We start from the raw sequence: 57,671 nt of genomic DNA, 5'->3' as shown, positions 1-57,671 counted from the left end.
TTCGATTTCTGCAGCAAGCGCGTTTCCAATGCCTCCGCCGTTTGTACCACTAAGTCGACATAACGTGGAGGACCAGCAAGATAGACTAACCCTTTGCTCTCAGCAGCTCTCCAACCATAACGAGAATCCCAAACGCCGGTGGAAATTAACGTACTGCGTAGCTCTCTAGCCGTAAGTAATTCCAATTGAAGTAAACGTGAGCGAGTTTCTGTCGCCTTATAGACATGTAAGACGGCTCCATCGAAATACCACATCAAGTTGTACACTTGCGATAAGTAATCGAGGAATTCCGCCGGATCTTCAGGGGTAAAACGCCCATTCACTCGATCGTTGACTTTGTCACTAACAGAAACCGAGACACGATAATTTGCACCGAAGTTATTCAACAACTCTTTTAATGAGTCATTATCTGCATAGTAGCGGAACGGTTGTTCGGGCCAGTGTAAGTCTGTTGCTTGCGCGTATCCCAAAGGAACAACACTCACTGCGCATAACAATGCCTTTGTTACAGCACGCCTAATGTTGGGAAAGATTTTTAGCATCATGGTAACCACACTGTATGGTTGATTGTGTGGTTCACGCGTTCTTGTTCCAATAATGCAATGTAACGCTCATATAGATTGACGTGCTTAGAAAGCAAAGCAGAGAACCGTTCCACCGAACAGTCCTCAACCCGTACTTTACTTTGCAAAATCAATTGCTGATCATCATTGGTTGTCAGTACGCCGCCATCCTCACGAATGGTTTTTAATGAGAGCTGCATGCAACGTTGTAACGCTTGTTCTTGTTGATAATCTAGATGCTCTTTAAACTGGAAGGGTAACGTCGCTTCCCATAAAATCCATGACGCACGTTGCTTGATGGTCAGTGATAACTGGTCAACCTCGATGTTGTAAGAACCATTTTCTGAGGCAATAAAATCCCCTACCTTTAGCGCTTCCGCTAAAGATTTCATTATCTTATCTAACATTTAACGCCCTATTTAGATCTGGCTGAGGTGATTGCAAGCCTGGCCGCACTGACCACTTTGAGTATCAAAATAGTAGTGATCGATATCACCAACAGTTTGCATGTTCTTGAACCATTGCCATACTTTCGCAACCGCATTTTGGTCGTTGTAAACCACATCGCATGCATCCCAAACTTCGTTCAGCTCAGGGGCTTCAAGTCGCACTTCCGAACACCAATTTTTCCACTCAGAAATAAATTGTTCGGTTGTAGAGGTGTACTCCGCGAACCCTTTCAGCTCGTCTAAAGACGGTTGCCACTTCTCAATTAACAAACGATGACATTCAATCACTTGCAACTGTTGTTCGCTTAACGTCCCAAGTTGCTTTTTAAGTTGATGCTGCTGGCTCTTAATAAGATCGAGTTGCTGTTGAACAAAGACGGCACTAGTGTCTTCCCCTGATAGCTTCGACCAATATTCCTTCTGAATATCGAGTTGATTGATAAGTTGTTCAACTTTAATCGAAGCATGAAGAGCACTTTGATCGACTTGTCGGTTAATCCACTCGTTGAGTGATAAATGGAAACAAAGCATCAACGTTTTTGGGACAGCCAAATTAAAGCGAAAGCCCAGACGAGAGTTGATGTAGTCCAGCCTTTGTTCGAACGTTGTGATTGTGCTGCTATCACTGAGCTGCGATCCAATTTCCAAAAATAAACGCATGGCAAACCGGTCTATCGAAGCACCAAGTTTTTGATACGTTTTAACTAACTGGCTAGCGCATAGGCTATCGACGACATTTCTATCCAACAAGCGTTGAAGTAAAGATAACTGCTCATAATTTATGACGCCTTCACTCAACAATTGTCGGTGATTGACGTGCACAACATTGAGATCCTGCGTAGGTTTCGAGGCGCTTTCATAACGAGCTCCTCTTTGTAAAACAGTCACTTTCCGCTGTGTCACTATGCTGTCTGGAAAAAGCGAACGGCGTCGCCAATGCTGCTTTTTCATTTATGTTCGTCTCCGCACCCCTTTCGAACAATCCAGAAAGAAAGAGATGTAATAATTTTTAATCGTTCGTTGTTACACGATACATAATAGAATTTACACTGGTGAGTGACTTTCAAAATTAGTCAGAAAATTTTAGTCCCAAGTCATTTCATTTCGCGATAGCCACTTGATCGTCTCCCGAACGTACGCGGCTTGGGGTCGTTCCAAAACGACGACGGTAACTCTGCGTAAAGTAAGACTGGCTGGAAAACCCTGCCTCCATCGCCACATCTACAATGCTCATCTTGCTCGTCAACAGCAGTTTATGAGCATGCAGTAGTCGACGCTCACTGATCCAAGCTCTTGGAGAAATGCCATAGTGCTCATTAAAAAGCTCTTTAAAAGTGGTTAAGCTGGCACCAAACTCCTGCGCGTAGTCTGTCAACTTCCATTCTTTTAAGTAATGCTGTTCCATAAATCGACGTAACCGTTCCGACGTACGGTTTGTTTGTTGTGACAGCAACGCATACAGTGATTCTCCTCCTTTGCTGTGTAGCAAGAGAATGAGTAGTTCTTCGTATTTTAGGCACATAATGGCATCAGGGTACGCTTGTTGCTCAAGCGTCTGCATGCTAGAAAGCACTTGTTCAACGAGTATGTTCAAACCAAAAGTAAACAAACCAGAACAAACTTTGTCTACCTTAGGCAGCATCATCAAGAGATCACTGTGTTTTTGCAGCAACTGACTAACGAGTTCACTGTCGTAAGCAATAATCGACGCTTTGTATGCCCCATCTAGCGGAGAGTACTCTAACAAGTAATCTCCTTGGGATAGAAATACCCCATTTTCTGCAGCAACATCGATTGTGCAATCACCTGTTTGAACTCGAAGCTGACCATTGTGAACGACAACAATGTGAGACTGGTCTGAGTGAAATACTTCGTCAGATTTTTCATAGCAGGAAAAACTACGAATTTTTCGTGAACTCGAGTCGACCCTTTCTGAGTTTAGTTGGCCTGACACATCCATTTTCTACCCTTCATTATTTTGAGTTTCTCAGTGCAAATGTTGAGAAACTTTCAAAGCACTACTTTGATTGTTGTTATTTCTAAGTACTGCTGTATGAATTAAAGAAGCAAAGAAAAGAGCATAGAAGTTCTATCACTTACCATACCCCCCGAATAATTAGCAAATAACCCAAGCATTACCTTTACCTAAAGGTAAAGGTTTGACTTAGTAAATTTCTGCTGTCCGTCTTTATTATTTTTATCAGATAGCGTTTATCATTAGCCAAAACTTAAATATCATTTCGTTATTTAAGTTTGGTTGTTTTGTTATACATTAGAATACAATTAAATAGATTTCGGCATCGTTTCGAGAACAAAATTAAATTTCCAAAATCATAAAAATGTATGTTTTATAGCCTAAAACGCCAAGCCAACGTGTTCAAGGAGCGAGATATAATCATAAAAAATACTGTTTTTGCAACAAGTATGAGTCTAAAAAACAACTGACCCGATGACTTCAAAGTCATGTAATTAATGTTTATAAAAGACAACAAATCTTTCACAAAAGGAAAGATATGGTCTTTATTTTTATAAATTAGAAAATTCTAATAAAAATGTAGTACTTAAAATTTTATCTGTTTATTTTTGGAACAAGAATCAAGTTTTCTTGTTTATTTCCCTCTAAAAATAAATAGTTCTTTTCTTTTTCAGCAACGAGCTCACCGTTTGAATAAAGCTTTCCAATAATCTTCATTTTTCCTTCACCAGCTTGAATTGGTGCAATTAAAAACGAATACTGCACAGGCAACTGAACGCCTTGGTAGCTCTGAGATGCCGATTTAAGACATTGATTATCAATAACTTTACATATTTCCACTTCAAGAGAAGTAATCGAAGGTGGAAAGTAGCCGTCGACAGAAACCCAACCATAGACTGATGCCTGACTCTGTGTATCAAAGCCATCCACCCCATTGACGGACACAGTCTGACTGCACCCACTCAGTATGAATAACCCAATAAAACCAGCCCATATAGAATTGTTCATTATGACCCCATAAACGTATTTTATATAATCTAGCTCATTTGAAATTCACACAATTCTTTATGTAAAAATATAAAAGATCAACTTATATTTATACTACAAGCGGACAATAAATCGCATTTTTCAACAACACGTAGTTAACATGGACTGTAATTTCAAAAACAGTTTCTGCTCTCTTTCATTCCTTCCTTAATTGAAGTTCATTAGAGAAAAGTGATACTCATATATATCATTGCCATCGAGATATGCATCTGAACACTCTTACTTTTATCTTTCTATTTCTCTCAACACATTTAAAAGCCAAAATATAATAACAACCGACTAATATTGATAAACATGAAGAGATACATCTAATATTTTCCTTGATAAAATTTCAAAAGGGACTATTCCTATGTCAGCACGCCAAACTATCGATGAGATTTTGCTAAAGTTTGCTCATCAAATAGGCTTGCCTGCACTGCATCTAACGGAAAATGAAGTAAGCTTAGCCTTTGATGATAATCTAAGGGTGCATATCATCTTTCATCCTGAATCGACAACTCTGCAGCTCGAAGCTGAGATTGTTGGCCTTCAAATTGTAAATTCCGATCTCTATCGCTCTTTCTTGGCTTTTAATTATCACTGGCCTGAGCACCAGTTATTTTTTAGTTTAGATAACCACCGACATGTCCTATGTTTAAACCGACTCATTAACATTAGGCGACTGGATTACGAATATTTTGAAACAGCTTTAGCAGAATTGCTGACGCACAGCGAGTCGTGGGAAGCGTTATTGTCTTCGCATGTAACCATTGATGAGGCACCACCGATGCCACAAACTTTAGACTTGAGAGTTTAGGTGTCTTTATGTCCAATGACATCCAATCCACATACACCAATTCATCGGTTCATGACGTTCAACAAGCGCAGCAAAGTGATGCAGTGCCGCAAGGAACGTTTCATGGCCGTAAAGTCACCCTACTCTCCTCATCAGAAAGCAGTATGACGCGAACAAGCTCTAAAAGAGAGCTTGGTGAATGTTTAAATCAATTTGCCAGTCTCGAATCTTGCAATCGCGTTTTGGACTTTGATCCGCAACTCAATATTGACAAGCAAAACGCCGCCGTAGAAAAGCTTATGGAACGAAAAGTGGCGATAATTCAACGTTCCTGATATCACAATATAAGCAGGTTAAACATCTAAGTTAACCTTCAGCCGACAAGCTCACGCTAATAAAAAACCCCGAAGATTCGGGGTTTTGATTCATACTGCTTTTTCTTTATTAATTACTTAGTTTCACTAGAAGAAGCCTAACGGGTCGATGCTGTAGCTAATCAGCAAGTTCTTAGTATTCTGGTAGTGGTCCAGCATCATCTTGTGCGTTTCACGCCCGATACCCGATTTTTTGTAACCACCGAACGCTGCGTGTGCAGGGTAAGCGTGGTAACAGTTAATCCAGATTCGACCAGCTTCAATATTACGGCCCATACGATATGCGACGTTCGCATCACGTGTCCAAACACCTGCGCCTAAGCCATATTCGGTGTCGTTTGCGATTTCCAACGCTTCTGCCTCATCTTTGAATTTGGTGATAGCGATCACTGGGCCAAAGATTTCTTCTTGGAAGATTCGCATCTTGTTGTGGCCTTCCAACATGGTTGGCTGAATGTAGTACCCCTGGTTGATAGACTCTGGCTGTTCTGACACTCCACCACCAAAGACCACTTTTGCGCCTTCTTCACGGCCGATTTCCAGGTAACTTAAAATCTTATCAAACTGTTCTTGAGAAGCCTGAGCACCAACTTGAGTATCGGTATCGAGCGGATTACCTTGTTTAATCAGCTGTGCACGTTCCGTCAGTTTCTCTACAAACTTGTCATAAATCGCTTCATGAACCAGTACGCGAGATGGACAAGTACAAACTTCACCTTGGTTGAAGAAACCAAGTAACGTACCTTCGATACACTTATCAAGATACTCATCTTCGTAATCGAAGATATCTGAGAAGTAGATGTTTGGAGATTTACCACCTAACTCAACTGTCGATGGGATCAAGTTGTCTGCTGCACATTTCAGAATGTGGTTGCCAACTTGCGTAGACCCGGTAAACGCGAGTTTCGCAATGCGGTTGCTGGTTGCTAATGCTTGACCCGCTTCAGAACCATATCCGTTTACAACGTTGATGACACCAGGAGGAAGAAGGTCACCGATTTTTTCCATCAGAACCAGAATGGATGTTGGGGTTTGCTCTGCTGGCTTCAATACCACACAGCAACCCGCCGCTAGTGCCGGTGCTAGTTTCCAAGCCGCCATCAACATTGGGAAGTTCCACGGAATAATTTGACCAACCACACCAATCGGTTCTGGGAAGTGGTAGCTTGCGGTGTGCTCATCCAGTTCTGCCGCACTGCCTTCTTGTGCGCGAATACAGCCAGCGAAGTAACGGAAGTGATCCACTACTAAAGGTAAATCTGCCGCCAAGGTTTCGCGAACTGGTTTGCCGTTTTCCCAAGTTTCTGCAACTGCAAGCTCTTCTAGATGCTGCTCAATACGGTCAGCAATTTTCAGCAAGATGTTCGAACGTTCTGTCACGCTGGTTTTGGCCCATTTTGCTCTGATGTTGTGCGCGGCATCCAGTGCTAAATTAATATCTTCCTCGCCAGAGCGAGCAACTTTACAATACGCTTGTCCGTTGATTGGTGAGATATTGTCAAAGTACTCACCACCCGTTGGTTTTACCCATTCCCCACCGATAAAGTTATCGTAATGCGATTTAAAGTTAACAATGGCATTTTCACTACCTGGCTGTGCATAGATCATAACTCTTCCTTTTGTTTCTCGTTCAATGTGTTATTGCAGTGTCGTATCGCACTGTTCACAAAGAGCATTACGCAAGTCACACGCCAACTACGCCACACTTGTTGTTAATTAAATGTAAAACTATGATTATCAAGCGATAACAAACCAAGTGAGCGATGTTTGAGCGGATGTATGGTGTGAACACCAATGTTCAAGTGTTCCAAAATGGCACACCCTCACTGTGACAAAATGGTACAGTCATGGAACTTCAACACATTAGCGATAACAATTGGCTTTCAACTTCATGGGTCAGAAGTGAACAAGCGGGTTTAAAACAGCGTCGACGCCCTGAAGATATTCGAGTAACGCCAGCAACGCTCCAAGATAGGCGTCACCAACTCAATTTTTTGCTAGAGGCAGTCACTCAATTTGCGCTCCCTCTGTTTAATCAGCTATTTGCTCATAGCGACAGTCGCTTAATTTTGACGGATTCAGATGGTGTCATCATCGGCAGTTGGGGACAGCCTAGATTTCGTGAAAAGTTAACGGAAATCTCGCTAAGCTCTGGTGCATGCTGGCAAGAAAAGGTCAAAGGCACCAACGCGATTGGTACAGCCTTGGTTGAAGCAAAGCCCGTTTCTGTTATTGGTGATCAGCACTTTATCCAACACCATCGTTTTATTAGCTGTTCGGCTAATCCTATTTTCGATCATCTTGGTAACCTCATTGGCGTATTAGATATTACGAGCGAGCAAAAGAGACATGACTTCTCAACGCAAGTACTAGTACAAAACATGGTCCAGCAAGTGGAGAATCAACTACTTAACTTGATTCCACAAGGGCATATTCGTGTGGATTTAGCGTGCGAAAAAGGTTTACTGAATAGTGGTTGGCAAGGAATTATCATTGCAAATGAAGACGGACAAGTTTTGGCTCACAATCAAGTAGCCTCTCAACTTTTTGCGCAAAAAAGTATCATTGGGCAATCCTTAGACGACATTCTATCCACTCGGGGAAATGAGCACCCTTTCGTTTTCAAAACAAAACCGCTTACCGATAAAGATAGCAAGGTCAAGTCTCGTGCTGTAGCGGCGTCCAATGATCTTCATTATGGCGACTCCGCAGTTGAGCACTGTTGGCAGCAAGCCAATCGCGTCATCGATAAAGACATCAGTTTGTTGATTCTAGGAGAGACTGGTGTTGGCAAAAACGAGTTTGTGAAAGCGCTTCATAAAAACAGCCAGAGAAAAACGGGACCGTTGGTTTCCGTTAACTGCGGAGCGCTACCAAAAGATCTGGTTGAATCTGAATTATTTGGCTACGTAGCCGGTGCCTTTACTGGCGCAAACAGCAAAGGCTATCAGGGGAAAATTCGCCAAGCACACAAAGGGATTTTGTTTCTGGATGAAATCGCAGATTTCCCCTTGGAAGCTCAAAGCCGCTTGCTCCATGTATTGCAAGATAAAACCGTGCTTCCCGTGGGTTCAAACCAAAGTATTCAAGTCGATACGCAAATCATTGCAGCCACGCATAAAGATCTGGAACATTTGGTCAGCGAAGGATTGTTCCGCCAAGATTTGTATTATCGCCTTAATGGCTTGATCATTGAGCTACCTCGCTTTGAGGAACGTGATGACAAACGACAACTGATTGAGAACATTCATCGGCGTCACGCCGAATCTGAACAACAGCTTTGCCCTCACCTACTTTCTCTGATGCTGTCTTACTCATGGCCAGGAAATTTGCGTGAACTCGATAGTTTAATCAAAGTATCCGCCTTAATGGCGCAAGGTGAAGAAATATTGGAACTCACACACGTCCCAGCCCACCTAAGTAAGAAACTCAGCCAAACTCAAGAAGGAGCAGCATCCGCTGAACCAACTTCAGAACTGCGTGCAACCGTCGAAGATAAGTTGCTCAAAACATATCAAGCCAACCAGGGGAACATTAGCAAAACGTCTCGTATGCTTGGTGTGAGCCGAAATACCATTTACAGAAAGTTGAAAAGCCTTGGCATATTAAGTTAATTCTACGACCTCAGATACAAAAAGAGCACCGTTGCGGTGCTCTTTCTCTTTGAAACCTAGCTTACAGGCCGCCTTGTTGTTGTGCCTGTTTTACTAATGCCTGACGTTGAGTTTCCTTCTCAGAGATCACTTGATTGTCCTTGTGCATTTCCTGTTCCAATTCTGCTGGAATGAAAACAAAGTACTTGTTAAGAGTCATCTTAGAACCTCAATTTGCTGTGTTAATTACCTTCTTGGTCGACGTAAACAAAACCAGAAAAACATGTTTTACTGGATCCTTGTTGCTAGTTTCAAAAAATAAAGGATGTTCATATAATAAACATCCTCCATGTGGGCGCTAATTATAGGCGTAGTTTAGAGGCTTACCTAGCACTCTTTTTCACCTTTTGTGCAATCTGAGTTTCGATCGAAAAACAGATTTAATTGCCCGTAGTTACTAAGGTATTGTTAAACAGAGAAAAAAGCTTTTACTGTAACTGACGACAGGGATGAGCTTACGAGTGTAGGTTCACTTGCAATTGTGTATCGTAGAGTTCGAATACGATAATAATAGCGCTACATGCCCTTAATCTGCGTAGTTAAAAACTTTGAAGTGATAGACAACCGAAGTCATATCTGTGCAACTCAGTTTAACGATTTGTCTACCAGTTCAATATTTCACCTTTTTTGAGAAATCTTTAGCCACTTTTTTGTGTGAAACGTCCCAAAAGAGCAGACAATTAAAAGTGTGGCATATGACCACAATTGTCTATCCCCACTTAGCTTCGGGAGGCGTTTATGAAAAGTAACAAACTTGGCCATGTGATGTCTTTCAGCAGAATGTTTTCCTTCATTGCATTCTTGACGGCCACATTCGCATGGATTCTCAGCATGTACGCCCTATTCACTGTTTCTTTAGTGGCTCTTGTGGTCAGTGCAATTCTCTACCTAAAAGACAGGTTTTATCAAAACAAGAAAACGACTACTGAAAAGAGCGCCTAGGCGCTCTTGAAGTTCCGTAAAAGCAAACACAAAAAAGGATGCCACTTGGGCACCCTTTTGCTTTGATCAGCTTACTGACCGCGAATTAAACGTCGTAAGTTGTAGACGCTGTGTCGCCGCCTGTACCAGTCCAGTTAGTGTGGAAGAATTCACCACGTGGACGGTCAATACGCTCATAAGTGTGAGCACCGAAGTAGTCACGTTGAGCTTGAAGCAGGTTCGCTGGTAGACGAGCTGTTGTGTAACCGTCTAGGAAAGATAGCGCAGAAATCGTACATGGCATTGGGATACCAGACTCTAGAGATTTCGCTGCTACTTTACGCCATGCTGCTAGGCTGCCTTGTAGGATGTTTTTGAAGTACTCATCAGAACCAAGGAATGCGATGTCTGGGTTCGCTTCGTACGCATCACGGATGTTGCCTAGGAACGCAGAGCGGATGATACAACCGCCACGCCACATTAGAGCTACGTTACCGTAGTTTAAGTCCCAACCGTTCTCGTTAGACGCTTCGCGCATTAGCATGAAGCCTTGAGCGTAAGAGATGATCTTAGAAGCTAGTAGCGCTTGACGTAGTGCATCAACCCACTCTTGCTTGTCGCCTTCAACTGGAGTGATTGTCTTACCGAATAGAGATTCAGCTTCAACACGTTGGTCTTTCAGTGCAGATAGACAACGAGAGAATACAGACTCAGAGATAAGTGTTAGTGGAATACCTAGGTCTAGTGCGTTAATACCAGTCCATTTACCAGTACCTTTTTGGCCTGCTGTGTCTAGGATCTTCTCAACGAGAGGCTCACCGTCTTCATCTTTGTAGCCAAGGATGTCAGCCGTGATTTCAACAAGGTAGCTGTCTAGTTCAGTCTTGTTCCAATCAGCGAATACTGCTTGCATCTCGTCAGCAGACATACCAAGACCGTCTTTCATGAACTGGTAAGCTTCTGTGATAAGCTGCATGTCACCGTATTCGATACCGTTGTGTACCATCTTAACGAAGTGACCAGCACCGTCGTTACCAACCCAGTCACAACATGGCTCACCAGCGTCAGTTTTCGCAGCGATACCTTGGAAGATAGGCTTAACCGCTTCCCATGCTTCAGCAGCACCGCCAGGCATGATAGATGGACCGAAGCGCGCACCTTCTTCACCACCAGATACACCAGTACCGATGAAGTGGATACCTTTTTCACGTAGTGCAGCAACACGACGGTTTGTATCTGGGTAGTTAGTGTTACCACCGTCAATAATGATGTCGCCTTTGTCTAGCAGAGGTACTAGCGCTTCGATGAACTTGTCTACAACGTCACCAGCGCGAACCATCAACATTACTTTACGCGGCGTTTCTAGCTTCTCTACTAGTTCTTCTAGAGAGTATGCACCGATGATGTTCGTGCCTTTTGCTGGACCTTCCAGGAACTCGTCTACTTTAGCAGCAGTACGGTTGTGAGCAACCACTTTAAAGCCGTGATCGTTCATATTTAGGATAAGGTTTTGACCCATTACTGCTAGGCCAATTACACCGATATCACCTTTCATTGTTTCTCTCCAATTTTATTTCATCGACGAGCAGCGTCTTAAGCAATTTTTGCTGCCGCGTCTAAATCTAAATACCATTCCGTTAGGCCCGATTTCGCTTGAATCTTAGCCGCTGGGTATGGCAGTGCGTGTGCTGGTGAACTGTTAATTTCTTCAACAATGTCCGCTTTTCCTGCACCAAGCACTAAGTAACTAATGCGTTTCGCTGCTTCTAATACGCGTGCGGTTTTCGACACACGAAGTTGGCCCGATTCAGGATGCGACGCCACAAGAGATAGGTTCGCATCATCATAATTCGTTTGGCCAGGGAACAGAGAAGCTGTATGACCATCTGCACCAACGCCTAATAAGATCCAGTCAAACACAGGTGTGCCGTTTTCATTCGGGATTACCTCTGCCATCTCTTTTGCAAAGCGCTCGGCTTCTGCTTTAGGCTCATCTTCGCCACGGATGCGGTGAATGTTTTCTGCAGGAATATTTACTTGGCTAAACAACAACGTGTTCGCTTCACCGTAGTTGCTTTCTGCATCGTCAGGGGCAACACAACGTTCGTCACCCCACCAAAAGTGGAGGTTTTCCCATTGAATGGAGGTTGCGTAAGCCTCTGAAGCCAGTAGTTTAAACAGCATTTTAGGAGTGCTGCCGCCAGAAAGAGAGATGTGAACAGGTCTGCCCATTTCGCTAAACGCTTTCATATCGTTAGCTAGGCTTTCAACTACCTGTTCTGCTGTTTGGTAGATCTTATGGTTGATCATAGTTCACAGTAATCCGTATCTGTTAAGTTTTTACATGGGAAACGCCAAGCGCGGCCATCACGCTGTAACAAGTCATCTGACTCTTTAGGTCCCCAAGTGCCGCATGCGTACCCGAAGAGGGATTGTGGATCTTGCTTAAAATCTAAGATTGGCTGTACGTATTGCCAGCACGCTTCCACCGCATCACTACGTGCAAATAGCGTAGCATCACCATTCAAAGCATCAAGTAGAAGGCGCTCGTATGCCGTTAGCATTTGCGTTTCTTGCAGGTCAGCGTAATGGAAGTTCATTTTCACTTCCTTCGCTTCAAAGCCTGCGCCTGGCTCTTTCAAGCCAAAGCTCATTTGAATGCCTTCGTCTGGTTGAATACGAATGATCAGCTTGTTTTCTGGTGCGTTTTGACCAAACACAGGATGCGGTGTTTGTTTAAAGTGGATAACCACCTCAGTAACGCGTGTTGGAAGACGCTTACCAGTACGCACGTAAAATGGCACGCCATTCCAACGCCAGTTGTTGATGTACGCTTTCAAACCGATGTAAGTCTCTGTACGAGAATCGTCTGCAACTCCCGGTTCTTCACGGTAGCCGCGTAGGCTTTGCCCACGAACTTCAGACGCCGTGTATTGGCCTAATACTAGATCGTTGCGCAGAGCGTTTTCGTCTAATGGCTTTAGGCATTGAAGCACTTTTACCACTTCATCACGCATCGAGTCTGCATTGATTTGCGCTGGTGGTTCCATACCTACCATTGCTAATACTTGTAGCAAGTGGTTTTGGAACATGTCGCGCACAGCACCAGAGTTGTCGTAGTAACCACCACGCTCCTCTACGCCAAGGAATTCTGCGCCTGTGATTTCAACGTAATCAATGAAGTTACGGTTCCAAAGCGGCTCAAACATCGCATTAGAGAAACGAAGCACAAGTAGGTTTTGTACCGTTTCTTTACCTAAGTAATGGTCAATTCGGTAGATTTGATGCTCTTGGAAGTGCTCGTGAATTTCTTTGTCCAGAATACGCGCCGATTCAAGATCATAGCCGAATGGTTTCTCAATGATCAGGCGTTTCCAGCCATCCTCTTCACTGTTAAGACCATGTGCTGCAAGACTTGCAGGGATCACACTGTATAAACTTGGTGGGGTTGCTAAGTAAAAAAGCGTATTGCGTTGCTCGAATTGATATTCGTCCGCAAGTTGGTCTAAGCGAGAAGATAGCTTACCGTAATCTTGTGTGTCAGAAGTATTAATTGCTTGGTAGTGCAGATGGTTAATAAATGCATCAAGCGTTTCTGGCTCAGTCTTTTCCATTTCCTGAAGCGATTTTTTCAGCTTCGCGCGGTAAGACTCATCACTGTATTCAGTGCGACTTACACCCAGAATGGCAAAATTCTCTGGAAGCTGCTTGTTCGCGTAGAGGTGGTATAAAGCAGGAATGAGCTTACGGTACGTAAGGTCACCTGAAGCACCAAAAATAACGATGCTGCTGTTTTCTGGTATTACCATCATCTTTCCCTTAAAAACGAGGTACTTATTGTGTGCCCGGATACGGCTAGAGAATGAGCCAACCCTATCAATGGCACCTCAAAATAGAAAATTGGTCTTACCTATTACGTTGATAGGTAAAGTCTATGGGCCCAAAGAACCTCAAGAAGTTGCATTTCCGATTCTTGGAAACACGACGTATTGAGGTCATTTAAGTCACTTATGTCTCAAAAGTACACACTGTACTCGCTGGAGGAGAGTCCGACACGGGGCAATATTGTCTACGACTATTTGATTTACATCAACACTTGCCAGTGCAAACGTTTAAATAAGTTGCACAAAACGTCATAAGCGATTGTATTTTATTGATAAAAAAAGTTTCATCTGAACGCTCCAAAATTTAAGCAAAAACTCTAATATGGGCAATAATTACTCATCCTTGCAATCCATTACAGTTTTATCGTGATCTGTGTTACTTACTTTTTATTTCATCACCCTATTGATAATGATACTCAATTAAAGATAATGAAATCACTATTAATGTGAAAGTAGAACGCCATGAAATCAAGCGCCATTAACCCACATCCCATAAACCGAATACAATCGGTGCTTGACTACATTCACACCAACTTAGACAGCACTCTGAGCGTAGATGAAATATCGAAAGCAAGTTGTTGGTCGCGCTGGCAACTGCAACGCGTATTTCAACAACACACTGGCGTATCCGTCGCTCACTACATCAGAGAGCTTAAACTTAGCCTTGCGGCTGAGCGCTTAATCCATACTTCTGACCGCTCGTTAGATATAGCGATAGAAATGGGATTTACATCTGAACACGCATTTAGCCGTGCGTTCAGGAATATGTTTTCAAAAAGCCCCCGCGAATATCGAAAAACGCAACAACTCTCCGGGTTGAGGCAACCTTTGACGCTGCGTAAGACACCAGAAGAAGAGAAAAAACATCAGCGCTTTATTGAAGTTCGAATAGAAACAAAACCGGCTTTTGAACTTGCTGGTTATCATGAACCTATTCACGGATTGTTTTCCGCTACGCCCGATTTCCAATCCAAAGTACCGTCACTTTGGTCACGTCTTTATTCATCTGAAAACCTTAACAATTCGGAAAGTAGTTACTTTGGCGTGATTGATGTGACTCAAGCGTATTCAAACAACCAACAACTTGAGTATTGGGCAGGTTATGAGTGCAGTCCAACAGCAAACGCACCAAGATCAACGAACTCTTCCAACTCGGGGTTAGACCTCTTGGCTGTTCCTGAGCAAACCTACGCCGTCATTACACACATAGGCAAAGCATCAGAGCTCGCCTCAACGCTGGAATGGTTTATTTTACATTGGCTACCCTACTCTAATTATCATGCTATCGATGGTTATGAGTTAGAGCTTTATCCAGAAGGTTATGATGTTGATAGCGAACAAGCACAAATGCAGTATTGGATTCCTGTAGAGCCAAACGACTCGCTATCTTTAAAACCTAAGAACAGAAGAATAAGTTCCAAAGATTAGTGTTTTGCACCAAATTGTTAACTTTTCCTATTTCTTTGAATATAGAATACAAATAACAATCATTATCAATAAATAGAAAAAGTAGTGGAATTTATAAATATGGAAAGTCCGATTCGATTTCATCGTTCAGCGGTTGCTATCGTCGTATCCGCATTGCTCGCTGGCCACGCCAATGCAACTGAGAGCACATCCCAACACGAAACGATTACGGTGCTAGGAGAAACATACCGAAACACCGCAACTAAAACCGTTTTAGAACCGGAGGAAACACCGCAAGCGATCACGGTAATCACTAAAGATGACATGGACCTGCGCGGCGTAAACTCGGTGAGCGAAGCATTGCGTTATGCACCTGGCGTAAATACAGAATTGCGTGGCGGTGCCGTTTCCCGACTTGACCTATTCAATATTCGTGGTTTTATTAACTACACCAACTTTTATGATGGTCTTCCTTTGCTGTACAACGGTTGGAACCTTCAACCGCAGGTCGATTCCGTTGCTCTTGAGCAAATCGAGGTTTTTAAAGGGCCAACGTCTGTTCTTTACGGCAATATTCCACCAGGAGGTATGGTCAACATTATCGCCAAGGCGCCTCAGTCAACACCCTCGCACTCTGTCTCGATTAGTACAGGGACTAACAGCCTAAAAGAACTGACGTTCGACACCACAGGACAAATTGGTGATTCTAATGTGGATTACCGTATCGTCGGCCTGGCAAAACAGCGAGATGGTCAAGCCGATACGTCTGAAGATGAACGTTATGTACTCGCCCCATCTTTCAATTGGCAAGCGACAGAAAGCACATTAGTGAACGTGAATGTTTACTATCAAAATGATCCATCAGCAGGTATCTACACGACTGTGCCTGCGTCTGGCTCAGTGATTAAAAACCCACTTGGCTCGATGTCACCAAGCACTTATTTGGGGGATGAGGACTGGAACACTTACGAACGCGAAGTTCTGATGATGGGTTACAAAGTCCAACACGACTTTAACAACAATTGGCAATTTCTACAGAATGCCCGCTACATGACCGCCGATGCCTATCAGGAAAACACATATAACGGTGCACTTGAAGCGGATAACCGTACCGTTGGTCGAAATGCCTATTTAACCGATGAAAAGTCCAAATCCTTTGTGATTGACAACCAACTATCTGGCTACGTTAAAACAGGAAATTTTGAACATAACTTATTGTTCGGGCTTGATTATCAGTATCTAGATTCAGATGTAAAATACAAAGACACGCTTGGGTATTCGCTAACTCAGGACATTTTTAATCCTGACCACAACAGCATTGATCGTAATGCACTGAATTTCCAATACAAACAAAACTTAGATATCAAAACGAAGCAGATTGGCGTTTATTTCCAAGATCAAGTTCGTTACGACCAACTTGTAATGATTGCAGGTCTTCGTTGGGATAAATACGATTCAAATACAGACGCCGTTAGCGATTATCTAGGAGCAGTATCCAACAGCAAGGAAGAGTTAGACGATACCAACGTATCTTTCCGAGTCGGTGGTTTGTATGAGCTAGACTTTGGTCTCTCGCCATATCTTACTTACTCGGAAAGTTTTGAGCCAATTGCGGGTGCCGACTCTTCTGGTAAAGCATTTGAGCCATCAACCGGTCATCAATGGGAGTTAGGCTTTAAATACGCCCCATTATCTGGTGATATCTCAGGTAACTTAGCACTCTTCCATATTACGAAGAAAAACGCGATCTTGACCGATCCGAATAACCCATATGCACCGAACTATCAAGCGGGCGAAGTGGTATCACAAGGTATTGAACTTGAGGCAAAATGGCAAGCCACAGCACAAGCTGATTTCACTCTAGGCTATACATATACCGATATGGAGATTACCGAGGACAGTTATTACAACCAAGAAGGTAAAACGCCGGTTTGGGTACCTGAGCAAACGGCCTCTCTATGGGCAAATTACTTCTTTGAAGGAAATCTTTCAGGCCTTCGTACCAGTGCTGGCGTTCGCTATGTCGGAGAAGCACAAATTGATGCACAGAATAGTCAAAAAGTACCGGACTACACCTTGTTTGATTTGGCAGCAAGTTACGATTTCTCAACGGTATCTGAATCAATGAAAGGGGCTAGCGTCACGCTTTCTGCAAGCAATCTATTCGATAAAGAATACTATTCTTGTTACGACAAAAATAACTGTTGGTTTGGCGCTGAGCGCTCTATCGAAGCGAAGTTAGAATACAACTTCTAACCTCTTAGAGCGGAACAGCCGTAATTTGTAAAGCGATGGTTTCTACAATAAGCCATCGCTTTTTATTTTGCATAGAGCATCAATATAAACGCTACCGTGTCACTTTTTTATAGCACCTTTCCGGCCTACCTACCGACCCATAGTTTAAATCAGCCTCTAGTTCACCTGTGCTGATCAGATACTCCAAATAGCGCCTCGCCGTTGTTCGGCTCGCGCCGATCTTTTCGCCTGCCTCATCAGCGGTCAGCGCACTGCCATTTGGGAACAACTCTCTGATCTTGTCTAGGGTTACACCATCAATCCCTTTTGGTAATCGGTTCGGCAAGTTGTCTTGATTGGCATGAGACTGCAGCATTTTATCAACGAGGTTCTGATCCAAACTCTCCACGATGTCTAGTTGTTGGCGTTGGGACACATACTTTTTCAGTGCGGCATCTAAGCGTGGAAACATCACGGGTTTTAACAGGTAATCGACAACGCCACCCCTCATCGCCTGTTGTAATGTATCGACATCCCTTGCGGCTGTAATCAAAATGACATCACACGTTTGGTTACTTGCACGCAGTGTATTTAGTATCTCAAGCCCTGTGCCATCGGGAAGATAGACATCCATCAATAGTAAATCTGGCTTAAGAATGTCGAGTTGCATTTCTGCTTCCATTCTCGTGGTCGCAATTCCAACCACTTCCAAACCTGTCAGTTGGCTTAAGTATTTGTGGTGCAGCTCAGCAATAGCCAGATCATCTTCAATGATCATTACGCGAGTCGCCATACTCATAATTGTTCTTCCTTGGGTAAGTACACCGTTATTCTTGTCCCATAATTTGTATTGGGTATCATCTCAACATGGCCGTGATATCGAGTAGCAAGCTGATTGACAAGGTGTAACCCAACACCTCGATTTTGGCGAGATTTCGTCGAAACGCCTTTTGTAAATAATGTTTGTGGATCCATTGTTTTTGGGAGGCCACAGCCATGATCTATCACCTCAAGTATCACTTCATTTCCGTAATCGCTAACGGACACATCAATGTTTCTGCGTTCTGACGCAACATTTGATTCATCGCGAATTGAAGTTAACGTGGCATCGAAAGCGTTATCAATCAAATTACCCAAAATTGTGACTAGGTCTTCCGAATTTAGCCACTCAGGCAGGGGCTCCAGACGACTGCCTTCCTCAACCACCAGTTGTAAGCCTAACTCGCGAGCACGTTCAGTTTTTCCAAGCAGCATACCTGCAATTAGCGGGTCCTTAACGGTATCTCTTAAAAACTCAATCATTGCTTGATAGTGAGCGGTTTCTTGTCCAATTAACTTTTGCACCGCATCAAGCTCACCCATTTGTACTAGCCCGCTGATAGTGTTTAGCTTATTGCGATGCTCATGGGTTTGCGAACGTAACAAATCTGCATATTCCTTGGTTTGTGATAGCTGCTCGGTTAGATCATTAATTTCATCCCTTAAACGGAAACTCGATACCGCCCCCACGATTTTTCCATCAACATAAATTGGAGAGCGATTTGCAATCAGGCGCTTATGATTAAGGAATATTTCAATATCATGATCTTCCTGCCCACTTTCTAACACTGTATATAGATCGCTATCACGCAGCGTATCAGTCAAAGGTTTATTGAGCGCTGATTCTCTATCAATACCGAGAATCTGGCAGGCACTACGATTTATCGAGCGAAGTATCCCTTGGGCATCAATGCTTAACACGCCCTCTTTGATAGTGCTCATCGTCACTTCTAATTCGCCGTACAACCGCCCTATCTCTTCAGGCTCAAAGCCTAAAATGGCGCGCTGAAACTTTCTCGACGCATAATTGGATACAATGGCATTAGCGATGACAACTACGATGACCATTAAAATCAAAAAGGCCAAAAATGGTTCGATGCGGTCTTGCAGTCGGTCGAGCAAATAGCCAACCGAAACCACACCAATGATGTTCCCTTCCTCGTCAAAAATCGCAGCTTTACCACGAACTGAATAACCTAACGAGCCCTGTGCCGTCGAAACATAAGACAACCCCTGTTCTAGCGCTCGACGATTGTCGCCACCTCTCATTGGCTTGCCCAACCGCTCATCAACAGGGTGGATTAAGCGTACTCCCTTATGGTCGCCAATAACGATGAATGCAGCACCTATGGCTTCGGTTAATTCTCTAAAGCGAAGTTGGTATGGCTGGGGGTTTTGGGTTTCGATCATTTCACGAACAACCGCTGAGTCCGCTAAAAAACGGGCAACACCCAGTGCTTTTTCTCCCATTTCTTGCTCTTGATTGATTTTGAGATAAGTGAACCCCGCGGCGACAAGCAATAACAGCTCTATCAACCCCGATAGCGTCATGATAATGAGCATCCGCTTACGAAAGCTGATGGTTTTCCAACTCATTGATACATCCTTGTGATTCACTCTTGAGCGTAACGTTAACACTCAGTTAACAGCATGACGTTGTCGCGGTGATAAATCTGTGAGGAAGGCAAACAAACCGCAGAGTTTACGGTTAATTAATCGACGAGCTGAAACATAAAATTACAACCATTCACCAAATTTAGCATTCCTCTCTGATACTCAATTCCATACATAAATTGCCCTTAAAATCATGATCGCGATCACATCGATTTTAGCGGTTTTTGAGGCGTTTTTAGACTTTACAACGTATAATTTTTAATCAACGAAACCAATGAGAGTTTCGGTTTGAAAGCAGTGAAGCTGGAAGTCTATTAAAAGCTCAACATTGATGTCAGTGGTTTGGACAAAAATAAAACAAAACACAAATACTGACTATATGACAAACACTTAGACACCATCTGAAAACTGGAAAACTATAAACAGAGGTGCATTTATAGTTAGAAGGAACACCAAACATGGAACGCGATACCTTTGGAATATGCCTGAATAAGGCGATGCTGTCAGAGAATATGTATTCAACATTTACACACGTCAGGGCTTATGAAAAAAACGGAGGCGGTACTTCTGATCTCAAAGTCCTGTTATCATTCCCTCAAATGAGCGGAAAAGATCTATTGAATACGATGCGAGGTTCTCGTCAGCTCGAGTGGAGAGCAGAGTTTCACTGTCCATATACGAAATAAATTTGTAACATCTCCCGCGCCCAGCACAAATATAACTGGGCGCATACTACTGCCCAATTTTCCCTCCTACTTAACACGCAGTTACGAATCCTTTATATTAGAGCTAATACTCTACGACAAAGCAGCCATTATGAAAAAAACAGGAAAGGTTTGGATACTGGGCTTACTTAGCAGCTCGATTTCCCTTGCCTGTCATGCGGCACCGATCACTTTTGATACCGCATGGCAGCTATTGCTAGAAAACAACTATTCTCTCAAAGCTCAACGCTCAAACGTCGAGAACTACCAATACCAAGAGAGTGCCACCAGCAATCTCAACTTACCTCAGGTTACTATTGGCGCGAATTACACGCGTTTAGATACCGATATCACGCTGTCGGGAAAACAGATCCTAGACAGCACAGGAGCACACATTAACGTACCTCCTGCTTTTCAGCCTATTTTTGGTGCCTTAGCTAATACCACTTCGACCATAACCGAGCGCGATATTTTCTCTTCGTCTATTCGTGCCATTTGGCCAATTTTTACTGGTGGTCGAATTTCTGCGGCTCAATCAGCAGCAGAAGGCAAAACGGATGAGGCGAAAAGTCAGCTTTTAATGGAACAACAAGCGCGTTTTGAAGATTTATCGAAGTACTACTTTTCTGTCGTACTGGCAAAGGAAGTACTCGCAACGCGGCAAGCGGTTGAAGCAGGGCTAAAAAAGCATCGAGATTTTGCCATTAAGCTTGAAGAGCAAGGACAAATCGCGCACGTTGAGCGCCTGCAAGCAGAGGCTTCTTTAGATAAAGCATCTGTAGAAACACGTAAAGCAGCCAGCGATTTGAGTATCGCTCAGGCTGCATTAGGTAAATTACTCGCACAAGATGACGCCGTAGAGCCCGCTGAATCTTTGTTTATCAACGACAGTCTTCCCCCTCTTACCGCTTTTGTCGATCAAACGTTGCTTACCTATCCGGGGTTAGAACTTCTGAGCGCTAAACACAAACAAGCCTCTAGCTTAATCAAAGCAGAAAAAGGGAAATACTACCCTGAAGTTTATCTTTACGGCGACTACAGCTTGTATGAAGACGATTCTCTCGCAAGCCAAATGAAGCCTGACTGGTTAGTTGGTGTTGGTGTCAGCATTCCACTGATTGAATCATCAGGGCGAAGCGAAAAAGTCAAAGCCGCTCAAAGCGTCGTCTCGCAGGTCGACTCATTAAAGTCCCAAGCCAAACAAGACTTATCGCTGTTAGTCCAAAAGACATACTTGGAGGCTCAGCAAGCCATTGATGAAGTACAAGGGCTCGCATCTAGCATTGAACTCGCTAACGAAAACCTGCGCTTGCGTGAAAAAGCATTTACTCAGGGTCTGTCGTCTTCTCTGGATGTTGTAGATGCACAACTTTATGTCGCGAGTATAGAAACACAACGTTCAGCGGCGCGTTTCCGCTATTTAATATCTTTAACCAAGCTACTCGCATTGAGCAGTGAAATGAACAGCTTCGAACAATATCAAAATACCGCTTATATCCCTGCTTCAACATCCAAAGAGGTGAAATAAATCATGGCAGCTAAATCACTAAAACCCGTTTTACTCTCACTTTGTGCTTTGGGTGTTGCCTCTTGGGTTGGGTATCAATTTTACCAAGCCTATCAACCAGAACCGATCCGCTTACAGGGATTAATTGAAGCCCAACAATACAGCATTTCCTCAAAAGTTCCAGGGCGTATTGATGAGGTAATGGTACGTAAAGGCGACGATGTAGAGAAAGGTCAGCTTATTTTTACCCTTCATAGTCCTGAAATTGAAGCGAAGTTAGAACAAGCAAAAGCAGGTGAAAAAGCGGCGGACGCCTTAGCTCAAGAAGCTGAGAAAGGCGCACGTGAGCAACAAATCCAAGCAGCAAAAGATCAGTGGATGAAAGCCAAAGCCGCTGCGAATTTAATGGAAAAAACCTACAATCGTGTGAATAACCTTTATAACGATGGCGTTGTTGCAGAACAAAAGCGCGATGAAGCTTTAACTCAGTGGCAAGCAGCGAAATACACAGAAAGTGCTGCGTTTCAAATGTACGAAATGGCAAAAGAAGGCGCTAGAAGTGAAACCAAAGTGGCTGCGGCGGAAAAAGCGCGCATGGCATCAGGTGCCGTAGCCGAAGTAGAAGCGTACGCGAAAGATACTCAGATCTACAGCTGGTTTGACGGCGAAGTCTCTCAAGTTCTACTTCAAAGTGGTGAATTAGCACCTCAGGGCTTCCCGGTTGTTACTGTGATAGATACAGAAGATGCCTGGGCGACACTTAATGTGCGTGAAGATTACCTTCAACACTTTAAAAAAGGAGCAACCTTTGATGCCTATTTGCCTGCCTTAAATAAAAATGTTGAGTTCAAAGTAACGCATGTTGCCGTTATGGGTGACTTTGCAACGTGGAGAGCAACCGATGCTTCTCAAGGTTTTGATCTTCGTACCTTTGAAGTAGAAGCTCGTCCAGCTCAACCCGAACCTGAACTGCGTATGGGAATGAGTGTTGTCGTTGAACTTTAATCACAACCACTAGGTTAATGCTATGACGATTAAGATTTCACAGCGGCATATCTTACGACGAGACAAGTGGTTGCTTTCGTGCCTTACTTGGATACCGATTTTGCTCGCGATGATGATTTGGGGAGTGTTCTCTGCGGGCATTGCCCGGGATCTGCCAATCGGTGTGGTTGATCTACAACATTCCCAACTTTCTCGAAAGCTCATTCAATCTTTGGATGCGTCGTCGAGTCTGGCTGTTAACTATCACTACACCAGTGCAAGCGAAGCAAAAAATGCGACGATTGAAGGCGATATCTACGCTTACGCGGTCATCCCATCTAAGTTCGACCAAGACATTCTCCAGCACCGCCAACCTCAACTTTCTGTCTTTTACAACAGTCAGTACATTTTGGTAGCGAAACTGATCAACTCTGCTGTTGCGCAAGCACAAGGCTATTTCGACGCTCAGGTTGAAGTAATGGGCAACTTGGCTAAGGGTAACACCACAACGTTAGCAGCGGCTGGACAGGCTGTACCCGTGTCAACACAAATAACCGCATTATTTAACCGTAACAATAACTACGCACAATTTTTGGTAACGGCTATCGTGCCAGCCATTTGGCAAATATGTATTGTAGTAAGCACTATTTTGATTCTTGCCGCGCACTTTCGCATTTATGGTGGAAAGAATGGCTTTGCATTTTTGGGCGAAAAGCCATACGCCAGGCTCACTACCTTATTAAGTCGGTACATTCCGGTCTTTATGGCGCAAGGTGCGTTGTTCTTGTACTGGTTTTATTCCGTGCTTGATTGGCCAATGGAAGGCAGTTTTGTGGTTATGCTATTAGCACAATTGGCGACGGTTATCGCCTGTATCATTATGGGAGCGTTGTTCTTCTTCTTGTCGATGGATCCTGCACGTGCGATGAGTTTTGCTGGCGCATTTACGGCTCCAAGCTTCGCGTTCATGGGAATTACATTCCCAGTTTCTGACATGAACACGCTCGCTTATGCATGGCGTTCATTATTGCCGATTACCCATTACATTGAAGTACAAGTCAGTCAAGCAAGCTATGGAGCATCGGCCGCACAATCTTTAAGCTCGCTATGGCCTATGATTGGTTACGTTGTGCCCCTGCTCATTACCGCAGCCTTGATGGGTAAACATCGAACAGCTTCATCAACACGCCAAGCGAAGGAGGCGGTATGACATTGTGGCAACTGATTAAAGCGGAACTTAAGGCCGTTCTAACCAATCCAGTCGTTACGTTGACCGTGTTTGGTGGTGTCGTATTTTACTCGTTTTTATACCCTTTGCCTTATGCACAACAAACGCCTCGTGAACAACCAATCGCGATTGTTAATCTAGATGGTAGTCAGACGAGTTTAAAGCTAGAACGTATGGTTGATGCCACTCCGCAAGTCAACGTAGTCACTCGACTTCATACGATTGCCGATGCAAAGCAAGCATTTTTACAACGAGAGATCACCGGTTTTTTAGTCATACCAGAACACTTTTACAAAGACCTAATGCTAGGTAAAAGCCCGACTCTAGCCTACGCTGCGGACGCCTCGTATTTTCTCGTGTACGGAACCGTGGTAGAAGGATTGGCCCAAGCTGGAGGCACATTAGGGGCCCAAGTGAAAGTCAGTAAAATGGTGATAGATGGTGTGCCCATGAGTATGGCTAGCCATAATTACTCTGCTATCAAGCTTAATATGAAGCCGACGTTCAACCCAACCATGGGTTACATCGAATACGTAGTGCCGGCAGTATTTGTTCTGATTTTACAACAAACGTTGATCATGGCGGTTGGATTACAAACGGGAACACAGCGTCATGGTCGTGGCTATTGGTCACAAGTATCCACGGGATCGCTGCTGCTTGTGAGAACGTTAGTATTTGTGGCAATTTATTATTTACTCGGCGCCTATTATTTTGGTTTTAGCTTCGAACGCTTAAACGTAAACCATATCGCCAATGCGGGCGAATTGCTGGCTATGTTGTTCCCGTTCCTTTTAGGTTGTTGCGGACTAGGCTTCTGGCTAGGTTACTTATTACCTCGGCGTGAACTTGTCACCTTAGTCGTCCTAGTGAGCTCTATGCCGCTCATTTTCTTGGCTGGTTTTATTTGGCCGATTGAAGCCATACCTACTCCCTTACTATGGATTGCTGATTTAAGCCCAAGCACTTGGGCGATCAAAGCTTTCTTAGCACTAAACCAAATGGGGGCAACCTGGCAACAAGTCGCTCCACATTGGACAGCACTTTGGGCACTCACTGTGCTTTGGGGTAACGTTGCGTACTGGATTGCTAAGCGAAGTAACAAGCCAGTTGTAACAGAGAGCTTGGGGTGATAGCCGACATTTTTATTACTATAAAAAAAGCCGGGTAACTAAACCCGGCTAAAAATCTGCGTCCTTGCAGCGGACATATGGTAAAAACACTTTTTGCTCTGGGCTTACCCATTGAGCGAGGTTAGATTAAGCCAAAAAGTATGGACTCCATACTCTCATATAGAGGGTTATATCCTTCCAATAGACATTAGCTCTTCGCTAGAACGATAACGTTTTTCAGACACAAAAAAACAAGACTCACATTGAGTCTTGTTGTTGATAGGGATGAGCAGGATACATGTCGCCGCTAAGTCATATCACGGATTATTTTTTCTCGGTATTCTGTAACGACCTTCATGATTGAATTTTTTACATCACCGACTTGCTTAGAGGGTTGGCACCATAGGCCAAAACCAAACTTAAAACCTTCCAATAATTCAGAAGCTTCCACTGGCTCTATATGATTATTAGAAAACTCCGAATGGGCAAACGTTCTGGGGAGAATCGCCCATCCTAAACCTGCTTCAACCATTTTCACTACAAGGGCCAATTGGTCGACCTCTTCATGGTTCGAACTTACGATGACTTTTTCGCCCATTCCCTCTTCAATAAGAGACCGCAGTACAAATTGTTTACTATTCCTCAAGGCTGTCAATACTCGATCTGGTGCCATAGAAGCGAGTTCACCACCTTTCTGGACGAAAGGAACAAATTCAAAATGACCTAAAAACGTCGCATCCAAACTATGTATTGCTCGACTATCATGCACATTGACAATACCGAATTGATAATCACCATTCTGTAAACCCTCTTTAATTTCGTTGCGATTACGAACAAGAAAGTTAACTCGCATCATCGGAAAATCTGCTGCTAATTGAATACGAAGCAATACAAGAAAACGGTGTGGTATAGCGCTTGAATAGGCGATACTAACATTCTCTAACCCACCGTAAGCTAGACTTAATGCGACTTTATCGAAAGTACGTGCTTGTTCGATGGTTTGCTTAGCATAGTGGTAAAGAAGATGACCATCTTCTGTCGGTTCTACCGAGCGCCCCACTCGCTCAAACAGGTTGACCGCCAGTTGGTCTTCAAGATTGGTAATCACCTGCCCTATTGTGGTTCGGTGCTTATTGAGTTTGACCGCCGCCTTACTAAACGAAAGCTGTTCATAAACGGTTACGAACGCGAGAAGTTGTTCAAAACTAAAATTCATAGGTTGTGCTTACTTTTTAGAGTTATCTAATTAAATTACCACAAGATCGTAGAATTGCTACTTGGTAACGGAAACAATCTGCGTTTGAATTCCTTCTCGACGACACAAAAAAACCTACTAGCTTCAGTAGGTTTTCTCTAACTTAGTTGTACTCAACGACACGAGCTAAATAGTTGAATTCTCCTGAGTCACCATGGTAATCGCGGTAGACATCGACACTGAAATATTTAGGTTGATCAGCGTAAATGTGGTCAACGACTTTTTGCTCAAGTGACTCCAACGTTTCACCGACCTGAGAGTACACGAACTGCTTGTTCACTTTTTCCAATTTACGTTGTTTCGCTTCTTTGTGTGACACATAGTTGTTGATCTCTTCCCACTTTCCCACGAACTCGACCGCCACGTAACTCGAGTTCTCGTCAATCATGATAAAGGCTGCACCTTCTTCTTTGATTGCAGACAGTTGCTGCATATCACTATCCACTTTTTGCTGGTCAAGATGGGCTCCACTTTGGGCGAATGCAGTCGCGGAAGCGGTAAGTATCATGAGTGTAAGAACGGCTTTTTTCATTGTATCGTTTTCCTGTATTAAGGGAGTTCAGTTACCCAAAGTTGCCCTTGGGTGGCTTTTTTGAATCCATATTCGTAAATCGTCAGCAAGTAGCGGTGATCGAACATATCTTTCGTTACTTTGGCGTACCTGAAATCTTGATCAATGTAGGTAAACTGCATCTCGATATCGTTGATTTCACTGATGTATTTCATTCGATAGAGATCACCACGAGTTTGCGCTAGCGTAAGGCTTGAGACACTTTTCGATACCAAGTCCAAACCTTTGTCTTTTAGTGGACGATACGGCGCTTTTAACGCACCATTGCGAATCACATCCAACTGAGGCGCTTTTTCTAACCCCAAAGCATCTGAGATTTGTTGATAGTTGAAGTTAGACGGATTAAAGAACACCTGCGCTGCGAGACCACCATCTACGTGTAACTCCTCAAGTGTTTCTCCATCATGTTCAACATCGATAAATTGTGGAGGGAAAACACCAGGGATCGATGCGCTCGCAGCAAGCACCTTGTAAATAAGTTCAGATTTGTCCGCTAAATCACTGTTCGCAATCGCACCAATATTCCAAATCACCAGTTCGCCTGAATCAAAATGGGTACTGCCAATAAAGAGGCGTTTACCATTGCGGTGTTGCTGCGCCATCGCCTCGATCATGGGCTCAGGGTAAGCGTCTGCGATGAAATCATAGAGGTTCTCACCATCGGTAAACGCGTCCTTAAACAGGGTATTTAAGAAGTTCTTCTTACCCAAAATATTCTTATCATTGATGTTGAGCATGACTTCTTTCATCTTTGGCATCGCATCACCGCCAATGAAAACAAAAGGAGCGATTAGGGCACCCGCACTGACTCCAGTAATGATGGCATAATCTTTTAGCTCCCCCTTTTCCTGTAGCCCCATCAAAACGCCGGCCCCGTATGCACCGTTTACGCCACCACCCGATAAGGCCAAAATATTGAGCTGTTCACCCTCTACTTTGATCGGTGTGGTTTGATTGTGCGCTGAGTAGAGAAAATCCGGCGCTTCATTGGCCCACATTCGAAGTGGCTCATTTGGTGTCGAACTCGCGATCTCGACATCTTTATAGTTGCTTTGAGAAACACGAACATCCAGCGTATGAGGTGAACTACAAGCTACTATCAGCAGCGAAAGTGCAACCGTCACACCAGAGGAAATTAAACGATTCATAATCAGTCTCATTTAATGTTCTCTGGCGTATGACCAGAGACTCAGTTTGAAGTTAATTGGGTCAAAATGAAGTCCGTTTCGTTGTTTGGAGTTACTATAGCTAGGCACGGCTAAACCCCATAATCGCGATTGTAGGATGCTATCCATCAAAGCAATTATGCCAAGTTTCTATATGCTAACTTTACGCTTCTCCGTTAATTAGGTACTGCGCTAAGCAATTTTCACGACGTTGAACTCATGCGTCGGTTCGACAAATTCGTATTGGGCATTGATCGTCTGTAGCTCCCATGTGCCATAGCCTTTTGTGATCTCCAATACACCGTAAACGGCGTTATGTGTATGACGAAAGGCTGCGACAGGAGACATCTTCTTCACCAAACAAGAGGTAAAAATCGCAGAAATTAAATCACCGACTCCGACTGGCTGCATAGCAAATTCAACACTAGGTCGTTGGGCCAAATAGCTTGCTTTCGGCGTCGCTAAAATCATACTGAAGGCGTCATCTGTTAGTGCATGCAGGTGTTTCACCAATACCATTTTCGGTCCTAACTCTAAGGCTTTTTTACATGCAGTGACCGCATCATAAAGAGAGTTAATTTTCACACCTGTTAACTCGCTCAGTTCAAACTGGTTAGGAACAATCACATCAGCGATGGGCAACAAGCTATGGCTTATCGCTTCTTTGACACCGTCTGCCACAATGCAACCTTTGTCTGGATCACCCATAACTGGGTCACACACATAAAGTGCACTATGGTTACGCGATTTGACTAAACTTACCGCTTCGGCCACCGCTAGACATTGCTCTGCGCTGCCTTGATAACCGGACAGTATCGCGCCACATTCGCCTAACTTCTCAATGTTATCTAAGCCTCTCATTAGAGAATGAATTTCATCTGCCCCAAACTTCTGTCCAGTCCAACCTTGCTGGTACTGAGTGTGATTTGAAAACTGAACCGTGTGAATTGGCCAGACTTCGAGGCCCATTCTCTGCATCGGGAAGACGGCAGAACTGTTTCCTGCGTGGCCATAAACCACATGAGATTGAATAGAAATAATGCTTTTCATAAGTCACTCTTAATTGAGAAGTTTGTTAGCTTGGCGACTAAATAAACACAATATCGCGCACTGTGCTTATTTGGTCGGAATAGCCTCGACAACGCCGAGGCTTATTCTTAATCAGGCTGGATTAATTAGCCTTGGAACTCAGCGAAGTACTCATCCAACACTTTGCGCGTTGCACGACCGATAAGCTCGTATTCGTGATGAGTAAGGTTTGCTAACGAAACTCGAACTGATGCGTGTACTACATCGAAGCCTTGGCCTGGAAGTAGGATAACGCCGGTTTCATGTGCAAGACGGAACAGGAAGTCTTTGCCCTTCTCGCTCGCTTTGAACCATTCAACGAAGGCTGGTCCGTACAATTTGCCGCCCAAAGTGTCGAGCTCAAGCAGTGTGTAGTAGTCCACACGATCTTTGTTTTCTTCAATTTCTACACCCATGTTTTTGTACAGAGTTTTGTAACGCTCGCGAATGATGCGTTTACATGCTTCTTTGTAGTTTTTCTCTGAGTCCATCAGACAATTCAATGAGAACAGCGCCATTTGAACTTGTTGAGGAAGAGACAAACCTGCTGTGTGGTTAAGCGCTACGCTGCGGCTGTCTGCTACGATACGGTCAATAAACTTAATCTCACGAGGTTCCGGAGTCAGTGTTTTGTAACGATCGTCCAACTCAAGTTGACGCGCTTCAGGAAGGCTGCGCATTGCATCGTCAAACACGTTGTTGTGTTGAATCGCAATCGAGCCTAAACGCCAGCCTGTTGCACCGAAGTACTTCGAGAACGAGTAAACACAAAGCGTGTTGTATGGCAGTTTCGCGAACAGTGAGACAAAGTCGTCCGCGAATGTGCCGTATACATCGTCAGTCACAATGAACAGGTCGCTGCGTTCGTTGTTCACAAAATTTGATAGGTTATCCAGAGTCTCATCCGAGAACTTCACAGACGCTGGGTTTGCTGGGTTCACGACACAAAGCAGTTTGATGTCTGTATCTGCAAGCTTTTCGATTTCAGACATCGGCAGCTGCCATGTTGTCTCATCCAAACGTAGTTCAACGATTTCCAGTTCGTATTCACTCAGTTCTGGAATTTCTAGGTACGGCGTAAAGATTGGAGTGATTAGCGCGACCTTGTCACCTTTCTTCAACAGACCGTTGTTGAACATAGTTTGGAACGTGTACGTCATAGACGCTGTGCCGCCTTCCGTTGCAAACAGATCGAAGTCTGTTGTCATTGGCATCGGGCCGTACATCTCTTCTGCGATGTACTGCTTCACAACCCTTTCGATGTTCGTCAACATACGTGGTGGCACTGGGTAGTTACATGCAAGGTATGCGTTAACCAGCTCATTCAAAAATGCCTGTTTCTCTAGACCCAAACGGTCTTTTGCGTAGCTCAGCGACTTTTCCAAGAACTGTACGCCTTGGTCTTGTTTATTCTTGCTTGCAAACGTATCGAAGCGCTCAACAATGCCCACACCATCTGGAATGCCACCGAAACCACCATCTAGGTATGAATAAGTGCGCTCGGCTTCCAATATTGCGAACTCACCCAAACGAATGAACGCTTTGCGTGGTAGTGTCGCAAGAAAATTAGGATTACCACGACCTGCATCTAATAACGCGCGGTCAGGAACAGTTTGTGCCACTTCAATAAGTTTATCTTTTAATTCAAATGGGCTTAAATCTGCAAATTTTGAAAAATCAATTGTTGTATTTGGCGTAGTCATAATATTTACCTGAATTTATTATTTAGTGAAATTTGGATAATACTTCCCCTACCGCCTATTTAATTAGGCGATAAGAGTGTTCGAATTTATTTAAATTACATGCCTGCGTTTAAAGTAATAATGCCGACAATAATAGGACCCCATAGGGTGAGCAGTACATTGGCGACAGCATAAGTCACGGTGAATGAGAATACTGGCGTTGCGTTACCTGTTTTTTCCATTAAAGCCGCGAATGCTGGGTTCGCACTTCGTCCACCTGTAACACAACCAAGTGCTTCAACTGGGTTCTTAATCTTCAATACAAAGTATGAGAAAAAGAACGAAATAAACTGAGGAATAATGGTCACAGCCATACCAAGGAACAACAGAGACATACCGTGTTCTTTGATGGTGTCGACCGCTTGAGGCCCAGCCTCAAGGCCAACAATGCCCACAAATGCTGCCAAACCGAAATCTCGAATAAAGTTCGCGGCACCCACAGGAAACTGAGCAACATGCGGATTGCGGCTACGCAACCAACCGACAATCAAACCTGAGATCAAACAACCTGCACCAGAACCGATAGTGACGGGAATACCAGCAATCTTAAAACTGATTAGACCAATTAATAGACCCACCACCATGCCCATACCAAGCACGACTAAGTCAGTCACGTTTGCTGAGCCCATTCGCTGACCAATGTTTTTCTCAACGCGATTGATATCTTTTGCGGTACCTGTAAGCTGGATGACGTCGTTTTTCTTCACCACAAGATCCGGCGTCATTTCGATAGAGCTGCCTTCACGAATGTAATCCGTCACATAAATACCGCGCATAGAGCCTTGGTTCGAAGCCTCTTTAATCTCTTGCAGCGACTTACCAATCAGTTTGCGGTTGTCTGCGATCAGTTGACGGTTTTCTTCAATAACTTCATAGCCTTCTGGAAGTGCAATCTCGTTGTCAGCCAAACCATCTTGCAGCTGATGTACTGCATTACGGCGACCTGTTACAACAATGACATCCCCTTCTTTCAGTGCTGTGAATTTGTCCACTTCTAGCACTTTGCCATCACGTTGAATCAATTCAATACAAGCAGCTAGAGCGTGTTGGTTTAACTGAGCTAGGGTTTTGCCTGCTAGCCCGCCATCTTTGCTCACTTTAAATGCTCGTGTAACCAGCGCGGTTACTGCGTTGAATTCACCCGGCGCAAGATCGCGCTTACCATTTGAGTTTTTCTCTTCTAGCGCAATCGCTTCTGCTCGGATATCCCACTTCATCAGTGTTGGGAATACCCATGTCACCATAAGAATTGGACCAAGCGAACCAAAGATGTACGTAACTGCATAGCCGACTGCGACGTTGGTCTGCATTAGGTGTTTCGCTTCTTCTGTCACACCACCAAGACGTGCGATCGCATCACCCGCTGTACCGATGATTGCCGATTGAGTCAAACCACCAGCTGCAAGACCAGCTGCCGTACCTCTGTCTAGATCAAACATCCAAGCTGCTGCTAGTACACAAAGCAGGCCAGACACCGTCATCACTACAGCAGAAAGTAGAATGTTGATGGTTCTAAAGTTCAATGCTTTAAAGAACTGCGCACCACCTTGATACCCTACTGCGTAAATAAAGAGCGCAAAGAAAATGCTTTTTACGCCGGGATCAATATGAACACCAAATTGCCCAATAATTACACCCATTAATAATGTTCCCGCAACACCGCCAAGAACAAATCGACCAATGGTAATTTTACCTACCATATAACCGAGAGAGAGCGTAATAAAGAGAGCAACAAATGGTGCCATGTCAAAAAGGTTAGAAATAATTTCCATGACAATTTTACTCTTACTAATAAATATAAAACTCAAATAATCTAACGAATAATCTGTCACTCATATTTGTTGGATTATTTAATTTAAAAAGCATCTCGTTTGCTTCGAAGCGAATATTAGAAACAAAACCTCACAACTCGTAATCCCATTTGAAGGATGAAACCATCACTTCGCATATTCAAACGCAAACATTGAACAATAATTGTCGAAAATTTAATAACTTAGTGGTCTGAAATGAACATCAAATAAATTGGAAAATAAATTTATTTTTATTTTCACTGTCCAAAAAGCTACTTTGTTGCGCTATTCCCTCTATATAGCGCATAACACCTTTCTCTTGATGGATTAGATCCTACAAAAGCGATTATCACGGATGCCATCACTTGCCTTATCTTTACATTCATCAAGTTAATAGAGAAAAACACCATGAACTCAATGCCACATGAACTTGTGTGGGGCGAAGTTTACTTCCCTCCCTTGTTGCTGGTTATTGCATTGGCTTACATGCTCACCATTTTGGTTGGAACCGTTGCAACAAAACTGGGACTCCACAAATACGTTGCATTTCCTGCGCTCGCTGAGCTAAGCCTAATTGTGATTTTTACTGGCGTTATTGGTCGATTCATTACCATATTTTGAGGCAAATTCCGTGATAAAACGTTATCTCATCACACTGCTATTACTGTGTTCCGCTGGCACCGTGATTTTCAGCTACTACCAATCATACTCTGACAACCCTTGGACTAGAGATGGCCAAGTTAGCGCGCACATCGTTTCTATAACCCCCCGCGTAACAGGACAAATCATCCAAGTCTACGTCGAAGACAATTCGCAAGTGAAACAAGGCGATTTGCTGTTTGAGATTGACCCAAGCATCTATAAAGCGGCGTACCACAAAGCGCTAGCAGCTCAAAAGCAAGCCATTGCATTACTAGCAAAGGCCAAAAATGAAGAGCAGCGAGCACTTAAGTTAGAAAAGCGCACACCTGGCGCCGTACCTGTACTGACATTGAATAACCTAGACAATGCGGTGGAGACAGCCGTTGCCAACGTAGAACTCGCGAAAGCCAATGTTGAAGAAGCCAAGCTAAACCTTGATTACACAAAAGTTTATGCGCCAACGAATGGTTATATCACTAATTTGAACTTACGCGTCGGCTCTCAAGTCGTCGCTAACTCCCCAGTCGTGGCTTTAATTGATGAAGACAGCTTTTGGATCGAAGGATATTTCAAAGAAACGGATTTAGTTGGCGTTGATCCACAAGATAAAGCCTACGTGACCTTAATGATGCACAATGAAGCTGTGCTGGAAGGCAAAATCAAAAGCATTGGCTACGGCATTGCGAAGCAAGATGGTAGTACTGGTAACGATCTTTTGCCCAATGTGAACCCTAACTTTCAGTGGATACGCTTAGCTCAACGCATTCCAATTAAAGTTAAATTAGATCACTTACCGAAAGATTTTCAACTACGTGTTGGTATGACGGCCTCTATCAAAATCATCAAACAATAATGTGGTGGAATGTATGTTTAATGCCTCAACCAAAGAAGCAATCAAAGCTGCGCTGTCTATCGTTATCGCGATCTGCCTTGCCTTATGGTTTCAATGGGAGAAACCGTATTGGGCAGCGATCGCAGTCGCGGTAATGGCATTAAATGAAAGCTTCGCTCACTCAATAAACAAAGGTCATAATCGCTTATTAGGAACCCTCCTTGGCATCGGTTATGCCTTTTTCCTCATCACGACGTTTTCTCAAGATCGCTTTTTGTTTCTCACCTTCTTCACCTTGTTTTTAGGTGCGTGCATTTTTATGTCGAGCGACGAAAAGTATGGTTATGTGTTCTCTATCGGTTTTGCTGTGTGCTCCATCATCGCATGTATGGGAGGATTTGATAGTCAAGCAACGTTCCACTTCGCTGTTCTTCGTATGCAAGAGACGATTCTTGGTGTGATCACGTTTTCTGTTGTGTACCGATTAGTCTGGCCAGTCAGTACAGAACAAAACTTCATTCAACGTTTTGAGGCCAGCAGAGAGGCGATGCTTAACGCTATGAAATCGCCCAATGATATAGATATTGAAGCTCTTGAGACCAACACCGCCAACATAGAAAAGTTATTCCAACTGGTCGGCTTACCACTTACTGGCAGCTACCACTTGAAAGAACATCGTCAGCTATGGCGTGCGCGTTTAAATGAGATGGCACAAATCCAAGACCGATTGCTAGAACAAGCAGATAAATCGCAAAGTCGTGAGATCGATTGGCCAACGCTAACGCAGCAACTTCAAAGCTTTGATATTAAAAATCCAAGTACGTCGCTCATTGGTCACGTTGCTTATGTTATGCAAAGAGAGAAAAACACGGTTTGGCATCACGAGCATCGGACCTTCATCCAGCATTTGAATGAAGACGGCAGAAAGGTACTGCAAGGTGTCTCCATGTTCGTAACGTCACTGCTGATCTGGATTTACCTTCCTGTGCCCGGAGGTTTCATTTTTCCGATGCTAGCAGGCGTGTTCTCTTCAATCGTTCCTACTATGCCACCAAGCATTATTAAAGATGCATTTTTTGGTGTGATAGGCACTGGCACGGTGATTCTATTGCAATACATTTTCCTAATGCCAATGATGACCGAGCTTTGGCAGCTTGGGCTATTCTACTTCATCAACATCATCGTGATTTGGAAGGTATTTTCCACACCAAAGCTGATGGTACACAGAATTCTAGGTATTAACTTATTGGTTGTCTTGACATCAGGAGCGCTCAATTTAACCCCAGCGTATCGAATTGAAACGCCCTTGCTGATGCTGGTAAACATTATGACTATTTTGATGATTGCCAAGTTGTTTACTGATCTGTTCCGTGTTCGCGTCACGGCCTAAGCGTCACCTCCGTTCTTGAAACTAAAGCCCCGCATTGCTTTTGCTCTGCGGGGCTTTTTGCTTTGTTCACTGCCCTATTCCTGCCTCACCCATAAAGCGAGGATAGTATCCATCAAAAGCGATTAACGGAATCTCTCTTCACCTCATAAAATCCTCTCATTGATTCACGAAATGCAATCGAAAACTCTGCATTCACAACGTCAATCACAGCAAACACATCTATCTAACTGAACAAGAAGTTCAGTGACACATTAACTGTCTGAGTCTCGAAGGTTTGAGGCTATTCAGAGTGGAAACTGTCATGAGTTTTTTTGAATTACGCGCCGGCAAGACGTCTTCTCTTACTGTGCTCGCGAGCGCACTAATGCTTACTACCCCCACTTTTGGCTTCGCCGCTGAAGAGACGACGACCTACAACGAAGTAATCGAGCAAGGCCGAGCACTGTTCGACAAATACGGTATCAGTCATGATTTACCAAAACTGGCCATCAGCTCTCTAGTTCAAGGCGAGCATTTGGTCGAGCATGCCCACCGAAGTGTTAAAATCGGTGATAGCGTTCGCGATTCGTCCGTCTACTTGGTTAAGAACACCGATAACAAAGGCAACATTGATCTGCGTATCAAGTACAACCCTGAACAACTCGATGAAAATGAAAAAGTACTTGATGAGATCGAAGCTTTCACACGAACAGAATACCGCCTTCGAAACTACGCGGAGAGTTTTGATCCGTCATCAGTAAGAGCCAAAGAGGATCAGAATGGTAATGTGATCATCAGTTTTAATTACTCAAAATACGGTCTTCCTCAAGATATCGCCTACTTTCGCTTTTTAAGCGTTGATATTGAGTTGGTTAATGGTGAACCGAAACGTATGGTCATTACCAACGATAAACCGTTCACACATCACAACTACCAAGTGGATTCTTACGATCAAGAGATCCTCTTCCAGAAATTAACATCAGGCAAAATTGCGATTGCCAGTAAAAACACCAAGATAGTTGGTTCAAAGAAAAATAAACCCCTCGAAATGATGAGCAGCGTAAAACCGGTAGCGATTTATGAAGATAAGCTTGGCGTGCAAGTACTAGACGAAAAACGCTTGAATGAGGTCTCTGATCCACGCATGCAAGAAGCCAGTGTTAAGCTAGACCGAGTTTTTCCTTTAATGGGTGATATGGTTCGTCGTCAAGGTATCGATTTGCCTCTGCCGTTTGGTGTGTCGCTAGCGTATCGAAATCAAGATATGAATATTCCATTTAATGATTTCACGATTGAAGGCATCGGCCTTAATGAACTGTTTGATCCAGAAGACAGTGTCGGCATCGTCAGTGCTGAGAGCATGACGCTTCGTGGCGATGTAAACATCCTGCCATTTTGGAATGTATTTGGTTACATCGGAAAAGTTAATGTCGATGCCAATGTTGATGCCGCCTACACGGGTGAAGGTGGCCAGTACATAAAAGATAAGCTGAACGATAAACTGCCAGGATTAGGTGATAAGTTTTGCGATGGTTTATCTGCACTTTGTAGTCGCGGACGCTTAGACGTGCCGCTGCATTTGGAATATGACCTTCGTGGTATAGGTACAACCCTTTCGGTTGGCTATAAAGAATTCTTTGCTTCTGTCACTGGTACCTATTCGCAAACTCGCTTAAAGGGCTTAGATGATTGGGGCGATGGTATTGTTACTGTACAGCCGATGTTGGGTTATCAACTTGTCGATTATCGCACGCAGTTCTTTGTCGGAGCAGAATATCAAGGACTGGACGCTCGAATGGACGGGCATGTAAAAAGTGGTGATATCGAATTCGATTACGACATTGGTGTAGATCTTAATCAATGGGCGTTTTTGACTGGTTTCAATAAGCAAATCGGCAAAAACTACAACCTGACCTTTCTCTATAACAAAGGGGAAACTCGAGAGTCAGTAACCTTAAATCTTGGTTACCGTTTCTAGCTCTCATAAAGAGCCGGCCCCTAGACGATGGTAGGACTGCATCCTACAAAGGCGATTACTGAAACTGTCGCCGATGTCCTACCATTTGAGCCATCAATACAACAAGCCATCCAACCATTCACGGATTAATGCCAAAGCGTCAGGACGTCGCTTGTTAGATGCCGTTTAACATTTTCGGTGCACGCACCAAATGACTTTTTGGACATAACAATGACTTTACTCAATCGCTCAACTTTAGCCATTACCATCACTCTTGCCTTAGCAGCTTGCAGTGATGACTCAAGTAAACCTAGCGTTCCTAACGGCCCGAAGCCACTACAACCCTTACCACCAGAGCAAATCGCTTTGGAAATTGGCGATGCAACCATTCAAGCGACCAAAGAGTCCCTCGTCATCACGCCTCTTGATGCGGATGAAAAACTGGCAGCGGTAGAGGCGTTCAAAGGTATCCAGTTTGCGCAAGCAGACCGCTTTCAGCACAGCATTGCGGTCCCACTTGAAGGCGATATTGATGCGACTCAGTTCGGTGATGCGTGCCCGCAGTTAAAAACCACGGCACAAACGCAATCAGAAGATTGTTTGAACCTAAACATTTGGCGACCAGCAGGGACAGAAGCGTACGCAGATTTGCCAGTGTATGTCTTTATTCACGGTGGAGACTTTGAATACGGCGCGGGCTCAGAACCGCTGATTCATGGTGATATGGTGGTTGCACAAGGTGCTGACGATGGTAACCCGTTTATTGCAGTTACTTTTAACTATCGCTTGGGCTTGTTGGGCAGTGTTTGGGTCGATGGTTTGGACAACCCAGAGGGCGGTAACTTTGGCCTAGGCGATCAAAAACACGCGCTTGAATGGGTTCAACAAAACATAGAGGCATTCGGCGGCAATCCGCAAAACGTGACACTCATGGGTCAAGGTGCGGGTGCCATGTCTGTGGGAATTTTACAGCAATCAAAAGGCGATGCTGCAATCGCAGGTGAGCACTTTCAACGTGCCATCATGCAAAGCAACGCATACGGCTTTGAATATAAAAGTTACGATGTTGCCAAGAGCCAAAGGCCAGAGCAAAGTGTTGAAGATCTAACGCTACTACCACTTGAAGAGGTCATGAAGGTACAGAGCGAGATGCTTGATCCTATTCAACGTCTTAAGAACTGGGTACTGACCGCTGCGAATATTCCGGTTATAAGTCCAACACGAGACAACAGCCCATTAGCTACGTTGATGCCATTTGCGCCTTACATCGAGCATCGCCCACCAGCGTTTCTAGTGAAAGAAGTACCAGGCTATCACTTTACTGAACAAGCGATTGAGAGTGAATGGATCGTACCGACGGTAATTGGCTCAAACAGTGCAGAAAGCAATACTCTAGGCATGCTGCCGAGCCTGACATTTTTGATCCCAACTATTATTGAAATCTTGAGCCAAGAAGCGCCAGAAATCATTGAAAGTGGTGACGAAAACTTAATCGTCGAATACATGATGGAGTGGCTAGAATCGGAAACGAACTTAAACCGTTTACGCACCGAATATCGTTCATTACTCAACGATTCAGCTTCGATTGAACTCGATCTTTCTGACTTATTGGAACTGCTGCCTAGCACCGCTTATGAGGCGATGACTAAGTTGTTCTTCGGTTTGGGGAACTCCGATTCAACAACGGAGTTACTTGCTCTGGCTGACTTCTTCCCCAACGATGAAAGCGAACTAAATGGTGCGACCAAAAACATGCAGCAATTCAAAACCACGTTGCATGATTTGCTCTTCACGGGTCCAAACCGTCATAAAGTTTCAACTGAAGAAGCAACAGGGGCAACGCCAAGCTTCTACTACTTTGACTACAAACCTGGATTCAACGTATGGACTTACAATACCAAAGGTGAAAATGGCGATCTCGACGTTGGCGATTTACTCAAAAGCATCAGTTGTATTGTCGGCGCTTGCAATGCATCGGAATTACCATTTGTGTTTAATAAAGCATTAAAGCTTGATGGTTCAAGTGTTCGTCCAGGTAGCAAAGACAAAGCAATGATGAACGAGCTCTCTCGTATGTGGTTTAGCGAACGTTTATTTGAGGACTTCCAATACAACAGCGCGACTGACCGAGTATTGCTGATCGATAACGATGGCGGTATTCAATCCACACAAGACTGGGACAATGCTCATCACTCAGGCATCGATCCAAAACTGCGCCAAGGTCGCCTCAACGGTCTCGAGGAACTTGGGCTGATTCTGAGTCACATGTAACGTTATCTTCAGTCACTAATAGCTCGTTACCAAATACCTAAAAGCCAGTTCACTGGCTTTTTTCATCCTTATTCCTTGAACATCATTAGGAAGGTTTACTCATGTTTCCTAACGCCCTTCGTGCCCTGCTACTCTTTATCTTCAGCGCACTATTGGTTGGCTGTGCCCAGCCCTACCCGCAAGTTGAACCGGATTTTGAAGCCAATTGGCAAACTACTCAGCATCAAGCCGAAGTTTACTTAATTCCTAACGCTCCGGAAGCCTTTGCGCGTCGCGTTGAACTGGTTAGAAATGCTCAGCAAAGCATCGATATGACTTACTTTTCTTGGGAGAGTGACACGCTTGGTTTGATGCTACTCAATGAACTCAAGCAAGCAGCAGATCGAGGCGTGCAAATTCGACTCACTCTCGATGATCTATTGGTTTTTAACGAGAAATGGCTTGCTGATCTCAGCGCTCACGACAACATTCAAATCCGTTTATTCAATCCGTTTGATTCACGTAAGTCAGGTTGGATTGGTCGCGCCGTCAACTTCTCTACTCACCAACAACGTTTGGACAATCGTCTGCACGAGAAGTACTTCAACGTCGACCATCAATGGATGATTCTAGGTGGACGCAACATTGGCGACGACTATTTTGGTTACAGCCGCAAAGCCAACTTCTTTGATATGGATGTCTTGTTCAAAGGCAGCATTCTTCGAGCGTTCGACCAAAACTACCAACAACTTTGGGACAGCGAGCATGTCACGCCAATAGAAAACATCGTTAACGTTACCCCAAACTATTCCGCGTTTACTAAAGCGCTTAATAAAGGTGAGAAAGACAAAAGCATCATTCTGGCTGAGGTTGAAAAACAGGTTAAACACCTGACCAGTCCCGACTTCATCACTGCGCAAGTCACCCCCGTTTTCGACTCATTAAACAAGTTAGAAAACAACAAACCCTACTTTAGAAAACGTGCAGAACACCAAGTTTGGCAACAAATAGCCACTGCGTCTAAAGCCGTGATATCAACGCCTTACGTGGTACCAAGTGATGGTGAGTTTGCCTTTATTGATACCTTGATGGAGCAAAAAGCGGACATCACGTTAATGACGAACTCGTCTGCATCTAATGATTCTGGCTTTATTCCGGCTTATTACGAGGAGCATCGCCAAACCCTGTTGGATAAGGGCGTTCATATACTTGAGTACAAAAACCAAGCGAAAAATGATGACCATTACTTCCATGCGGATACTTATTATCACAACAAGACGGTGATACTCGATGATCGGCTGACTTATATCGGCTCATCAAACTTCGACCCAAGATCGGACTTCCTCAATGTGGAATTTGGTGTGTTGGTCCAAAGCGAAGCCTTTGCAGAACATGTCATGCACTACTTAAATCGACAACAAGATGAACTGTTTTGGCGAGTATCTCGAGATGGACAAGGCCAAACTCAATGGCAATCAATGAATGAGATCCATACTAAGAATCCAAACTATGGTGGATGGCATAAGGCACCTAACTGGATATTCAAGAAACTGAATGGTGAGTTCGAACTCTAAACAATCAAGGCTTAAAAAGGCTCTCTATCTGCAAGGGTGAGAGCCTTTTTAATGCCCGCTAAAACTGCGTGCCTAGTGAGAAGTGAACGCGGAATTGGTCTCCTTGCGGAGCATCTAAACCATAAGCAAAGTCCACTTTGACAGGCACGTATTTTGAGTTCCATATCAAACTCAGCCCTGTACCGCTTTTCCAATCCACCCTATCGTTGAAGGCATCACCAACATCATAAAATGCCCCAAGCCACAGTTGGCGGTAGACCTGATATTGATATTCCAGCCCAGCAGTGAACATGTAACGAGCACCCGTTAAATCGCCATTTTCATCTCTCGGAGAGATAGACTCATAACCATAACCACGAAGATTGCCATCACCTCCCGCAAAGAAGCGTAACGAGGATGGAATATCGCTCAAAGTGTCAGCGACATTAATACCGACATTGGAACGAAAGTGAAACTTGTGTTTTGCACTAATGTCCCAAGACAGAACACTATTGCCCTCAATACGCAGCAAACGAGAATCGGAGAAAAAATTGGGGTCTGAGTATTCCAATGAGTAAACGTGACGGTGCTTTACTTCTAATTGATCGTTCTTGCGATCAAGTAGTGAAAATATCACCCCCGGTAATAACAACTGTGATTCGTTATTCTCCGACGCTTGTCGATAACTTTCTTGCAAATAACGAACGTGCATGGTGCTTTGCCAATCACTGTCTAACTGCCAGTGCTTTTCAAACGATAAATCATTAGAAAAACTCGATGTATCTCGATAATCGACATGCTTAGATTCAAACTGAATCCCGTAGTAATCCGTTAGAACATTTTGTGTGGGAATTTTATAACCAAGTAATAGAGATTGTTCCGGTTTGGAAACGTACGCTTGTGCCTCAAAACTGTGTCCACGTGCGTTGTACCAAGGCTTGGTCCAGTTCAGCGAAGCGCGTAATCCCAAGTCTGTCGAATACCCTCCACCGACTTGCACAATATTGCGTGAATTCGGCTCTGCGAGCACTTCTATCGGCACCTTATGACCATCGGATATCTCCTCGAAATCCGCTTTCACAATCACACTGCGAAACCAATCAGTACTGGAGAGATCGGCCTGATATTGACTCAATTTCAAAGTATCAAAATCGTCGCCCCGCTCAAATGTTCTCATCGCTTCTATTCGAGCCGTTTCGATACCCGACGTAAGGACAGACAGCTCTCCAAATTGGTAACGAGAACCACTAGAGAAATGCAGATTCACATGGGCTTGATTCAAACTTGGAATGACTTCCAAAGACGATTCGATAAAACGTCCATCCAAGTAACCTTTTTGCTGAGCCAATGAAATCAAGTTTCGCTTTAGCGTATCGTACTCAGAATGAAGCAACGGCTGCCCTTGTTTAAGTTTAGCTTGATTAATTAGTTCGATGAAATCCTGGTCGTTACTGGCCTCCCCCGACACAGCAAGGTTAGATTTTTTGACCAACATCACCTCCCCTGCGTCAACCTCAAGCGTGATGATATCATTTTCCGATCTCTTAACATTGAGCTCGGAATGATAGTAGCCATAAGGGTTTAACGCATTATTAACCATCTGCGTTAGTCGATTTGAGGTAATGTTTGAAACAGAGAGTTTCGTTAGTGGTGTAAGGTGACTTTCAAGATTTTTCTCTAATATTGGTGTTAGCCCTTTGATTTTAAATTGCGCTCCGAGTGCATGATGTAAAGGCATAGAAGCTAAAACTGATATACCTATTATTTGTTTAATGTGAGGAGACACACCGCTACCTAGTTTAGCAATACACTCGACAAGGTTAATGATGGAATGGCATATCTGTTAATCGCGTTTGTAGGATTGCTCCCTACGAAATCCTCTCGAAAATTCACGTTTCACAAGTAGATTCTTTGAACAATAAGTGGGCTCAAGCTAGGAGGTGGCAAATCATGCGGTCTGAAATAGGTATACTGTTTGCCAAAAATACAAAACCCAACGCTGAATGGATCTCATCAAGCGTTGGGTTACATTGATAATGTGTTTTTTAATCTAAAAAGCGGTCTGTTTGTAAAACTAGATCGAAGAACAGTTTCCTTTTTCTGCCATGTCGACTTTTAGTACTTCTGCTTTACCTTTGCTTTCGTCTACGAGTTCTACGCCCGCACCACCAACAAATACACCCATTTTAATGTATTGATTAACGAAATAATTACGGCCCTCTTCCGTTAAGATAGTTAAGTGATTTTCAGAAAACTCAGACTCTGTACTTACTTGATGTTCTTTATTGCCTTCGACCTCATGGTAGAAGAATACACCAGGAGCGGTTTCACCAATACATTCCCCATCGACGTAAACATACTTTTTAAGCGCTGCTCCGACAAAAGCATCTTCTCGGTAAATGTAAATCCCTGCGTTCCCCTTTTGAGGTGCTTCAAATGATTTCATTTGATTTGATACTGTCGAATCAACAGTAGGAACAGAAGCACAACCTGACAAACCCAAAAGGAATGCGGAACACAGAATTACTTTATTTTTCATGTTATTAACCTAGCTACGATAAAATCGCGCCAACCATACTATAAATAAATACGTTCACTTATTGGTATTTTTGAAATTTGTGATTCAACCTATGCAATAGCACTCATTTAGCGTATAGATTGAGCAAACATTAGCCATATAATAATCACGAGAATAAAATGCCCTGTATCTAACGATCACTAAATGCCACTTTACTCGCTAGACTGATAAGTAGAATACCTGAAACACCTTCAAGAGTTCTTGAATAACGCTGAGAGTGTGGACGACTAAATACCCAATTACCCACAGAGGCGTACAAAACGTTACATGTCGTCGCAAGTACGCTGAACAGCAAGCCAAGTACTAATAATTGCATTGATGTTGAGCTTGCAGACGTATCAATAAATTGAGGCAGAAACGAGAGAAAGAATAGCGCTACTTTTGGATTCAAGACGCTGACGATAACCCCCTGAACAAACACATTTTTATTATTATCAACATTTTTGTTTTCAACGATTTTACTTTCTCCACGCCACATAGACAGTAATGACTGAACACCTAAATAAACTAGGTAAGCGGCCCCTAACCATTTAACAACGCTAAAAGCCAAAGATGAACTCAGAATTATTGCTGACAAACCTAAACATGCCGCTAGTGTATGAAAAAAGTAACCAATACCAAGCCCCAGAGCCGCTTTCAGCCCAGCAGATAATTTACCTTTCATTGTATTGGAAACAATATAAATTACATCAGGTCCAGGAATCATGTTGATAGCGAGACAAGCGACAACAAATAATAATAGTGAGTTTGAATCCATTCTTTTCTCCAAATTAACGTCTTGCGGGATAACATTTCATCGAACTACAAGTAATGCAACGTCCAGGTTTCAATTGGTTATATTTAGTATTAACAACACGTTACTAATACTACAGCACTGCGCGAAGAGCACAATCATGAACAGTGATACGAATTAAATTATGGGCCTTTGTTAGCCCTTTGAATGATAATATTTAGCATCGTTTGGTTGTAAGCTTTTTCTAGCCAGCAGCTCTTATGGAAGTTAACAAATCGGCTACTTAGTATACTTAATAGACCGTCAAATCAGATAGATTACCTATTCTTATTTCTTCAAGCCTTTTTTGCTTCATTTTCCTGCCTCACTAAGCAGCAACTTAATACTTGCCACACCAAAAAATAACGCGAACACGCCTTCAAAAACTGCTTTGGATCTGAGATAGGTTTGCCTGACCTTTTTATACGCGAAAAGAAAAGCATAGCCAAAGAAAACCAAAGCACTAACCAGCCCTACAACAAAAATGACCGACAACAATTCCAACGGACTGGCCGTAGGAGGAACCCCTATCGAATAAAGCGCACCAAAAAACAGAATAGCCTTTGGGTTAGTTAAGTGAATTAACACTCCGGTTAAGTAGTTACCCTTCTCTGTCGTTACGTATGTTTTGGGTAACTTTAGCTGCTCGATGTTGCAGGCAGAATGTACGGACTTTAAAGCCAAATATAAAAGATAAAATGCCCCACAATATCTAAGAATTTCAAAAAGCCAAACATTGCTATAGAGTATGGTTGCGAGACCAAAAGCGGCTGAGGTTGACCAAAATAAAGACCCCGTTAAAACACCTGCAGCCAAATACCCACCAAAGCGTCGACCGTGGTTCATTGACGTGCCTGCTATCGCAAGAGTCGCAGGTCCGGGGCTAGCGATGGCAGCGATAGCTGATACGACAATCAGTGAATAATTTATCTCTTCCATTTTTACTCTAAGCCTCCAAATGGAGTTTTATCAACACTTATCGCGGAATACTCTATTGAACGTACATCAGAAGCGTAATACTGATTAAAACACCAAGTGTCACGAATCGAGTTGAGATTATTTGGTATTTTACTACTCCAAAATAACATCAAATCCGCCATAAATGAGACGCTTTCCATCAAAGGGCATTGGGTTATTGTCTGGACTCATTCGAGGATCACCCATGATCCGCAGCCACCCTGAGTCTCGAACTTCTTTTGAAGGCCAGACTACCCACGAAAACACAACGGTTTCGTTGCTTTCAGCGTTAACTGCCATGGGAAATGATGTGATCTCACCATCTGGTACTTCACTCCCCCACGTCTCAACAACCTTTAAGGCCCCAAACTCCCTGAACATTTCTGCTGCTATTTTTGCGTGTGCGATATACTTTTCTTTATTCGCTGTCGGCACTGCAGCGACAAACCCATCAATGTATGACATAAGTAAACTCCTTTCATTGGAGTTATAACCATAGCTCAATAAAAAGAATGCACATGATGCCAAACCATAGAAGCAGGTACGTAATACAGCTTGAGAGCTACATTCCTAGCTTGGACTTTATATGCATATTTGAAAGGTATGTGTTTGGATCAAGCTTGGTTAGCATATTTATAATCTCCAAAACACTCGAATACTCAATACGTTCCTCTTCAGCATGCCCGATCCCACCTATTGTAAAGTGAGTAAAGCGGTAATCACGATAAACGTTTTGCAGCTGGCTAGAAATATCTTTGAGTAATCTTTTACTGAGGGCGAATGCAGGGTATTCACTACTTTCTGAAAGCTCTGCTGTAGAGCCAATAGATACAATATTGCATTTATCGTTAAGTGAACCTAAAGCGTTAAGCTCATTGACTAAATTAAGATACCCAATCGGACCAACATTCATAAACTCAATCAGTTCGTTTGTTGTCAATTCTGAAGACTCTCCCCACATCGACGCCAAATAAACTATGATGTCAAACTCTACACCTTTGAAGCACGTATAATCTGGCTTTTTACCGGGATCAACGTCAATACAAACAGAAGCGACTCCCTCCTCAACTAGCTTTGATCTAGAAATCGCATAAATTTCTGTACCCTGTAAGTTCGTAGCCAAGAACCTTCCTAGACCCTTACTACCTCCAACGATTAAAATCTGCATAACCCTATTCCTTGGTTAAGGTTGTCTTTCATATTGTCCGCCAAACTGTTCATTAGGCATCACTTTAACGTTTCTGTTGTTTGCTTCTAGCCCTACTTAGTTCTATCTTCAATTTCATCGAATGGTTCAACTGAAATACGCTCTGCAATTTCACTCATCTTCTTCATTTTTTCTGGGTTACTAGTTCCCCAAAACCGCTCCCAGTCTTCACGTGTTCGCCACTTGGCAATAGTTAAAACCTTTTCCGGTACATCGTAAGAACGAAACATAAAACTACCAAGCGCCCCTTCTACTGACTGATGAATTGAATCTGTCGTCGAACGCCATATATTTTGAAACTCATCCATTTTTTCACTTGGCACACGCCATTCATACACAACTCTAAACATAACACTTCCATTAAAATTTCTAGATTTAATACGGCAAAGTATTAAGAACACTAAGCCAGGTGAATAGCTGAATAAAGCAACATAGTAGAGCGTAGAGCAACATGAAAAGCAAAGTGTAAACGCTCTAAATCACTGCGATTCGATTAGTCATGCACACATTCAAAGATTTCGTATTGCCGTTTAACATTGGCTGTTACTTTTCCCCAATGTGAGGCTTGAACTCTTTCCTGATGTTGTTTAAAAGAGGCTTTGTCGACGAACTCCTCATAGACATCAAAACGAAACGGATTAGTCGAGCTTTGAGTCACAAGAAAACTAAGGCAGCCCGGCTCTTCTAACGTGAGCCTTTTGTGAGTTATTAACGCATGTTTTACTAATTCTAGATCCTTTTCCGGAACTAAAATAAAGCCTTTCAATGTAACTTTCGACATATCATCCTCCCGCCCCTATCGTGTAGCGTTTCGTTAAGAAGTAGCCAACACGCCCTCAATCTCAACCATCATATCGCAAATGTGAATCTCACCATGAATTAAATGCCACGTGTTAGGAATCTATTTCTAATGCCCTATCGACTTACGAGCATAAGGTTATCTCTACCCTTTCTTTGCCTTTACCGATGTTCTTGCGTTTTAATTGAATTTGGCCGACTTCTGATGTGCGCTTTAAGTGAGTGCCACCGCAAGGCACTTGCGCAAACCCATCCACTCTCCAATACCTTCTTTCACTCTCTTGATCGGAAAAGTCACTAATAATAACTGAATCAGAGTTAATCAAATCTTGCACATCAGTTTCAATTTCTTTCAATAGCGGGCCAATACTTTCAGACCACTCGAAATCTATGCGACTCTTATTTTCAGAAATATGCGCGCCTATCTTAACAATGCCTTCCCGACGCTGATAAAACATCTCGAGCACCACTTCAGCCGCAAAGTGTAGCTTCATTAAGGCGTATCTACGCTTCCAATCAATATTCGTAGTTACAATGTCACCAAGAGTAAAATTTGGAGAGGATTCCAATGTGTAAATAAGTCGAACACCTAACTTTTGAGCAATCAAAACCGGAATACCATTAATCGTTCCTTTATCACTCTCTTGGCCTCCAGACTCTGCAAAGAAGATAGTCTGGTCCAATTCAACCTTATTTCCGTCTACATTGCTCACTCTTGAGTTAAGTTCTGTTTGGTAGGGATTAACCCAAAATAATTTCTCGCTCATGCTGCTATCCTTGCAGTAAGTCCTATCTTTGATAGTACATTCAGTGACCACCAAGTCAATTCAAGAAACCTCACCGTCAAATGTAAGGCTGTGTATAGAGCACGAGCAGGCTAGACCTATTAGATGCGTTTAAGGCCGGATACTAAACGCTGTCTAGGGGTTTAGCTAACAACCCGTAAATTGCGGAATCTGAGACTACTCCATTCACTTCCCAACGCTGCCTTAGGAAACCTTCCTTTATAAAACCTAACCGTTCCAAGACTTTACCTGAAGAAGCATTGTCTGGATCTATCTCAGCCTCGATTCGACGTAGATTCAGTGTTTTGAATGCGTGTTCGATTAATGCAGTTCCCGCCTCTAATACAATGCCTTTACCCCAGAAATGACGACTAACGCCAAAGCCAATTTCTGCGCGCCTAGACTCTTTCACGTGATTAAACAGCATTATCTTACCCAGAAGTTGGCCATTGCTCTTTAGGAAGATGCCTAGTGTCACTTCTGTATTGCTATTCATGGCCTGTGTACTCTTGGCTATAAATGTCCGCGCTTCTTCAATTGAAACCCAAGGGCCAGAGTTCCAATATTTCATGACCTCATGGTCTGAGAAGATGTCAAACAATTCGCTTGCATCATCTTCAACTAGCTCTCTTAGAATTAATCGTTCCGTTTCAATCTTTGTTACTAACATTTTGGAGCCAGCCTTTTGGTTTGTTATTGGTGACGAAAATACAATAAAAGTGTGAGACACGTAATACAAATGATTTCGTATGAGACTTTTAAACAAGCTCAACGCACGGTAAAAGCGCCACGTGTCACGATTCTATATTGAAGCAAATTTTAGACATTCAAGTGCGTCAACAAGTAACCGCTGAACGCATCAAAGCTTGGAGTGAGTTGATCATAAGTCCTAAACTCAGGCTCAAAATAGTCCATATACTTTATTATCGCTTAGTGACGATTTCCTTCAGTACTCTGGCTGGGTTGCCACCAACAACGACATTGTCTCCAAAACTCTTTGTAACGACTGCGCCAGAGGCTACCACCACGTTGTTCCCAAGTGTTACGCCAGGGTTGATTACGGCATGGCCACCTATCCAACAATTGTCACCAATGTTTATGGGCTTTGCTAGCTCTAAACCACTATTCCTCTCGATAGGATCTAAGGGATGAGTCGCAGTATAAATTCCAACTTGAGGCCCAAGTAAACAGTTATCACCAAACTTAACTTCCGCAACATCCAAAATCACACAACCAAAATTAGCGTAAAAATTATCTCCAACGTGAATGTTGGATCCATAGTCGCAATTGAAAGAAGATTCAACATGAATATCGTCACCTGTTGTGCCGAACAAGCGCTTAGTTATTTGAACTCGCTTTTGTTTATGCTCAACAGACGTGGCATTCAATTTTTCAGTTAGTAACCTAGCGCTCAACCTTAACTTTAATAACTCTTCATCACTTGGGTCATAAAGCTCACCTGCTAACATTTTCTCTTTTTCTGACATAAAACTTGGACTCCAATACCAATTTTCTTACAACGCTACATTAAGTATGTGAGTAACGCTACCTCCTAAGCGAGGCTGTTCCACCACGAAAACAAAGCCCGACTTGAACCCTAGTCCTCAGCGCTATCAATTTAGTGCACTACCACCACCGTTCTCACTAACTTATCACCGAGACGTTGCCTTTTTTTACCAAGAATGAAAATTGAGTCAATAAAACCGAAGAATGGAGTAATAACATTTCGAAAGAGCGACTGAAAAATATTGCACTTTTTACCCGTTCTTGCACTTATAACTGCAATGCCCAAAAGTTTTTTACCCACACTTTGACCATTTGGTAAACAATCAGAAAAAAGGTAATACGATACAGTCGCAGTTACTGCTGTAGCGCGCACAAGCTCTTTTTCAATACCGATTTCTAAGCCGACCCATAAAACGAGAGTAAAAATGCTAAAACTGACAAAAAGATCAATCATTTGTCCAACACACCTAACTCCCGGACTAGCCAAAACGTAATTTTCTAGAGTAAATTTTCCTGCATTTTTCATTTTAAAATTTGGACTAACAATTGTTTATTTGTGAACTAACGCTATTGAGACAGTAACATCCCCACTAAACCTAATCCATACTTCCGTAAAGCAAGGTCGAACCTGATTTTTCTATCTTTTCAATATATTACCACGCTTGTTCTAAAGGCTAGATTGGTAATATTTCAACATCTCTTCTTGATTAAGCGCTTTACTTTCTAACTTTTGTTGATCTTTAAAGATTTGAGCTAATGAAGGGAGAATTGAGCGATTTACTTTATAGTCATCAGACCAAAGTTTCCCTCTCATCACCGCTTTCGCACAATGAAAATACATACTCTCTATGACTATTTTGATAACAACCTTAGGATCTTTACTTCCATCGGGGCAAGCAGATATCAAGTTGGCGTCGGTGTGAATACTTGCGATTCCTTTAATACGGAGCACTTCATCAATACCATTTACCATCAATAACAACCCTACCTTGGGGTTACTAATGATATTTTTTAGACTATCGATACGATTGTTCCCCGAGCTATCAGGGAGCAACAATGTTGATTCATCTAAAACTTTTACGAAGCCAGGCTCCCCTCCTTTAGGAGAAAGATCGATATACCCTTGTGAATCAGCGGTACTTAGAACTGCAAAATGGCAGTTATTAATTAATGTAATCGCATGAACATCCAGCACAGGCAGAGCTTTATTTTTAGCTCTCGCACTTGGCTCTGCGTAAATTTCTTTTAACTGCTCTATTGTTTTAATTTCACTCATTCAATGTTATTCCTTCACTATCGTATAATGCTTTGCTTGTAAGCAAGCAGTAACTCTGACTTCTTGTATAGGCACTAGACCTAACTCATCGTAAAAATACTACAAGTACAAGTTGTCTCTTTAATGCCTTGTTATCTGAAGATTTAAAGTTTTTCACTAAACTCCCCACACTGCTTACACTTATAACCATGCTTGTAAAAAAACAGTGGAAAACCCAGTAAAATAAAAACTAAGAAAGCTGGGCTTTTACCTTTTGTAAATGCAAATAGATCTTTACTACCACATTTAGGGCAAACGTCTTTTTCTTCATCAACGTCAACTTCATTTCCCAATGATTCTGAGAAATCGCTACTAAGTATTTGTTTCGCATCTTCTGCATCACTTTCGGCCACCATCAGACGGACGCCGCCTATTGCATTTGAATAAAGCCACTGAGTATTTACCGTGTGCTCGTCAGCGATGTAACTTTCTATTCCGACACTATCTAGGCTTGCTCTCGCAATATGAGCTTCATGAGGAAAAGAAAACCTTGCTACTACAATCACATATTGCTCCTTGTGGGAAAGCGCTCCCGTAAGGTATAAGAAACGCTAATTGGAAATGCCATGTGTAGTATTTCTTTTTGAACAACTTATTAGCCCACTACAGACTAGTACATATACCCTAACCAATCTATATGGCCAACAGCCCAAGTTTTGCCGCTGATAGGTTTAACATATAAATCATCTAGTTGCTCTACAGCAACACCGTAATTTTTATGTTCATGAACGCGCAACCAAGAACTTAGAGAGTTAAGGCGCTGATAACCATTAGCCACATAAAAACGCTCCAAATCGGAGACTAAAATGATGAAGTCGACATCTTTAGTGGACGCATACTCGCTGAGTTGAGACAACATTGTTGTGCCAATACCTTGTCTTTGAACTTTGCTCTCGACACAAAAGTCACTCACACCTAATACTTTATAAATTTCATCACCAACGCGAACAACTCTGTAGTCTAATCCCATGTAACCAACTAACTGATCACCTTCGTAATTCAGAACTCTCATATGCGGGAGTTGCTTATAGTAAGAGCGAGTAACTTGATGTTCAGGAAACGACTGGTTTCTAAGAGCTTCAATTGCATTATGCTGTGCTTTAGATAACTCGATTTCTGGGTAAATATCCATATTTGACCTTTGAGTATTAATGACCTTTTGGTTACGATCCCTGTCGTTGAGTTTAACTCCGAGCGTGTCCTAACCTTGTGGGACATTGACAAATAACATAGAGTTTCTCAAAACACTACTTACAACATTTTTACTGCAAACCAATCGAAGTTGCTTAAGAACAAACACTACTTCATAGCAATGCCTACGGACCAAGCATTTGCAGCTTCTTACCCACACCCTATTCCGCCATCTGGAATTATTTTAATTACACAACGTGGGTACTCAATGTTGGTAAAAGCATTTACCGATGATTTTTCATGGCAAGTCCAAGAACAATTGGCAGATGCATATTTCGAAGCACAGAGAGTACTATCATCGGCGGAGCAACTATTAAACCAAGCTAATTTGCTAGTTCAACATGACCAACGAATTAACAACTTAGAAAAGGCTCAGTTAAATACACAAGCTCACATTTCTAGAACAAATGCCGAAGTTACAAAAGCCAATCAAAAAGCCGACGATGCATTTAAAGCGGCAAATGCTGCATTAGAGCATAAATTTGGAGATAAGGATTACTACACAGTTATCGCTTATTGTAACTCTAAAAATATCCCAATCATTCTGACCTTAGCAAAAGCTAAAGGTTTGGAAGCTAGAGCTTACACCCAAAAAATTGGAGGTAAGATCAATAAAGTTCCTGATGAACGTTGGGGACAAGTAAATGCGTATCATATTGCAGTTTTAGACCACGTTTTTAAACAGTGATTTATATCGGGAGTCCTCTGCTGAGGGCTCCAATTCCCCGTAATAAGGCTAACGCCCAGCTAAGGGGTGAGCAACGCAATACAAAAGCCGCCGCAAGCCGCCTTAATCACTAAAATCAACGCATGGTGAAAATGACACGCGTTGCGAATCCCTCTTGAACAGTTTGTTATGTGCGTACTTACGTTATGCACCAAACTGTTTTATACGCTTAGCGCCAATAAAAACTGATACTTACTTTGTTGAAGTAAGTCTAAATGGCGCTCAAACATGGGTACGCCATTGGATAAAGAAAGGGGGTAGACGAGTCCATTACCGACATACACCCCAACGTGTGCTCCGTATGAGTCAGTAGAGTCGTTGTACATCATGATATCTAGCGGCTTAAACTCAGTGACCACCTCACTAAACTCCGAGTCATCCCACCATTCACTAGAACGGTAGTTAGGTGGATTTAGACCGAAGTCTCTGAGCAGGTTATAAGCAAAGACCTGACAGTTAGCTCCAAGCGTTAAGTCTGAATCATCTTTGCAACCCGGAATGCGGGATGAAACGTATCTTACATTTTTGAATCTGTCGGGAATATCCATTTCCATTTTCTCCCAAAGCACATAACGCTGCGTTAAGTAGTGAGCAACGCTACCACCTAACCTAGACCATTGCACCGTAAACACCAAAAATCGACTTGAACAAAAAATGCCGAGCGTTGCGAATCTGCCTTAAACGCTTTGTTAAGCTTCATCTTCAGAGAACCACATAACTACTTTTTGTTCCATAAAGGCTTTAAGGATAGACAGTGATTCTAGTGCATCAGACTTGGCCAAAAGCTCAGCTGACTCAAAGCGCCCATCGATCATCTTTTTTATAAGGGAGCCTGATTTGATGCCAGCTTTAGCATGCACATACGGGTTTCTAATTTTCCTTAGTACTTCCAGTGAAACGTAAAGTTCTTCACTTATAATGCTCTCGCGCAATGAGTTATCGATAATCTTTTTAAATGACGATTCTGCAATCGTATTTTGACCTCGCATTATGAATTCGCCAGATAGAGAGTGCTCGATAAACGCTTGAGCAAGGAGCACAACAGCCATGTAGTTTCCATTGACATAGCTATTAGCTACTTCATGCAACGCAAGTTGTGATTGCATACCACCGGTTAACAACTTATCACCTTGTGGTCCAAACAATTCATTTAACTCAACAAAACGTTCAATTCTATCGGCTTTATTATGTTCTTCGTCAGCAAGAAAACTCTCGATTCCTTGCTTTTTTAGTTCTTCGTAATCCATAGTTTCTCATTGAAGCTTAACGCCGCGTTAAGTAGTGAGCAACGCTACCACCCAACTAAACTATTGTGCCGTAAACACAAAAACTAATTGAAACTAAAAATGCCACGCGTTGCGAATCTGCCTTAAACGCTTTGTTAGCTAACTTTTCTGAGCTATCTTTGAAAAGCGCTTGTCTAATTCTCGAACTTCAATCACCCATCTAACTACTCGATTTGAGTTGTCTCGCTGAGTACGACCTTTGAGCTCAATTTCATTCGCTATGCTTAATAAGAAATGCGAAAACCAAAAAAATTGGGCGTCTCCGAAAATTCTAAAGGCTAGCTTCTCATTAATTATACCTTGATCGATCATTGCATTTAAATCGGCAAAAAAGAAGGCAACTCTGGCGATAGATTTTTTCTCCATTGAGTAACTATTAGTACCATCTCGATAGCTTTTTATTATTGGTGTTATCTTTTTATCATTAGCTTCCCACTCCGTTATACACTTGAACGCAGTTGACCTGTGGGTGTGCATTTCCTCACTCCACCACATTTGATGAAGCCTTGCTACTTCAGAAGATTGATTTTGCTTTCTTTGATTACTGTATATGGCAAGAGCCCCTAAAAAGCTTCCTGCAGCACCTATCGCTGATACAATATTAGTCCAATCCGCCATATTAACTCCTTGGTAGCTAACGCCCAATTAAGGTGTGAGGCACGCAATACCGATGCCGCCGCATAACACCTTAATCACTAAAGCCAACGCATAGCAAAAATGCCAAGCGTGCCGAATCACTCTTAAATTGTTTGTTATAAGCCGCCCTTAAGCATTACGAAAGCGCTCTATTTCACTAGACCAACGCACTGAAATATCAAACAGTTGGTAGCAAAGTGCTCGAATACACTCTGGTGTGAAAATCATATACTCCTGATTTACAAACTCAAAAACGTTGCCATGGCATAAATTGTTTCTTACTCGAACGACCTCGACCATTTCAAAGTTAGGCTTTTGGCTTTCTAGACGTGCCACAAAATTATTTTCACCATCAAAGGCTAACTTTGTAACATCCAACCCGATCTCACGCGCATTTAACAACAAATTATTACTTAAGCATTTATATGCTGATGGTTCTGTGTATACGTGTGGGGAGTTTTGGTTGTTAATAATGACCCTTATAGTTGATTCAATTCCATTTAAAAATGATACAACAGCAGGTAGATAAAGCTCATTGTGCGCAGCTTGAGCGCCTTGAATGAAATAGAAGTGACATTCTGCCATTTGAATTTGTTGGGCATAAGACGTTGTATCAAAATCCTTGCCATTTAGATGCACTATTGCTTCCATGTATACTCCTAGGCTTATAACGCCCGCTTAAGTGGTGAGCAACGCAATACGATATTTCTGCAAACCGCCTAAATCACTAAACTTAACGCATGATGAAAATGCCACGCGTTGCGAATCCGTCTTGAAGCGTTTGTTAGTTGCCAAACCAAAACGCTGATTTTATGACAGTTTTAACTTTGCGAACATCAAAAATTATGTGCTTTGATGCATTATAGTCAGGCGCAGTTTCAAAGCGACTACTCAATGAAACCACGTAGAACATTCAACGCCGAAGAAAACGGACTAACAACACCAAAAAACGCTTTTGTACCGATAATCTCGCAATGCGTAGGTTCAACAAAGTCACTGAAACCACATGAACTCACCAAACCAAAGAAAACGTCATTTCAGCAAGCAATTCAGCTTTTGAAGCGACAAACTCAAAGAGCGAATTTTCAACAAGTAATGTCGTTTTAATTGTACAAACTGCTTCAAAAACAAAGAAAAAGTGAGCTTTCATTTGCCCAAAAACTGAAGCTAAAAAATGACATTACCAAACCGAGATTAACCATTTTCAGCCTAGAAATTCACTTCCAAACTTTAGCATTTCTAACCTTAAACCTTGTGATTTGGTTACGTTTATCCTCTTGGCAACTAACGCTCTGTTAAGGTGTGAAGCACGCAATGACCAAGCTGCTGCATGGCACTTCAACACTAAAGTCAACGCATATCAAAAATGCTACGCGTGCTGAATCACTCTTAAACAGTTTGTTATGTTCGTAGCTTTTGTAGTCCTCGAACTGCCCGGTTAGTCGACTCTACCAAGTCAGTCCGCTTCAATTTATCTCGAATTGCCAACGCTTCTATGAACTGTTGCTCAGCCAGTTCATAGTTGCCAAGCTCAACGTTCAATTTACCCAAATGCTGTAAACTAAAACTCAAAGAGAGCTCACAAGCAAAATCCTGGCTTTTTAGGAATTCTTTTTCAGCGCCAATCATGTCACCTGCATATTGCAGAGCTATACCTGAAGTATGGGTTGACCAGAACTTGTTCTTAACGCTAGACGTTGAAGTTTGCACTTTAGAAGCCATCCAATAAGCCAACCTGCATAGCCCGATGATTCGTAAACAATCGGCTATCAATATTAACTGCCACTCTAGCTTCTCTTTTTTGTTTGAAAGTTTGAATATGAGAGCCTTATATAGTTTTACAACAAGTTTATGGAAAACGCTAAAAGTTACCCTATCTCTTTGATACTCCACCACGTCCTCCAAGAACATAACGCCGCATTAAGGGGTGAACAACGCTAACCACCTAACTTAAACCATTGTGCCGTAAACACTAAAGCTAATTCAAACCAAAACTGCCAAGCGTTGTGAATCCCTCTTGAATGCTTTGTTAGTTGCCAAACTTAAAGCTTTGATTTGAAGTTGATTGCCGCTTTGCCAACACTAACTTTACGTACGTTGAAAAACTAAAATCAGGCGCAGATCCAAAGCGCCTGTCACTGAAACCACTTGGAACAGATAGCGCCGCAGAAAGCGGACTAACAACACCAAAAAGATCTTTTGAGAAGACAATATTACAAAGCTGACTTTCAACAAGTAAATCGGTTTCTGAAACAGAAAATCCAACCACAAAAGAAACCTGAGAACGATTTTCACAAACTCGAACGATTCAAAATTGAAGTACGAAACCCCACCAAAACACACTGACTTTAACTCTAAACATTCTGTTTAAGCTGCATTTTCCTCGTTGGCAACTAACGCCTTGTTAAGGTGTGAGGCGCGCAATACCGAAGCTCCCGCATAACACCTTAACCACTAAAACCAACGCATA

57 protein-coding genes (1 of these 57 running past the window's edge) are annotated in these 57,671 nt (G+C 42.9%); 18 read left to right on the top strand and 39 right to left on the bottom strand.

From position 1 onward, the window contains the following. The 5 genes from sctC to MTF70_RS19795 form a co-directional block, all read right to left on the bottom strand. Window positions 1–554, bottom strand: the start of a protein-coding gene (gene sctC, locus MTF70_RS19815; RefSeq protein ID WP_155489946.1) for a type III secretion system outer membrane ring subunit SctC. Its footprint begins 1,330 nt before the window's first position; the window shows 554 of its 1,884 coding nt (coding positions 1–554); it begins with the start codon at window positions 552–554; the stop codon falls past the left edge of the window. Beyond that, window positions 542–970, bottom strand: coding sequence for a YscB family type III secretion system chaperone (locus MTF70_RS19810; RefSeq protein WP_205461509.1), 429 nt, complete (start codon window positions 968–970; stop codon window positions 542–544). Before MTF70_RS19810 ends, sctC begins: the two co-directional genes overlap by 13 nt. 12 nt (window positions 971–982) lie before the next feature. Continuing rightward, entirely contained in the window at window positions 983–1,963 is a 981-nt protein-coding gene (locus MTF70_RS19805) for a T3SS regulon anti-activator ExsD domain-containing protein (RefSeq protein ID WP_005377193.1), read from the bottom strand. A gap of 148 nt (window positions 1,964–2,111) precedes the next feature. Next, window positions 2,112–2,972 carry an AraC family transcriptional regulator gene (locus MTF70_RS19800; RefSeq protein ID WP_042523810.1) on the bottom strand — a complete coding sequence of 287 codons (861 nt, stop codon included), beginning with the start codon at window positions 2,970–2,972 and terminating at the stop codon, window positions 2,112–2,114. Window positions 2,973–3,581: 609 nt separating this feature from the next. Continuing rightward, window positions 3,582–3,995, bottom strand: coding sequence for a YscW family type III secretion system pilotin (locus MTF70_RS19795; protein WP_054579559.1), 414 nt, complete (start codon window positions 3,993–3,995; stop codon window positions 3,582–3,584). Between the two features lie 388 nt (window positions 3,996–4,383). On the opposite strand from MTF70_RS19795, the gene exsC reads away from it, so the two are divergent. Beyond that, on the top strand, window positions 4,384–4,830 hold the full coding sequence (gene exsC, locus MTF70_RS19790) for a type III secretion system regulatory chaperone ExsC (protein ID WP_005377174.1): 447 nt from the start codon (window positions 4,384–4,386) through the stop codon (window positions 4,828–4,830). Window positions 4,831–4,838: 8 nt separating this feature from the next. Then, window positions 4,839–5,144 (top strand): T3SS regulon translocated regulator ExsE2, encoded by a 306-nt coding sequence (gene exsE2, locus MTF70_RS19785; protein WP_005377171.1) that lies wholly within the window; start codon window positions 4,839–4,841, stop codon window positions 5,142–5,144. A gap of 126 nt (window positions 5,145–5,270) precedes the next feature. On the opposite strand, the gene MTF70_RS19780 is transcribed toward exsE2, so the two are convergent. Then, window positions 5,271–6,791 carry an aldehyde dehydrogenase family protein gene (locus MTF70_RS19780; RefSeq protein ID WP_005377169.1) on the bottom strand — a complete coding sequence of 507 codons (1,521 nt, stop codon included), beginning with the start codon at window positions 6,789–6,791 and terminating at the stop codon, window positions 5,271–5,273. A gap of 239 nt (window positions 6,792–7,030) precedes the next feature. On the opposite strand from MTF70_RS19780, the gene MTF70_RS19775 reads away from it, so the two are divergent. Next, the gene (locus tag MTF70_RS19775) at window positions 7,031–8,797 is read left to right on the top strand and encodes a sigma-54-dependent Fis family transcriptional regulator (protein WP_205461507.1); all 1,767 of its coding nucleotides are present in this window, start codon (window positions 7,031–7,033) and stop codon (window positions 8,795–8,797) included. Window positions 8,798–8,858: 61 nt separating this feature from the next. Here MTF70_RS19775 and MTF70_RS19770 read toward each other — a convergent pair whose 3' ends face one another. Beyond that, the gene (locus MTF70_RS19770; RefSeq protein ID WP_005377165.1) at window positions 8,859–8,996 is read right to left on the bottom strand and encodes a hypothetical protein; all 138 of its coding nucleotides are present in this window, start codon (window positions 8,994–8,996) and stop codon (window positions 8,859–8,861) included. Window positions 8,997–9,574: 578 nt separating this feature from the next. Here MTF70_RS19770 and MTF70_RS19765 point away from each other — a divergent pair. Then, entirely contained in the window at window positions 9,575–9,778 is a 204-nt protein-coding gene (locus MTF70_RS19765) for a hypothetical protein (protein ID WP_005377162.1), read from the top strand. A gap of 85 nt (window positions 9,779–9,863) precedes the next feature. Here MTF70_RS19765 and gnd read toward each other — a convergent pair whose 3' ends face one another. From gnd to zwf, 3 genes are read right to left on the bottom strand one after another with little or no spacing between them, the layout of a single operon-like run. Continuing rightward, window positions 9,864–11,312, bottom strand: a complete 1,449-nt coding sequence (gene gnd / locus MTF70_RS19760; RefSeq protein WP_005377160.1) for a decarboxylating NADP(+)-dependent phosphogluconate dehydrogenase — start codon at window positions 11,310–11,312, stop codon at window positions 9,864–9,866. Window positions 11,313–11,350: 38 nt separating this feature from the next. Then, a complete protein-coding gene (pgl, locus tag MTF70_RS19755) occupies window positions 11,351–12,067 on the bottom strand; it encodes a 6-phosphogluconolactonase (protein WP_005387158.1) in 717 nt (238 codons plus the stop codon). After that, the gene (gene zwf / locus MTF70_RS19750) at window positions 12,064–13,566 is read right to left on the bottom strand and encodes a glucose-6-phosphate dehydrogenase (protein ID WP_017634563.1); all 1,503 of its coding nucleotides are present in this window, start codon (window positions 13,564–13,566) and stop codon (window positions 12,064–12,066) included. The genes pgl and zwf overlap by 4 nt, the downstream gene beginning before the upstream one ends. Window positions 13,567–14,103: 537 nt before the next feature. On the opposite strand from zwf, the gene MTF70_RS19745 reads away from it, so the two are divergent. Both MTF70_RS19745 and MTF70_RS19740 read left to right on the top strand, forming a co-directional pair. Then, window positions 14,104–15,069 (top strand): helix-turn-helix domain-containing protein, encoded by a 966-nt coding sequence (locus MTF70_RS19745; protein WP_005387160.1) that lies wholly within the window; start codon window positions 14,104–14,106, stop codon window positions 15,067–15,069. Window positions 15,070–15,168: 99 nt separating this feature from the next. Beyond that, window positions 15,169–17,304 carry a TonB-dependent siderophore receptor gene (locus MTF70_RS19740; RefSeq protein ID WP_205461505.1) on the top strand — a complete coding sequence of 712 codons (2,136 nt, stop codon included), beginning with the start codon at window positions 15,169–15,171 and terminating at the stop codon, window positions 17,302–17,304. 91 nt (window positions 17,305–17,395) lie between these two features. On the opposite strand, the gene MTF70_RS19735 is transcribed toward MTF70_RS19740, so the two are convergent. Beyond that, window positions 17,396–18,082, bottom strand: a complete 687-nt coding sequence (locus tag MTF70_RS19735) for a response regulator (protein WP_005377133.1) — start codon at window positions 18,080–18,082, stop codon at window positions 17,396–17,398. Further along, window positions 18,079–19,698 (bottom strand): sensor histidine kinase, encoded by a 1,620-nt coding sequence (locus MTF70_RS19730; RefSeq protein ID WP_205461503.1) that lies wholly within the window; start codon window positions 19,696–19,698, stop codon window positions 18,079–18,081. The genes MTF70_RS19735 and MTF70_RS19730 overlap by 4 nt, the downstream gene beginning before the upstream one ends. 476 nt (window positions 19,699–20,174) lie before the next feature. On the opposite strand from MTF70_RS19730, the gene MTF70_RS19725 reads away from it, so the two are divergent. The 5 genes from MTF70_RS19725 (at window position 20,175) to MTF70_RS19705 (ending at window position 25,269) form a co-directional block, all read left to right on the top strand. Continuing rightward, window positions 20,175–20,402 carry a hypothetical protein gene (locus MTF70_RS19725; RefSeq protein ID WP_005377125.1) on the top strand — a complete coding sequence of 76 codons (228 nt, stop codon included), beginning with the start codon at window positions 20,175–20,177 and terminating at the stop codon, window positions 20,400–20,402. Window positions 20,403–20,532: 130 nt separating this feature from the next. Beyond that, complete coding sequence (locus MTF70_RS19720; protein ID WP_104975368.1) at window positions 20,533–21,948, top strand: TolC family protein; 1,416 nt, start codon at window positions 20,533–20,535, stop codon at window positions 21,946–21,948. 3 nt (window positions 21,949–21,951) lie between these two features. Beyond that, a complete protein-coding gene (locus tag MTF70_RS19715; protein ID WP_005377122.1) occupies window positions 21,952–22,932 on the top strand; it encodes an HlyD family efflux transporter periplasmic adaptor subunit in 981 nt (326 codons plus the stop codon). 22 nt (window positions 22,933–22,954) lie between these two features. After that, window positions 22,955–24,121, top strand: a complete 1,167-nt coding sequence (locus tag MTF70_RS19710) for an ABC transporter permease (RefSeq protein ID WP_205461499.1) — start codon at window positions 22,955–22,957, stop codon at window positions 24,119–24,121. Further along, window positions 24,118–25,269: an ABC transporter permease gene (locus tag MTF70_RS19705; RefSeq protein WP_064376716.1), complete on the top strand. Its 1,152-nt coding sequence runs from the start codon at window positions 24,118–24,120 to the stop codon at window positions 25,267–25,269. Before MTF70_RS19710 ends, MTF70_RS19705 begins: the two co-directional genes overlap by 4 nt. 286 nt (window positions 25,270–25,555) lie before the next feature. On the opposite strand, the gene MTF70_RS19700 is transcribed toward MTF70_RS19705, so the two are convergent. The 6 genes from MTF70_RS19700 to aspT form a co-directional block, all read right to left on the bottom strand. Further along, a complete protein-coding gene (locus MTF70_RS19700) occupies window positions 25,556–26,464 on the bottom strand; it encodes a LysR family transcriptional regulator (RefSeq protein ID WP_017634569.1) in 909 nt (302 codons plus the stop codon). A gap of 142 nt (window positions 26,465–26,606) precedes the next feature. Next, a complete protein-coding gene (locus MTF70_RS19695) occupies window positions 26,607–27,035 on the bottom strand; it encodes a hypothetical protein (RefSeq protein WP_205461497.1) in 429 nt (142 codons plus the stop codon). A 17-nt stretch (window positions 27,036–27,052) separates the two neighbouring features. Beyond that, window positions 27,053–28,222, bottom strand: coding sequence for a patatin-like phospholipase family protein (locus tag MTF70_RS19690; protein WP_017634571.1), 1,170 nt, complete (start codon window positions 28,220–28,222; stop codon window positions 27,053–27,055). A 210-nt stretch (window positions 28,223–28,432) separates the two neighbouring features. After that, window positions 28,433–29,290, bottom strand: coding sequence for a pyridoxal kinase PdxY (gene pdxY, locus MTF70_RS19685; RefSeq protein ID WP_205461495.1), 858 nt, complete (start codon window positions 29,288–29,290; stop codon window positions 28,433–28,435). A gap of 125 nt (window positions 29,291–29,415) precedes the next feature. Continuing rightward, complete coding sequence (locus MTF70_RS19680; RefSeq protein WP_137282073.1) at window positions 29,416–31,011, bottom strand: bifunctional aspartate transaminase/aspartate 4-decarboxylase; 1,596 nt, start codon at window positions 31,009–31,011, stop codon at window positions 29,416–29,418. Between the two features lie 95 nt (window positions 31,012–31,106). Further along, a complete protein-coding gene (gene aspT / locus MTF70_RS19675) occupies window positions 31,107–32,822 on the bottom strand; it encodes an aspartate-alanine antiporter (RefSeq protein WP_137282074.1) in 1,716 nt (571 codons plus the stop codon). Window positions 32,823–33,248: 426 nt separating this feature from the next. On the opposite strand from aspT, the gene MTF70_RS19670 reads away from it, so the two are divergent. From MTF70_RS19670 to MTF70_RS19645, 6 genes are all read left to right on the top strand, one after another. Beyond that, on the top strand, window positions 33,249–33,461 hold the full coding sequence (locus MTF70_RS19670; protein ID WP_005377106.1) for a DUF1656 domain-containing protein: 213 nt from the start codon (window positions 33,249–33,251) through the stop codon (window positions 33,459–33,461). Between the two features lie 10 nt (window positions 33,462–33,471). Next, a complete protein-coding gene (locus tag MTF70_RS19665) occupies window positions 33,472–34,335 on the top strand; it encodes an HlyD family secretion protein (RefSeq protein WP_005377105.1) in 864 nt (287 codons plus the stop codon). A 13-nt stretch (window positions 34,336–34,348) separates the two neighbouring features. Further along, on the top strand, window positions 34,349–35,704 hold the full coding sequence (locus MTF70_RS19660; protein ID WP_065274594.1) for an FUSC family protein: 1,356 nt from the start codon (window positions 34,349–34,351) through the stop codon (window positions 35,702–35,704). 301 nt (window positions 35,705–36,005) lie between these two features. Then, window positions 36,006–37,661 carry a hypothetical protein gene (locus tag MTF70_RS19655; protein ID WP_017821369.1) on the top strand — a complete coding sequence of 552 codons (1,656 nt, stop codon included), beginning with the start codon at window positions 36,006–36,008 and terminating at the stop codon, window positions 37,659–37,661. Window positions 37,662–37,871: 210 nt separating this feature from the next. Further along, the gene (locus MTF70_RS19650) at window positions 37,872–39,911 is read left to right on the top strand and encodes a carboxylesterase family protein (RefSeq protein ID WP_205461493.1); all 2,040 of its coding nucleotides are present in this window, start codon (window positions 37,872–37,874) and stop codon (window positions 39,909–39,911) included. 101 nt (window positions 39,912–40,012) lie between these two features. Then, window positions 40,013–41,464 (top strand): phospholipase D family protein, encoded by a 1,452-nt coding sequence (locus MTF70_RS19645; protein ID WP_025768095.1) that lies wholly within the window; start codon window positions 40,013–40,015, stop codon window positions 41,462–41,464. 58 nt (window positions 41,465–41,522) lie between these two features. Here MTF70_RS19645 and MTF70_RS19640 read toward each other — a convergent pair whose 3' ends face one another. The 15 genes from MTF70_RS19640 to MTF70_RS19570 form a co-directional block, all read right to left on the bottom strand. Next, the gene (locus MTF70_RS19640) at window positions 41,523–43,181 is read right to left on the bottom strand and encodes an autotransporter assembly complex family protein (RefSeq protein ID WP_240354737.1); all 1,659 of its coding nucleotides are present in this window, start codon (window positions 43,179–43,181) and stop codon (window positions 41,523–41,525) included. A gap of 336 nt (window positions 43,182–43,517) precedes the next feature. Continuing rightward, window positions 43,518–43,982 carry a DUF2846 domain-containing protein gene (locus MTF70_RS19635; RefSeq protein WP_005377099.1) on the bottom strand — a complete coding sequence of 155 codons (465 nt, stop codon included), beginning with the start codon at window positions 43,980–43,982 and terminating at the stop codon, window positions 43,518–43,520. 169 nt (window positions 43,983–44,151) lie between these two features. Next, window positions 44,152–44,778, bottom strand: coding sequence for a LysE family translocator (locus MTF70_RS19630; RefSeq protein WP_033907480.1), 627 nt, complete (start codon window positions 44,776–44,778; stop codon window positions 44,152–44,154). A gap of 327 nt (window positions 44,779–45,105) precedes the next feature. Further along, a complete protein-coding gene (locus MTF70_RS19625; protein ID WP_064354013.1) occupies window positions 45,106–45,732 on the bottom strand; it encodes a LysE family translocator in 627 nt (208 codons plus the stop codon). Window positions 45,733–45,864: 132 nt separating this feature from the next. Next, window positions 45,865–46,215, bottom strand: coding sequence for a DUF1428 domain-containing protein (locus tag MTF70_RS19620; protein WP_064354014.1), 351 nt, complete (start codon window positions 46,213–46,215; stop codon window positions 45,865–45,867). A 97-nt stretch (window positions 46,216–46,312) separates the two neighbouring features. Further along, complete coding sequence (locus MTF70_RS19615) at window positions 46,313–46,918, bottom strand: hypothetical protein (protein WP_054728580.1); 606 nt, start codon at window positions 46,916–46,918, stop codon at window positions 46,313–46,315. Between the two features lie 92 nt (window positions 46,919–47,010). Next, entirely contained in the window at window positions 47,011–47,307 is a 297-nt protein-coding gene (locus MTF70_RS19610) for an antibiotic biosynthesis monooxygenase (RefSeq protein WP_054866197.1), read from the bottom strand. A gap of 143 nt (window positions 47,308–47,450) precedes the next feature. Beyond that, window positions 47,451–47,738 carry an antibiotic biosynthesis monooxygenase gene (locus MTF70_RS19605; protein WP_053306982.1) on the bottom strand — a complete coding sequence of 96 codons (288 nt, stop codon included), beginning with the start codon at window positions 47,736–47,738 and terminating at the stop codon, window positions 47,451–47,453. Window positions 47,739–47,880: 142 nt separating this feature from the next. Next, complete coding sequence (locus MTF70_RS19600; RefSeq protein WP_053350311.1) at window positions 47,881–48,522, bottom strand: alanyl-tRNA editing protein; 642 nt, start codon at window positions 48,520–48,522, stop codon at window positions 47,881–47,883. 142 nt (window positions 48,523–48,664) lie between these two features. Then, complete coding sequence (locus MTF70_RS19595) at window positions 48,665–49,210, bottom strand: GNAT family N-acetyltransferase (RefSeq protein WP_025768089.1); 546 nt, start codon at window positions 49,208–49,210, stop codon at window positions 48,665–48,667. Between the two features lie 253 nt (window positions 49,211–49,463). Next, window positions 49,464–50,027 (bottom strand): sugar O-acetyltransferase, encoded by a 564-nt coding sequence (locus MTF70_RS19590; protein WP_005389307.1) that lies wholly within the window; start codon window positions 50,025–50,027, stop codon window positions 49,464–49,466. Window positions 50,028–50,158: 131 nt separating this feature from the next. Continuing rightward, on the bottom strand, window positions 50,159–50,572 hold the full coding sequence (locus MTF70_RS19585; protein ID WP_031781318.1) for an RDD family protein: 414 nt from the start codon (window positions 50,570–50,572) through the stop codon (window positions 50,159–50,161). Window positions 50,573–50,713: 141 nt separating this feature from the next. After that, on the bottom strand, window positions 50,714–51,322 hold the full coding sequence (locus tag MTF70_RS19580) for a pyridoxamine 5'-phosphate oxidase family protein (protein WP_005389306.1): 609 nt from the start codon (window positions 51,320–51,322) through the stop codon (window positions 50,714–50,716). Window positions 51,323–51,465: 143 nt separating this feature from the next. Next, window positions 51,466–51,867 carry a DUF2007 domain-containing protein gene (locus MTF70_RS19575; protein ID WP_248394220.1) on the bottom strand — a complete coding sequence of 134 codons (402 nt, stop codon included), beginning with the start codon at window positions 51,865–51,867 and terminating at the stop codon, window positions 51,466–51,468. A 104-nt stretch (window positions 51,868–51,971) separates the two neighbouring features. Beyond that, a complete protein-coding gene (locus MTF70_RS19570) occupies window positions 51,972–52,493 on the bottom strand; it encodes a GNAT family N-acetyltransferase (RefSeq protein WP_005377075.1) in 522 nt (173 codons plus the stop codon). A gap of 267 nt (window positions 52,494–52,760) precedes the next feature. On the opposite strand from MTF70_RS19570, the gene MTF70_RS19565 reads away from it, so the two are divergent. Then, complete coding sequence (locus tag MTF70_RS19565) at window positions 52,761–53,240, top strand: hypothetical protein (RefSeq protein WP_021033918.1); 480 nt, start codon at window positions 52,761–52,763, stop codon at window positions 53,238–53,240. A 200-nt stretch (window positions 53,241–53,440) separates the two neighbouring features. Here the strand turns inward: MTF70_RS19565 and MTF70_RS19555 are convergent, their stop codons facing one another. From MTF70_RS19555 to MTF70_RS19515, 6 genes are all read right to left on the bottom strand, one after another. Further along, window positions 53,441–53,902: a hydrolase gene (locus tag MTF70_RS19555; RefSeq protein ID WP_238958985.1), complete on the bottom strand. Its 462-nt coding sequence runs from the start codon at window positions 53,900–53,902 to the stop codon at window positions 53,441–53,443. Window positions 53,903–53,968: 66 nt separating this feature from the next. Next, window positions 53,969–54,526, bottom strand: a complete 558-nt coding sequence (locus MTF70_RS19550) for a hypothetical protein (protein WP_025768997.1) — start codon at window positions 54,524–54,526, stop codon at window positions 53,969–53,971. Between the two features lie 138 nt (window positions 54,527–54,664). Next, complete coding sequence (locus tag MTF70_RS19545) at window positions 54,665–55,183, bottom strand: hypothetical protein (protein WP_025768996.1); 519 nt, start codon at window positions 55,181–55,183, stop codon at window positions 54,665–54,667. Window positions 55,184–55,330: 147 nt separating this feature from the next. Further along, on the bottom strand, window positions 55,331–55,852 hold the full coding sequence (locus MTF70_RS19535; protein ID WP_042523666.1) for a hypothetical protein: 522 nt from the start codon (window positions 55,850–55,852) through the stop codon (window positions 55,331–55,333). Window positions 55,853–56,602: 750 nt separating this feature from the next. Then, window positions 56,603–57,112: a hypothetical protein gene (locus MTF70_RS24450; protein WP_025769041.1), complete on the bottom strand. Its 510-nt coding sequence runs from the start codon at window positions 57,110–57,112 to the stop codon at window positions 56,603–56,605. Between the two features lie 118 nt (window positions 57,113–57,230). Then, complete coding sequence (locus MTF70_RS19515; RefSeq protein ID WP_025769052.1) at window positions 57,231–57,470, bottom strand: hypothetical protein; 240 nt, start codon at window positions 57,468–57,470, stop codon at window positions 57,231–57,233. Window positions 57,471–57,671 lie beyond the last annotated feature (201 nt).

It is taken from the genome of Vibrio sp. 2CM40D (assembly GCF_023161825.1).
GTDB classification, from domain to species: domain Bacteria; phylum Pseudomonadota; class Gammaproteobacteria; order Enterobacterales; family Vibrionaceae; genus Vibrio; species Vibrio alginolyticus.
This window is presented reverse-complemented; position numbering and strand designations above follow the sequence as displayed.

Excerpts from the sequence above, each read along its gene's own strand:
- MTF70_RS19635 (WP_005377099.1), bottom strand. The coding sequence starts at position 43,982 with ATGAAAAATAAAGTAATTCTGTGTTCCGCATTCCTTTTGGGTTTGTCA.
- MTF70_RS19700 (WP_017634569.1), bottom strand. The coding sequence starts at position 26,464 with ATGAATTTTAGTTTTGAACAACTTCTCGCGTTCGTAACCGTTTATGAA.
- MTF70_RS19550 (WP_025768997.1), bottom strand. The coding sequence starts at position 54,526 with ATGGATTACGAAGAACTAAAAAAGCAAGGAATCGAGAGTTTTCTTGCT.
- MTF70_RS19715 (WP_005377122.1), top strand. The coding sequence starts at position 21,952 with ATGGCAGCTAAATCACTAAAACCCGTTTTACTCTCACTTTGTGCTTTG.
- MTF70_RS19810 (WP_205461509.1), bottom strand. The coding sequence starts at position 970 with ATGTTAGATAAGATAATGAAATCTTTAGCGGAAGCGCTAAAGGTAGGG.
- MTF70_RS24450 (WP_025769041.1), bottom strand. The coding sequence starts at position 57,112 with ATGTTCTTGGAGGACGTGGTGGAGTATCAAAGAGATAGGGTAACTTTT.
- MTF70_RS19605 (WP_053306982.1), bottom strand. The coding sequence starts at position 47,738 with ATGTCGAAAGTTACATTGAAAGGCTTTATTTTAGTTCCGGAAAAGGAT.
- pgl (WP_005387158.1), bottom strand. The coding sequence starts at position 12,067 with ATGATCAACCATAAGATCTACCAAACAGCAGAACAGGTAGTTGAAAGC.
- MTF70_RS19695 (WP_205461497.1), bottom strand. The coding sequence starts at position 27,035 with ATGAAAAAAGCCGTTCTTACACTCATGATACTTACCGCTTCCGCGACT.
- MTF70_RS19745 (WP_005387160.1), top strand. The coding sequence starts at position 14,104 with ATGAAATCAAGCGCCATTAACCCACATCCCATAAACCGAATACAATCG.
- MTF70_RS19725 (WP_005377125.1), top strand. The coding sequence starts at position 20,175 with ATGGAACGCGATACCTTTGGAATATGCCTGAATAAGGCGATGCTGTCA.
- MTF70_RS19805 (WP_005377193.1), bottom strand. The coding sequence starts at position 1,963 with ATGAAAAAGCAGCATTGGCGACGCCGTTCGCTTTTTCCAGACAGCATA.
- MTF70_RS19780 (WP_005377169.1), bottom strand. The coding sequence starts at position 6,791 with ATGATCTATGCACAGCCAGGTAGTGAAAATGCCATTGTTAACTTTAAA.
- MTF70_RS19645 (WP_025768095.1), top strand. The coding sequence starts at position 40,013 with ATGTTTCCTAACGCCCTTCGTGCCCTGCTACTCTTTATCTTCAGCGCA.
- MTF70_RS19680 (WP_137282073.1), bottom strand. The coding sequence starts at position 31,011 with ATGACTACGCCAAATACAACAATTGATTTTTCAAAATTTGCAGATTTA.
- MTF70_RS19570 (WP_005377075.1), bottom strand. The coding sequence starts at position 52,493 with ATGGATATTTACCCAGAAATCGAGTTATCTAAAGCACAGCATAATGCA.
- aspT (WP_137282074.1), bottom strand. The coding sequence starts at position 32,822 with ATGGAAATTATTTCTAACCTTTTTGACATGGCACCATTTGTTGCTCTC.
- MTF70_RS19800 (WP_042523810.1), bottom strand. The coding sequence starts at position 2,972 with ATGGATGTGTCAGGCCAACTAAACTCAGAAAGGGTCGACTCGAGTTCA.
- MTF70_RS19660 (WP_065274594.1), top strand. The coding sequence starts at position 34,349 with ATGTTTAATGCCTCAACCAAAGAAGCAATCAAAGCTGCGCTGTCTATC.
- MTF70_RS19535 (WP_042523666.1), bottom strand. The coding sequence starts at position 55,852 with ATGGAAGCAATAGTGCATCTAAATGGCAAGGATTTTGATACAACGTCT.
- MTF70_RS19735 (WP_005377133.1), bottom strand. The coding sequence starts at position 18,082 with ATGAGTATGGCGACTCGCGTAATGATCATTGAAGATGATCTGGCTATT.
- exsE2 (WP_005377171.1), top strand. The coding sequence starts at position 4,839 with ATGTCCAATGACATCCAATCCACATACACCAATTCATCGGTTCATGAC.
- pdxY (WP_205461495.1), bottom strand. The coding sequence starts at position 29,290 with ATGAAAAGCATTATTTCTATTCAATCTCATGTGGTTTATGGCCACGCA.
- MTF70_RS19595 (WP_025768089.1), bottom strand. The coding sequence starts at position 49,210 with ATGTTAGTAACAAAGATTGAAACGGAACGATTAATTCTAAGAGAGCTA.
- MTF70_RS19765 (WP_005377162.1), top strand. The coding sequence starts at position 9,575 with ATGAAAAGTAACAAACTTGGCCATGTGATGTCTTTCAGCAGAATGTTT.
- MTF70_RS19565 (WP_021033918.1), top strand. The coding sequence starts at position 52,761 with ATGTTGGTAAAAGCATTTACCGATGATTTTTCATGGCAAGTCCAAGAA.
- MTF70_RS19690 (WP_017634571.1), bottom strand. The coding sequence starts at position 28,222 with ATGAATCGTTTAATTTCCTCTGGTGTGACGGTTGCACTTTCGCTGCTG.
- MTF70_RS19610 (WP_054866197.1), bottom strand. The coding sequence starts at position 47,307 with ATGTTTAGAGTTGTGTATGAATGGCGTGTGCCAAGTGAAAAAATGGAT.
- MTF70_RS19625 (WP_064354013.1), bottom strand. The coding sequence starts at position 45,732 with ATGGAAGAGATAAATTATTCACTGATTGTCGTATCAGCTATCGCTGCC.
- MTF70_RS19770 (WP_005377165.1), bottom strand. The coding sequence starts at position 8,996 with ATGACTCTTAACAAGTACTTTGTTTTCATTCCAGCAGAATTGGAACAG.
- MTF70_RS19740 (WP_205461505.1), top strand. The coding sequence starts at position 15,169 with ATGGAAAGTCCGATTCGATTTCATCGTTCAGCGGTTGCTATCGTCGTA.
- MTF70_RS19710 (WP_205461499.1), top strand. The coding sequence starts at position 22,955 with ATGACGATTAAGATTTCACAGCGGCATATCTTACGACGAGACAAGTGG.
- MTF70_RS19615 (WP_054728580.1), bottom strand. The coding sequence starts at position 46,918 with ATGCAGATTTTAATCGTTGGAGGTAGTAAGGGTCTAGGAAGGTTCTTG.
- MTF70_RS19620 (WP_064354014.1), bottom strand. The coding sequence starts at position 46,215 with ATGTCATACATTGATGGGTTTGTCGCTGCAGTGCCGACAGCGAATAAA.
- MTF70_RS19600 (WP_053350311.1), bottom strand. The coding sequence starts at position 48,522 with ATGAGCGAGAAATTATTTTGGGTTAATCCCTACCAAACAGAACTTAAC.
- MTF70_RS19640 (WP_240354737.1), bottom strand. The coding sequence starts at position 43,181 with ATGCCTTTACATCATGCACTCGGAGCGCAATTTAAAATCAAAGGGCTA.
- MTF70_RS19585 (WP_031781318.1), bottom strand. The coding sequence starts at position 50,572 with ATGAAAAATGCAGGAAAATTTACTCTAGAAAATTACGTTTTGGCTAGT.
- MTF70_RS19705 (WP_064376716.1), top strand. The coding sequence starts at position 24,118 with ATGACATTGTGGCAACTGATTAAAGCGGAACTTAAGGCCGTTCTAACC.
- MTF70_RS19590 (WP_005389307.1), bottom strand. The coding sequence starts at position 50,027 with ATGTCAGAAAAAGAGAAAATGTTAGCAGGTGAGCTTTATGACCCAAGT.
- MTF70_RS19730 (WP_205461503.1), bottom strand. The coding sequence starts at position 19,698 with ATGAGTTGGAAAACCATCAGCTTTCGTAAGCGGATGCTCATTATCATG.
- MTF70_RS19720 (WP_104975368.1), top strand. The coding sequence starts at position 20,533 with ATGAAAAAAACAGGAAAGGTTTGGATACTGGGCTTACTTAGCAGCTCG.
- MTF70_RS19630 (WP_033907480.1), bottom strand. The coding sequence starts at position 44,778 with ATGGATTCAAACTCACTATTATTATTTGTTGTCGCTTGTCTCGCTATC.
- gnd (WP_005377160.1), bottom strand. The coding sequence starts at position 11,312 with ATGAAAGGTGATATCGGTGTAATTGGCCTAGCAGTAATGGGTCAAAAC.
- MTF70_RS19650 (WP_205461493.1), top strand. The coding sequence starts at position 37,872 with ATGACTTTACTCAATCGCTCAACTTTAGCCATTACCATCACTCTTGCC.
- MTF70_RS19795 (WP_054579559.1), bottom strand. The coding sequence starts at position 3,995 with ATGAACAATTCTATATGGGCTGGTTTTATTGGGTTATTCATACTGAGT.
- MTF70_RS19545 (WP_025768996.1), bottom strand. The coding sequence starts at position 55,183 with ATGGCGGATTGGACTAATATTGTATCAGCGATAGGTGCTGCAGGAAGC.
- MTF70_RS19670 (WP_005377106.1), top strand. The coding sequence starts at position 33,249 with ATGAACTCAATGCCACATGAACTTGTGTGGGGCGAAGTTTACTTCCCT.
- MTF70_RS19580 (WP_005389306.1), bottom strand. The coding sequence starts at position 51,322 with ATGAGTGAAATTAAAACAATAGAGCAGTTAAAAGAAATTTACGCAGAG.
- exsC (WP_005377174.1), top strand. The coding sequence starts at position 4,384 with ATGTCAGCACGCCAAACTATCGATGAGATTTTGCTAAAGTTTGCTCAT.
- MTF70_RS19655 (WP_017821369.1), top strand. The coding sequence starts at position 36,006 with ATGAGTTTTTTTGAATTACGCGCCGGCAAGACGTCTTCTCTTACTGTG.
- zwf (WP_017634563.1), bottom strand. The coding sequence starts at position 13,566 with ATGGTAATACCAGAAAACAGCAGCATCGTTATTTTTGGTGCTTCAGGT.
- MTF70_RS19775 (WP_205461507.1), top strand. The coding sequence starts at position 7,031 with ATGGAACTTCAACACATTAGCGATAACAATTGGCTTTCAACTTCATGG.